Raw genomic sequence first — 57,671 nt, forward strand, 5'->3', positions numbered from 1 at the left:
AGAGGTCTTAGAAAAAAGATGCTGGATATGTTTGACATTAGCATAGCCTCAATGGATGGTTTTGAAGCCAACATCGATATTTTAACAACTAAAGATAATGAAGTCAAAGCAGCTACTATGATGCAAGGCGCTTTTAGTGGATTATTAGAACTTGATAAAGAAATTAAAGAAATTCAGGTTGAATATGCAGATTCTAACAATGCTCAATTAAGGTAAAATCTTAATTGGGCATTTGTCCTTTTTTATTTCGACTGTTATGGAGAAGCGAAAAAAAAGTAGCCGGTTTATTTACATCTGATTCATAATTTATAACACAGATTGAAAAGCGTTGACGCGAACATCAACTCGACTCAGTCTTAAAAAACAAAAACTTTCAAATCATTTCTTCTTTGCAATATTGAACCTTTCAAAAACTTACTCGATATTGAATAATCGCAAGATATAAGAGAGTTCATAAACGATAAATAGGACCACCAAAACAGTATGGAAAACTTTGTTATGAATTTTAATCGCTATCAGACAAAGCAAAATATGACCAATAATCCGAACGTAATATTCCGTTTGATTATACAAAAAATAATCACCTCCTTTAATCGCCGTGTCAATCATATCAGCAATAAAACTGAGCGCCAAGATGGCAAAAAACCAGTTTTTTCTCGAATAAAAATAATCTTCATATCCCGTATAATCAACCAAATCATCTGGATATAAAATCGCACAAAGCAAATAATAGATTAAAATATAGCAGATTATAAAAAAATAATCGGCAAAATACCATTCGTGAATTAATTTGAGATTAAACTCCCACCACCAAAAATGAATAAGAAGCAAAAAAACATAAAACACCCAGAGCGAGTGCACAAAATATTTTTTTTTTCGTCCCGGATGCTGAATAAAAATAACCGAACCTTTGATTAAATGTGTTAGACCCAAACCCAAAATAATCCCAATAACCGATTTGATATGTGTAAGTTCTTCCATAAAATTCTCCAGATTTTAGAACAAACTAAAATTAAATCAATTAATTGAAATACAATAATTTACAAAATACTTTTGATTAAAAAAACCTTTGAACCTTTGTAGCTCTGCACCTTTGCCCTTAAAACATTAAGCTCTCTTAATCTCATGCCCAACAAATTCCTCCAAAACCGAGAAAATTTCATCAACCGGAAGTACTTCAAAATCGGGATGATTTTTTAGGAAATTCGCATTCATTTCTGTTAGATTTTCATCCAATTCAAAAAAAACATTATTATTCAATAAATCCCTGGTCGGATTTACGCCTTCAAATTTTCCCTTTAAAAATTTAGCGATTTTAACCGTACTCAATAATTTCACTCTTTTGGCTTGCGCCTGAAACAATTCTAAATGCTTTTCGGCACCAATTAAAGCCAGACCTTCTTCAACAAGTTCATTCAATTCCTTATTCCAACCCGAATTATAAACAAACTGCGAAAAATTTCCCGCTGCATATTGTTGCGCATAAAAATCCAGATAATAACTCATTAAAGCATCTTCGTGAATCAAATCATCATCTACTTTTTCCTCGCGCATTAAATTGATTACCGAAATATTTGAATTGATAATATCCTGCGCATTACCACTATTCATTGCCGTTTCTGAAACTATTATTCTACCGAATTCTTCCATTGTATATTATTTTGTAACGTTTAAACCAAAATCGAAAATCTGCAATCTAATTTACTTGCTCTCCGATTCGCCGTTTTTCTTCTGTTCATTTATTTTTGCAACTAACGCCTTCAACCGAAGTTTCTGCGCTTCTTTCTCCTCGCGAAGTTTTGCTTTTTTCCTATTCAGCAATTTAGTATGCAAAGCCTTATTTTTCATATTTTTTTCAGGTCCTTTTGCCATGATTTCTCTTCTTTAGTTATGAAATCCTTTTATTCAGGAATTGTTTTGCAAATTTCGGATAAATAGTAATAGCTTCGAAAATATTTTTTGGGGCGTTTCCCGCCGCGGCGGGCCGGGCTATCCGTTACAAGTCCTCGCACTTCCTTCGTCAGGCTGTGGGCTTTCCACTTCTATCCCTAACGCAATCTCGGTTTCATAAGAAAAAATCTTTTTTCAGAATAACATTTAAACATGACGCAACCATTTTAAAAAATACTCATCTATTTAACAAACAGATATTTAATAAAAAAACAACTAAATTCAACCAAAAACCATGAAACAGATAATTATCCTTTTAAGTATTATATTCATCGCTTCGAGTTGTAGTAGTGAAGATGCCACAAGTTCGCAAGTCTCATATTCAGAAATCACCAAAGAGTCTTATAGCAGTGACAAAAAAATTCCGAAATCCAATCTAGTAATCAAAGATCTTCCGGCTTGGAATTCTTTACTAAGTAAAATAAGTCCTGCCGAAGTCTCTAATTTTAAGGAAACAAATATCGATTTTAGCAAATATCAGATCATCGCTGTTTTTGATGAAGTGCGTAAGAGTGGCGGTTATTCAATCGACATCACCAAGATATCACAATCAAACAGCCAGATTATAGTTAAAGTGGAACAATTAAACAAAGGCAATCTAACCTCAGTAATTACACAGCCATTTCATATCATTAAAATAGCAAAATCAAACAAAAAGGTGGTTTTTAAATAATTGCGTTTTTTCTGTTATTTATAATACATTTACAGATAATACTATCTGAAAAACAATGGAGTTATTTCACAATAATTGCAAAATTAAAATCACTGAAGATAAAATTGAATGCAACTATTTATACCTTGGATATAAAGAAATAACGTGGGAAGTATTTTTAGCAGAAAATTTAATCTATCAATTCAACTCAAAAGAAACAATTCTTATTCCAGAAGAAATCAAAGAATTTCAATTTGAAATAGAAGAAAGATCACGTGCTGTCATTCAAGAAGCAGTAATTTATTATTTAAAAAAGCATGAATCTGAACCCGTAGAATTTTTCAGATTTTGTGCGTTTGAGAAAGAATCAAAATTGAGCAGTCAGACAAAATCATATGAATTTGCAAATGAAATATTAAAAGTTATTTCTACTAAATATAATATTCCATTCTTATTCAAACAGTATGTGGAAACAAAAAACAAAAGAAGGGCGCTATCAAATTTTCTTTCAATACTATTTATAACCATTATAATCGTTACATTATATAATTACTTCAACTAAATCGTAAAAATGACACCAACCTTCTTCTCCACTCAAGAAAAATTCAGAGCTTGGTTAGAAAAGCATCATAAAACAGAAACTGAACTTTTAGTAGGTTTCTATAAAGTGAAAAGCAAAAAACCGTGTATGACCTGGTCAGAATCTGTTGATCAGGCGCTTTGTTTTGGCTGGATTGACGGTATTCGAAAAACTATTGACGACGAAAGTTACACCATCCGTTTTACGCCAAGAAAAAAATCAAGTATCTGGAGTGCAATCAACATCAAGAAAGTCGAACAACTAACAAAAGCCGGACTCATGAAAGAAGCCGGAATTAAAGCTTTCGAATTAAAATCTGACGAAAGATCCAAAATTTACTCCCATGAAAATGAAGCGTACGTTCTAGATCCTGAACTCGAAAAACAATTTAAAGCAAATAAAATAGCTTGGGAATATTTCAACAATCAGGCACCATCCTACAGAAAAGTAATAATTCACGTGATTATGAGCGCCAAACAAGAAAAAACCAGAATTTCGAGATTGGAAAAAGCAATAAAGTTTAGTGCCGAAGGAAAACGAATGTTGTAATGCCTATTGCTTTAGTATAGTATAAACAGTAACTTTATTCCGTCTAAAAAAAAAGAAAAAGGAATGGAAGGAAGAAAAGCATTAGAATATTACGTTTTAGATGTATTTTCAAACGAAAGCTATAAAGGAAATCCGCTTTCTGTAGTTTTTACAGAGGGTAATTTAAAATTAGAAACTTATAAAGATATTTCTAAAGAATTTCGCTATTCCGAAACCTCTTTTGTCTATTATTCTACAAGAGATAAAGCACTGATAGTTCGTTCATTTACCCCAACTGGAATCGAAATCGATGGCGCGGGACATAATTTACTTGGCGCAGTCTGTGGAGCTCTGCTAAAAGGAATACCTATTTTTGATGAACAAAACGAAAGTGAGCCTTTTGTAATTATGAAACATTCTGCAATTCCGTTGACTGTAAGTTTTGACACCAATACATTTTATCCTGTTGTTCAAATGCATCAAAAATCGGCAGTCATCAAGCAGGAAATTCCAACCTATAGAATTGCCGTAGCACTCGGCTTAAAAATTGAAGATTTAGATGTAAATGCTTTTGTTCCGACGATAGTTAAAACAGAAGTCGCACACCTAATGGTTCCTATAAAAAACAGTTATTTGCTCAACAGCTTTGTTCCGGACAATCAGCTTTTGATTGAAATATCAAAAGAATATAATTTTGAAGGTTTTTATTGTTTTACCATTGCTGATGAAGGCCAAGAACATATAGTAGAAACAAGATTTTTCAATCCAATAATCGGAATTAATGAAGATCCAGCAACGGGAACGGCGGCAGGTCCTTTAATTGGTTTTTTAACTCAAAAGAAATTCACCAAATCTGAAAAAGAATATAAAATTCTTCAAGGTGTAAAATTAAAACAAGCCTCAATGATTGAAGTTATGAATCGTGAAGAAGATATTTTAGTGGGCGGTTCTTCGATTATAACCATGAAAGGGGAGCTTTATATATAAAAAAGCTGCATTTTCTAGATGCAGCTTTTTTTATATCCAATATTTTAATTTTTAATCTCTTGTTTAATTGGTTTTAATGGTTCTTGTTGAGGCGGAATTCTCTTTTTTAAGAATAAAATTTGTCCCAAATGGCTTGACTGATGTTCCATAACATGAAACCAACAATATTGATTGCTTATATCATATTTCATTTGAACTTCGGCAAACCATGCATCATCTCTTTTCTTTAATTCCGAAATGGTTTTTGCTCTTACTTCGTTATAAATATCAAGATAATATTGAATATCATGCCCTTTAAATTCATCTCGCGCACCTTGATCGAGATTCAAAGCGGTCTCCCATTTTTTCTTTTCTTCTTCGTTAAATTCTCTATTTTCAAAAGTAAAAACCTGATAGTATTTTTCGGCTGCAGCCAAATGCATTACAAGTGCTCCAATTCGGTTGGCTTTTTCATCATGCAAATAATCAATTTCGTACTGATCCATATTTTTAACCGTTTGTTCAACACGATCTTTAAGGTCGTCGAGCATTGAAATCATATCAGCAATTTTTGGTGAAGCGCCTGGAACATTTCCTATTTTTCCTCTTTCTTTTATTATGATACCTTTTCCTTCAAGTAGTAACGAACGTTTACCATCTACGCTTGATTTATCTGAAGAAATGGTGTATTCCTTAACCTTAGCATTTTTTTGTTTGGGTGTACCTAAACTCCATTTTGGAATATCTGTATTGGTTGCGGGCGTTTCAAAACTTGAATTTAAAATGGTTACCGGTTCAAAAACACCTTTTGCATTTTCGATAAATAATTGAAATTTATCAAAATAAAACTTTCCTTTAAGCGATGCAATCCCTCCAAAAACTAATGTCTGACTGTTCTCATCAATTGTTCCTTCAACGGTATACGATTGCCATTCTTTGGATTTTATTGGTCTATCGTTCATGTTATCAAAAAAACCATCTTCATCATTTTTATTGTAAACTCTTACATAAAGTCCTGACCAGGCTTTTGGTTCGTCTGATTCTACTTTTGCCGAAGCGGTAACCCTAAATTTTTTCTTTACCGGAGTTTGAATATCTATAGTTTGGCGAAAAACCATCCAATCGTTAGAAATTATTCTTTGTGTTTGCGCTTTTGCCGAAATTAAACTTAAAAACAGGAACAGTATTATAAATCTTTTCATTGTTTATGTTTTAACATTTTTTTGTAAATATATACTGTTTTTTAAGATTAGAAAACATTTATTTATTCGAAAATTCTTTCAAATAAAAGGAATAAAAAAAGCTGCAATAAATGCAGCTTTTACTATCACAGAAATAGAATTTCTTAATTTGTTTTCATCGGAGGTAAATCAAACGCAACAGAATCGTGTTCAAAATTATTTCTGTGCCCACCATCGCAAAATGGTTTATTGTTTGATAATCCGCAACGGCAAAGTCCAAGTGCAGATCTTCCTTGTAAACCGTAAAGCGCTCCTTCCGGATCCATGATTTCAAAATCACCTTCAATTTTAATTGATCCGTTTTTATTGATGATTAGTTTTGTCTTGCTCATAAACTTGTTTTTTTGTTTTTTTTCGAATGCAAAGATTGCGAAATAAATCTTGAAGATTTTGCTTGTAAGGCTAGTTTAAACTGGTTCTATTTTATGGGTTTACCGACAGAGATTCATGAAGTTTTTATTCTTTTGTCAGACTGAGCGAAGTCGAAGTCCCGCAAAGATTGATAAATTTATATGAATCGTTCCTACGGAACTCTTATTTTGACAATCGTTCATTTTCAACGGATTAAAATCCGTTGCTACAAAACAAATTGTTCCTACGGAACTTTTATGTAAAGAGCCATTGGCTCGAATTATATTGTAGCAACGGATTTTAATCCGTTGAAAAAATGCGGATAGAAACAAAAGTTCCGTAGGAACGATCCATATTAAAAGTCCTTTTCGTCCTGAATCTCCATGAAACTTAAAAATCTCAATTCTATTGCTTATTTTTGCACTCAATAAAATTGAGTTATGAAACAGAATCCAAAAAGATATACAATCACAGCAGCATTACCTTACACAAATGGACCAATCCACATTGGGCATTTAGCAGGGGTTTACGTGCCTGCAGATATCTATTCGAGATACTTGCGTTTGCAAGGAAAAGACGTTGCATTTATTTGCGGAAGCGATGAACACGGCGTTGCAATTTCGATGAAAGCCAAAAAAGAAGGAATTACACCACAGGAAGTTATTGATAAATATGACGGAATTATCCGCAAATCGTTTTCTGATTTCGGAATTTCTTTCAACAATTATTCTAGAACTTCGGCAAAAATTCATCATGATACGGCTTCAGAATTCTTTAGAACTTTGTATGATAAAGGCGATTTTATTGAAGAAGTTACAGAACAATTGTACGATGCAAAAGCAAATCAGTTTTTAGCTGACCGTTTTGTAGTTGGAACTTGTCCAAAATGTGATAATCCGGAAGCTTACGGCGATCAGTGTGAAAAATGCGGATCGACTTTGAACGCGACTGATTTGATTAATCCAAAATCAACAATTACTGGTGAAACGCCAGTTTTAAAAGAAACAAAACACTGGTTTTTACCTTTAGACCGTTATTCTGATTTCTTAACAAAATGGATTTTAGAAGGTCACAAAAACGACTGGAAACCTAATGTTTACGGACAAGTAAAATCCTGGATCGACGGCGGATTAGAGCCTCGTGCGGTAACACGTGACCTTGATTGGGGAATTGATGTTCCTGTTGAAGGTGCCGAAGGAAAAAAATTATACGTATGGTTTGATGCGCCTATCGGATATATTTCTTCTACGAAAGAATGGGCAGCGCGCGAAGGAAAAGACTGGGAACCATATTGGAAAGATGAAGAAACGAAATTGGTTCACTTTATCGGGAAAGATAATATTGTTTTTCACTGTATCATTTTCCCAGCTATGCTAAAAGCGGAAGGAAGTTATATTTTGCCAGACAACGTTCCTGCAAATGAGTTCCTGAATTTAGAAGGAAATAAACTTTCAACTTCTAAAAACTGGGCGGTTTGGTTACATGAATATTTAGAAGAATTTCCAGATAAGCAGGATGTTTTGCGTTATGCATTAACATCAAACGCGCCAGAAACAAAAGATAACGATTTTACGTGGAAAGATTTCCAAGCCAGAAACAACAATGAATTAGTTGCGATCTTCGGAAACTTCATTAACCGTGTTGTGGTTTTAACCAACAAATATTACGATGGTATTATCCCGACGCCAAATGAATTTACTGAAGTTGATGAAAATACTTTAGCTGAATTAAAAGCGTATCCAGCCGTAATTTCAAGTTCGGTTGAGCGTTACAGATTCCGTGAAGCTTTAGGCGAATTGATGAATGTTGCCCGTTTAGGAAACAAATATCTTGCCGACGAGGAGCCTTGGAAAGTAATGAAAGACAATCCGGAACGTGTTAAAACACAAATGTATGTAGCGTTGCAAATTGCTGCTGCGTTAAGCGTTTTAGCAGAACCATTTTTGCCTTTTACAGCTGCTAAACTTTCTAAAATCTTAAATTTAAATGATCTTAAAGAACATTTTGCTGGATTCAGTAAATTCTTGAAAGAGAAAGATCGCGATGCAAAAGACATTGTTATTGACAAAACATTAGGTTGGAATGACATTTCTGAAAATTCAGATTTAATTCCGGCCGGACATAAAATTGGCGAAGCAGAATTGCTTTTCGCAAAAATCGAAGACGAAGAAATACAAAAACAAATAGACAAATTGGAAGCAACAAAAACCGCAAATCTTGCTGAAAGCAAACAACCAGAACCACAAAAAGATTTAATTCAGTTTGAGGATTTTGCAAAAATGGATATTCGTATCGGAACTATTCTTGAGGCAGAAAAAATGCCAAAAGCAAACAAACTTTTAGTTCTTAAAGTAGATACTGGAATTGATGTTCGCACAATTGTTTCTGGAATTGCAGAGAGTTTTTCTCCGGAAGAAATCATTGGAAAACGTGTTTCTGTATTAGCAAACCTTGCTCCAAGAGCTTTACGCGGTGTTGAAAGTCAGGGAATGATCCTGATGACAACAAATGCCGAAGGAAAATTAGTATTTGTAAATCCAGATGCTGATGCGCCGAATGGATCTACTGTAAACTAAAGATTTTAATATTTTATGAATGGCGTGAATTAGTTGATTAACTAATTCACGCTTTTTACTTTATAAACATTTCATAAGTCTTCAAAAAATCAGATATTCGTCAAAAATAAATTAATCCAATTACGTCAAATGACAAAAAAGCTACTATTTGTTCTATTATTTTTAAGCAACTATATTTCTTTTTCTCAAGAAATTGTAAAAGAGTTTGATTTGGCACTGGAAAAGAAAAGAGATTTTTTTCAAGTAGTTAATGAAAACAAAAAAGAAGTTATTCTGTTTTTGAATGATAAAGAGAAAGTTACTGCTATACGATTCGACGAAAAATTCGGAATAAAAGATTCTTTGTCTTCTACAAGACCTGAAAAAATGTATGACGAAATTATTGGATATAGCCAGAATGAAAACGATTATTTTGTTTTTTGGGGATCAGAAGACAGAAAAAAAATCAATTCTCAATATTTTAATTTTATAACTAAAGAAATCAAAACGACTCCTATAAGTTTAGAATTAAAAAAAGAAAAGGTAATTAAAGGACTTACAATAAATAATGTTTTTTATCTTGTTACAATTGTTAAAAACACAAGCATTTTAAAATTTTATATTTCCGATAATAATGGCAACTTAAGTGAAAAGACAGTAGACTTGTCTCATTTAGAATTCAAAAATATTTATGGTAATCCTGCAAATTTATATACAGTTTTAACGGATGAATCTGCAGAACCCTCTTTTCAGAATATAGCAAATGATAGTCCACCATCACTGACATTGAGCACTAAAAGGTATAAAATTTATACTTATAGTCCCAATGAGATTATTTTTACAATGGATAATACCGCAAACGCAACCCTAGTTTTACGAATTAATTCTCAAGATTTCACATCAGAACTTAAGTCTATTGCGCAACCAAAAACTCAGAGGGGAGAATATGGCTCATTAATATTTAAATCGAATTCATTTTTGATCGACAATAAAATTCTTCAGATAAAAACCAATGCTTTTGTTTTGTTTATTACGATAAGTGATTTGAATGGTAACAAGATTAAAGAATACAAGGTTTTACATGATCAGGAAATAGACTTTAAAAACTCTGATTTTTTTCAGGAAAGTGATGGTATTCTTAATCAAAAAAATATTGAAAACACAGAGAAGTTTCTTCGCAAAATTCATAACTTTCCAAGTATATCCTGTTATAACTTAAATGGAATCTATTATACCGCAATAGGAAGTTCTGTAGATAAATCTCATGCTAGTGGTGGTGGCGGAATGGGAATTACGGGTATTGGAGTTGGCGCTGGCGGTATGGTACCAATTTATTATGGAAGTTATACAGTTGAAAATTTGGTTTCTTATACAGATAAAATTGTACTTTACACCAACTGTCTATTTGATTCTAATTTTAATCATGTTAAGGGTGAAGTAAAAAATTCAGCTTTTGATAAAGCTAGAATTTTCCTTGAAAAAGACAAAGATATTCATGAAAGTGTTTCATTCTTTACAAAAAGCTTATATAAAGATTTAATACTTTTTAAGTTCAACAAGAGTTTATACTTGGGAAATTATAATAAAACAAATAAAAAATATCAGATTTTTAGTTTTACTGAATAATATCATTATTCAATTAAAGTTTTAAATTAAAAATCTAAGCTTTTCTTTCAGTAATTTACTTTAGAAAGCTAAAAAACAAAACTAAAATGAAACTCACCAAACCAAGATTAGCCTTAATCTGCGGTATACTCTGCATTTCGATTTTCCCTATATTAGTAAAACTACGTTTAGCACCAGGCTTAATTTCGGCTTTTTACCGAATGTTCTTTGCCTTAATTTTGCTTTTGCCGTATACCTTTTTGAGTAAAAATTTCAAACTTCCGAGTCTAAAATTTACACTTTTGGCAATGCTTTGCGGTGTATTATTTTCTTCGGATGTCGCAGTTTGGAATATTGCAATTCAGGAATCAAGCGCAACACAAGCTTCGCTATTGACCAATTTATCTCCAGTTTGGGTTGGTGTCGGTTCTTTCTTTTTTCTGAAAGCAAAACCGGCAACAAATTTCTGGATCGGAACATTGGTCGCTTTATTCGGAATGGTGACTTTGGTTGGCTTTGAGTTTTTTATAGATTTAAACTTCGATAAAGCATTCCTGTTTGCCGTTTTATCCGGAATCCTATATTCAATTTATCTTTTGGTCAGTAAAAATGTGCTTTCAGAAGTTGATGTTTTGTCGTTTATGACCATCAGTTTATTATCATCAAGCCTTTATTTAGGAATTCTTTGTTATTCGTTAAACGAACCTTTTACTGGATTTTCAAATACAGGCTGGTTTGTATTGGTTTTGCAAGCAGTAATTTGTCAGTTATGTGCATGGCTTTCGATAAGTTATGCAACGCAGCACATGCGAGCAACAAGAGTTTCGTTGAGCTTAATAAGTCAGGCAGTAATTACATCGATTTTGGCTTGGTTGTTTTTGGAAGAAAAAATAACTTTACAAATGGTTTTCGGTGGAATCATTTTGCTTTTCGGAATCCGAATTACTTTTTACGATAAAACAATTTCTTTGAAAGGGCTTTTTTCAAAAAATTGATATAAAAAGATTTCACGCTCCCGATAGCTGTCGGGATCACAGATTTGAGTAGATTTAAAAAATCATTTTAATCTTAATAATCTGTCGCAAAAAAACCTGAAACAAAGAAAACCTGAAACTTGAAACAAAAACATTATGTTACATAAAACTAAAATTCCAAACTTAAAAGTAATCGCATTTGATGCTGATGATACTTTATTTGTAAACGAGCCTTATTTTCAGGAAACCGAACATAAATTTTGTGCTTTGATGGAAGATTATCTTTCGCATCAGGGCATTTCTCAAGAATTATTCAAAATTGAAATTGCCAATCTGCCTTTATACGGTTACGGAATCAAAGGTTATATTCTTTCGATGATTGAAGCAGCGATGAACATTTCAAATAACACAATTCCGATTGAAGTAATTGAAAAAATTATTCAATACGGAAAAGAATTGCTCGAAAAGCCAATCGAACTTCTCGACGGAATCGAAGAAACTCTTGAAGCTTTAAAAGGCAAATACAAATTGGTCGTTGCTACAAAAGGTGATTTAAAAGACCAGCACAGCAAATTACACCGCTCAGGTTTAGGACATTATTTTCACCATATTGAAGTAATGTCAGACAAACAAGAAATCGATTATCAAAAACTACTTGGCCGTTTGGATATTCAGGCACATGAATTTTTGATGATCGGTAATTCATTAAAATCGGATGTTCTTCCTGTTTTAGGAATTGGCGGTTACGCCGTTCATATTCCGTTTCACACCACTTGGGAACACGAAAAAATTAATCACACTATAGAACACGAGCATTTTAGTTCATTTGAAACTATTGCAGAGGTGGTTCCGAATTTATTATAATGAAAACACTTTTAGATTTAGAAAACTGGAACAGAAAAGAGCATTTTGCCCATTTCAGCAGAATGGAAGAACCTTTTTTTGGTGCAACTGTTGAAATTGATTGTACAAAAGCGTATCAAAGTGCAAAAGAACTGAATGTTTCCTTTTTTATTTATTACCTACATAAAACATTGGTCGCTGTAAATTCGATTGAAAATTTCAAATATAGAATTTCAGGCGATAAAATATACATCAACGATCGTATTGATGCTTCAGCAACAATTGGTCGTGAAGACGGAACATTCGGATTTTCTTTAATTGAATACAATCCCGATTTTAAAATCTTCGAAAAAAGTGCTTTAGCTGAAATTGAAAGAATTCAAAACACAAGTGGACTTTTTACAAGAGAATTTAATGACGATAATCTTATCCATTTTTCGGCGATTCCGTGGTTAAACTTTACATCGCTTACACACGCGCGAAGTTTTACTTTTCCTGACAGTTGTCCTAAAGTTTCTTTCGGAAAAATGATGGTTTCAGAAACGGGCAAAAGAACAGTTTCAATGGCCGTATATGTTCATCATGGATTAATGGATGGATTGCATTTGGGTCAATTTGTAGATTTCTTTCAGGAATTGATGAATAAATAATACTGTTTTTTCGATTAACCTTATAATATTATAATTTTGGCTTTTTCTGGACGATAATTCCTACAATACATTGTTTTTTTGGGCAAATTTAAAATCTCAAATAACAATGAAAAAAATTGTAATTACTCTGGCATTTGCCTTAAGCATTATGCGTGTAAGTGCACAAACAGAAACGAAAGCGACAGATAATTTTAATAAATGGTCTGTAGAACTTGATGGTGGTTTTAACAAAGCACAGCGTCCATTTACTTCAAGTAATTATTACAGCTCACGAATCAGTCCTTTTACTGCTGATTTAGGAGTAAGATATATGCTTAACAATAAGTTTGGTTTAAAAGCTGATTTTGGATACAATAGCTTAACAGAGCAAAAAAACAGCTCACTTCCTTTTGATTCAAAATATTACAGAGTTGACTTGCAGGCAGTAGCAAACTTAGGTCGTATTATGAATTTTGAAACATGGACTAATACGTTTGGTTTATTAGCACACGCCGGTTTTGGAGTTGCTCAGTTAGAAAACAAGGACTACCATGTTAGAGACAGAATTGGAAACGCAATTGCCGGCTTGACAGGACAAGTAAGATTAACTGATAGAGTTGCTTTAACAGCAGATATGAGTACAATCTTAAATGCTTATCAAGATCACACTTTTGATGGAGTTGCTGCAACAGGAAACAGAGGCTTCTCAGGTTTGCTTTTTAACGGAACTATTGGTTTACAAGTTTACTTAGGCAAAAACACAAAACATGCCGACTGGGTTGTAATGTCTGATAACGCTGATATTGCCGCTTTGGAAAATAAAGTAGCTGGTCTTGAAGAGCAAATTAAAAAAACTCCAGAAAAACAAATTATTGTTGAAAAACCCGTAAACAATACAGTTGTTTCAGACAAAGATGTGGTTAAAGAAATAATCAACGATAAATACTATAGTGTTTATTTTGACTTTAACAAAGCAACTCCAATTGAAGCTTCAACATCTGCAATTGATGTTATTTTATCTTATTTAAGAAAAAATCCATCTGCATCGATTGATATTGTTGGTCATGCAGATCAGGTAGGAAGTTCTGAATACAACAACAAGTTAGCAAATATGAGAGCGACAAATGTTAAAACCATTTTAGAAAAAGCGGGTATTTCATCTTCAAGATTAAATGTTATCTCTGAAGGAGCTGACACTTCAATCCAAAAAGATTCTGAAGAAGCTAGAAGATTAGCTAGAAGAGTTACTTTTAGAGTAAAATAATCTCCTTTTATTTTTAAGAATTAAGCCTCAAAGAAATTTCTTTGAGGCTTTTTTTATCATTAAAAAACAAAGAATTATCTATAAGTGCTTTGAATATTCCTTTGCAAAAAATCATTTTATTTCATTAATTTTGAAAATATATCCACCAAATCCTAATGAAAAAATTACTGCTCCTAGGTCTTTTGCTTTCGCAATCAATATTGTTGAGCCAAACTATATTAAATTCTGCTGTTTTAAATTTGAATAAGCCTTATGAAAATGGCCAGCTTATAAATGCAGAAAACACCAAGACACACGAAGTATATGTTTTTGCTTCTGACAATAAGACTATCAATATTTTAAAATATAGTAAATCACTATTTCTTTCCAGTCAATTCAGGGATACTTTGCGTAGTGAACAAAAACGAATCCTGATGGGTTACAGTTTTGGAGAAGATAAAAATCCAACGCTATATTGGGGTTCTGAAAATCATAAAAATATCCGAATTGTAAAATACAATCTGGAAACCAAAAAATCTAGTACTTTAAGTTTTGATTTTCCGGCAAATACGGGAAACATCATAACTTCTTTTCAAAAAAACGATGCCTTTTATGTTCTTTCTAAAGAAAAAGATCAGGAACATTTGCTTTTATTTGAATTCCGAAATGAAAAATGCGAAATAAAAATGTTCAATTTTACTCCTTTTTCTTTTAAAAATGAAAAAGGACAAGGTGTTTCATTCAGTGCGCTTGTTCAATACCATTATCCTATTGAAAAAATCGAATCTGATGATTTTTCTTCTTTGGACAAAAGCGAAGAAAAAAGCAAAATGTACGTGCAGGATGATCGCATTATCCTGACTTTTGATTACAATTCAAAACATACACAGGTTTTTAACCTTGATTTGCAAACAAATGAGGTAACAGAAAAAATCTTTGACACGCCAGAAACTCAGTTATCATCTAAAAGCACAAACTCTTTTTATCTGGAGAATAAATTATATCAAATTAGTGCAAATGCAGAACAGCTTTTATTCAGTATAAAAGATTTTGATTCGGGCAAAAGCATCAAAAATATTTCGGTTTCAAAAAATGATTCGATCACTTTTAAAAACTCACCAATGTTTTTGCAGATTAACGGAGAAAAACCTCAGAAATTAAAAACAACAGCCAAATTTCTAAAACAGTTATCGACTGTAAATGCAGCACTTTCAGCTTTTAAAAACAAGCAAAATATTTTTGTCACTTTTGGCGGATTTGCTTCCTATCAATCTCTGAGCGTAAATTATGGACCAAATGGTTTTCTTGACGGTTTTAATAACGTACAAAATGCAAGCAAAATGGTCTTTTTTGATGCTGCATTAAATCCTGATTTTGAATTTGTAAGCAATACTAATTTAGATCCTTTAGCGATTGACAATCTGAACTATTTCATGAATACTAGCAAAAACATTTCTTTGGTTAGTATTCTAAAATTAACCGATTTCTATATTTTGGGTTATTATGATACTGTCGAAAAAAGCTACATTATGCGCAAGTTTACAGATGGTTTTATAGATCTAAATCCGGGAAATCCTATTATGAACAAAGCCATGTTTTCAAAATCTATTCCTTTAAACAGAAATTAATATTGAGAATCAATCCAAATGCTCATTGTTTTAGCCGTTTCTAAAAAGTGGAATGAATTATTTTCGTTAATTTTACAAAAAAGACATCATTATGCTATCAAAAAATATTGAAACAGCTTTAAACAAGCAAATTCGCATAGAAGCAGAATCTTCGCAAACTTACCTTTCTATGGCTTGTTGGGCTGAAGTACACGGATTAGAGGGAATCGCTCAATTTATGTATACACAGTCAGATGAAGAGCGTGCACACATGCTTAAATTAGTAAAGTATGTAAACGAACGCGGAGGACACGCACACATAACCGATTTAAAAGCACCAAAAACAAGCTATTCTACTTTTAAAGAAATGTTTGAGGAGCTTTATAGTCATGAACTTTTTGTTTCGAAATCTATTAATGAATTAGTGCACATTACTTTTGAAGAAAAAGATTATGCAACACATAATTTCTTACAATGGTATGTATCTGAACAAATTGAAGAAGAAGCTACAGCTAAATCTATCTTGGATAAAATCAACTTGATTGGTGATGATAAAGGCGGACTTTATTTGTTTGACCGTGATATTCAGCAATTAACAGTTACAAGCTCGATTGCTATCAATCCAAAATAAAAAAGTTAAAGTTTATTTAGAATGCTTAAAAATAACTTTTTTGCTATATATTTGCCACTGTTTTTATAATACAGAGGAAAATTGGGCAAGAAAGAAAAAGACAAGGACAAGAAAAAGGATAAAAAGAAAAAGAAGAATAAAGTTATCCTTGAGAACATTAAGAAGTTGGAAAACTGTAAATCTTCTTGTTGTGAGAAATATAAAAAAAGCGAAAAGAAGCGTTGTTCGCGCTGTCCGATGTTTGATTTATTCAAAAAAACTGCTTAACGATATAAAACAAACCCATCAGATTTCTCTGGTGGGTTTTTTAGTTTTAAATTGCAGTCCGCTTCTGATTTTTAAATTTAATTATGGAAAACAATATTACTATCCCAAAATCTAGTCTTGATTTTTTGGTTCAGCTCAAAGAAAACAATAACAAACCTTGGTTTGAAGCCAATAAACCACAATATTTAATCGAATTAAATCATATTGAAAATTTTGCTGGCGCTTTACTAAAAGAACTTTCCAAAACGGATGTTTTAGAAAATACTTCAGGCAAAAAAAGTGTTTACAGAATTTATCGTGATATACGTTTTTCTAAAGATAAAACTCCTTTTAAACATTTTTGGGGAGGAAGTTATACGCGTGCAACTGCTGCCAGACGCGGCGGATATTATTTCCATTTGGAAAAAGGAAATAGTTTTTTTGCCGGAGGTTTTTGGGGACCAAATGCCGCAGATTTAAAACGAATCAGAACAGAATTTGCATTAGATCCTGAAACTTTTCAGAAAATATTGAACGCAAAATCTTTCGTCAGCAACTTCGGAACTTTACAGGGCGAACAACTCAAAACAAAACCAAAAGGCTTTGATGTCGATCATGCGGCAATTGATTTACTGCGTTTCAAACAATTTCTGGTTATAAAACGTTTTACTGACGAAGAAGTATTGAGTCCGCAATTTTTGGAAATGGCTTTAGACGCTTTCAAAAATATGAGACCGTTTTTTGATTATATGAGTGAAGTACTTACAACTGATATAAACGGCGCTTCTGTTTTATAAATATTCTGCATAAAATTAAACCCGACAAGTTTTTGAAACTTGTCGGGTTTGGCTATTTTTAATTAATGATTATTTGCTTAGCAATAAAATATCATTTACAACAACTTCTGTAACATATCTTTTCTCCCCGTTTTTATCATCATAAGTTCTGTGCGTTAATTTACCTTCAACAGCGATTTCTTTTCCTTTTACTACATATTTTTCAATAATTTCAGCAACTTTTCCCCAAGCGGTTACGCGATGCCATTCTGTTTGCTGCACTTTTTCACCTTTGTCATTTTTGTAATAATCATTTGTCGCGATGGTCAAATGTGCAACCTTTTTGCCGGTTTCTAAAGTTCTGATTTCCGGTTCACCACCTACGTTCCCAATCAATTGTACTCTGTTTTTCATTTCATTCATGGCTTATACTTTTTAATGTTTTTATAAATGTGAATCTGTTTTTCAAATTCAACGATGCAAAGATGTATTCGCTATCAAAAATTAGTCGGTAGGAAACTATTTACTTTCGATTGTAACTATTTGTAAACGTTTGTAAATGGAAATATTTTTGTATATTTGAGATAAATCCTACGATATGCAGACAAAAATCAATAAAGTTGAGCTCCGTAATTTAGAAATCGAAGATTATAAGCAATTAAAGAATTCGATGATTCAATCCTATCCTGAAATGGCGAATTCGTATTGGCAAATTGAAGACATTGAAAGATTGCTGAGTATTTTTCCAGAAGGCCAACTGGTAATCTTAGTGGACGGCGCCGTAGTAGGATCAGCATTGTCACTTATTGTTGATGAAAAACTCGTCGACAAAAAACACAATTACAGTCAGATTCTTGGTGACTATACTTTTTCAACACATAATTCCGACGGTGAAATTTTGTATGGAATAGATGTTTTCATTCATCCAAATTACCGTGGACTCCGCTTAGGCCGACGACTATATGATACACGAAAAGAACTCTGTGAACAATTAAATCTAAAAGCAATTGTTTTTGCAGGAAGAATTCCAAATTATGCGCAACATTCTAAAAAATTAAGTCCAAAAAATTATATCGAAAAAGTAAAACATAAAGAATTGTATGATCCTGTACTTTCTTTTCAGCTAAGTAATGATTTTCATGTTTTGAGAATTATAAAAAATTATCTGGAAGGCGACGAAGAATCAAAAGAATTTGCGGTTTTACTGGAATGGAATAATATTTATTATGACGAAAGTCCGAAACTAATCAATCTTGAAAAAAGCGTCATCAGATTGGGTTTGATTCAATGGCAGATGCGTCAATTGAATAATCTGGAAGAATTTTTTGAACAGGCAGAGTTTTTTATTGATGTAGTGTCTGGTTATGGAAGCGATTTTGCCTTATTTCCAGAACTTTTCATTGCGCCATTGATGGCCGATTATAATCATTTATCTGAAGCCGAAGCAATTCGGGAACTCGCCCGGTATTCGGACCCAATCAGAAAACGTTTCCAGGAATTTTCCATTTCATACAATATCAACATTATAACCGGAAGTATGCCTTATATGGAAAATGGGAATTTATACAATGTTGGTTTTTTATGTAAAAGAGATGGAACTTCGGAAATGTATACCAAAATCCATATCACGCCAAACGAAGTGGTGCATTGGGGAATGAAAGGCGGTTCAGCATTTAAAACCTTTGATACGGATTGTGGTAAAATTGGAATTTTAATCTGCTACGATGTCGAATTTCCAGAGCTTTCAAGATTATTGGCCGATGAAGGAATGAATATCCTTTTTGTTCCCTTTCTAACCGATACTCAAAATGGTTATACGCGCGTAAAACATTGTTCGCAGGCACGGGCAATCGAAAATGAATGTTATGTTGCCATTGCCGGCTGCGTTGGAAATCTTCCAAAAGTAAATAATATGGATATTCAATATGCGCAGGCATCTGTTTTTACACCTTCGGATTTTGCTTTTCCGAGTAATGGAATTAAGGCAGAAGCGACTCCAAATACAGAAATGACATTAATTGTCGACGTCGATTTAAATTTATTAAAAGAGCTTCACGAACACGGAAGTGTCCACACTTTAAAAGACAGAAGAACAGATTTATATGAAATTAAAAAACTAAATTCATGAAGACTTGCCTCGAATGTTCCGAAAAAATTGTTGGCAGAGAAGACAAAAAATTTTGCTCAGACAGCTGCCGAAATGCTTACAACAACAAAATAAATAAAGACAGCACTAATTTTATGCGGAATGTGAACAATAAATTACGCAAAAATTACCGTATTTTGGCCGAATTAAATACCGAAGGAAAATCGAAAGCAACGAGGGAAAAAATGATAAATAAAGGTTTTGATTTTGATTTCTTTACCAATATCTTGCAGACCAAAACAGGAAATACCTACTATTTCTTGTATGACCAAGGATATCGATCTTTGGATAACGATTATTTTATGCTAGTTAAAAAAGAAATATAGACAATTCATCATGAAAAAAAACCCCACCTCAATTCTTGGATTTCTTTGTGTATTAGGCATTTTGGGCATTATTTATGCCACAATGATGCCACAATATATTTCTCGGGAAGAAGAAGCGCTCGCTGAATTCTCGACGGAAAGAGCCTTGAATCAGGTAGAAATAATTGCGCAAAAACCGCATTATGTAGGGTCGACCAATCATGAATTAGTTGCTAATTATTTAATACTTGAACTCAATAGAATTGGATTAGAAACTTCCATTCAGGAAGGATTTACACTTAATGACAAAGGTCTTTTGGTAAAATCTAAAAATATTCTGGCGCGCATCAAAGGAACTAATAATTCAAAAGCGCTTTTACTTCTTTCACATTACGACAGTGCTCCGCATTCTTTTTCAAAAGGTGCAAGCGACGATGCTTCAGGAGTTGCAACCATTCTTGAAGGAATTCGTGCCTTTTTATATGCTAAACAACCTCATAAAAATGATATTATAATTCTTTTTTCTGATGCCGAAGAATTAGGTTTAAATGGTGCGGCACTTTTTGTAAACAAACATCCATGGGCAAAGGACGTTGGTTTAGTCCTAAACTTCGAAGCAAGAGGTTCATCTGGTCCGAGTTACATGTTGATGGAAACCAACAAAGGAAATAAAGCTCTTGTAAAGGAATTTGCAAATGCAAAAGCAGCTTATCCTGTTTCTAATTCATTGATGTACAGCATTTACAAAATGCTTCCAAATGATACCGACTTAACCGTTTTTAGAGAACAAGGCAAAATTCAGGGTTTCAATTTTGCTTTTATCGACGGACATTACAATTATCACACACAGCAAGACGATGTACAACATTTGAACAAAACTACTTTAGCACATCAGGGATCTTACTTGATGCCTTTATTGAAATATTTATCAAATGCCGATTTAAATGCTACTGATTCTACTGAAGATGATGTTTATTTCAGTGTTCCTTTTTCTTTCATCAGTTATCCGTTTTCATGGGTAACACCAATGACGCTAATCGCTTTAGGATTATTGATTCTTTTTATTTTTATCGGAAAAGCCAAACATATTATAAGCTTTAGAGAAATTTTCAAAGGCTTTGTACCACTTTTAGGTGCTGTAGTCATTGCTGGATTAGTGACTTTTTTAGGATGGAAAATTGTTTTAGAAATTTATCCGCAATATTCTGATTTACTCAACGGATTCACTTATAACGGCCACGCTTATATTGGCGCATTCGTTACACTGAGTATAGCCATTTGCTTTGCCTTCTATCATCATTTTTCTGAACCAAAATCATCAATGAATCATTTTGCCACTGCATTGCTGCTTTGGATTATTATAAATGGTTTTATTGCCAATAGTTTGGTTGGAGCAGGTTTCTTGATTGTTCCGGTTTACTTTGGTATCCTTTTATTCGGAATTTATGTTCTTACCGGACACAATAGTTTAGCATTAAATCTATTGTTTTCTATTCCGGCTTTAATCATCATTGCTCCATTTATTGTGATGTTTCCAATTGGCCTTGGATTAAAAATTCTTTTTGGAAGTGCAATACTAACCGTTCTTGCATTTGGTTTACTTCTTCCGGTATTTGGCTCTTTTATTAAAAAAGGAGCTTGGACGATGTTCTTCTTTGCCATTTCAATTGGCTTTTTCATCTATGCGGGCTATCATTCTGGATACGAACACGGAAAAGCAAAATCAAATAGTTTGTTATATGTTTATAATGCAAACAACAATTCGGCTGTATGGACCACTTATGATGTTAATTTAGACGATTGGACAAAATCATATTTGGGCGAAAAAAATCAAAAGGCAGTTGGATTAAATAGTCTTCCACTTGCCAGCAAATACAATTCTGGTTTTACTTATAGCGCGATTGCTCCTGTTGTTGATGTTCCGAAACCAACAATTTCTTTCCTTAGAGACAGCGTAATAAGCAACAAAAGATTTCTAAAAATCAGAATAACGCCAAACCGAAAAGTAAACCGTTATGACATTTTTGCCAACCCAAAAATGACATTTTATAACTTTAAGGCAAACGGTGTTGCTACTTCAGGCGAAAAAACCAATAAACTTGAGCGTGAAGGCGCAAAAATATTATGCTATTATGTTGTAGGCAACGAACCTCTTGAAATGGAATTCTATATTAACAAATCATCGATTTTTGATATGGATTTAATTGAAAGCTCTTTCGATTTAATGACTAATCCGTTGCTTAAAGTCAAACCAAGAAGCGATTGGATGATGCCAACTCCATTTGTATTGAATGACGCTGTTTTAGTTCAGCAAAAAATAAAAAGATACACAGCGCCAGTACCACAATTACCTGTTGCTCCTGTAACAGATAGTTTAGCCGTTGTGAAAGACAGTTTGAAGCCATCAGTTATTAAACCAGAATAAAAACAAATTCAGCCTAATTTTAATTATTAAAGATGAAAAAAAACTTCTTGCTTTTTTTAACTTTTACAAGTCTTTCAGGACTTCAAGCACAAACGGTTGAAGAAAAAATCGCAGCAAAAGCCTGTGAGTGTTTAGAAAAAAGTTCAAAAATTACTGAAGATGTTTACAGAGATTGTCTCACAAATCCAATGGGTGAACTGATTTTAACAGATAAAGATCCAAAGGTCAGAGAATCGATAAATACTGTCGATGGAATTAAAACCATGATTCTTAAAATTCAAGGTGTCGTTTCCAAAAAATGTCCCAACTTAGTTCCGAGTTCAACGGAAAACAAAGACGATGTTTTTTACGGCGAATCAAAAAATAAAAAAGCGCAGAATTTTTATGTAATCGCGAAAGATTATATGCAAAAGAACAATTACAAACTGGCAATTGAAAGTTTTCTGCTGGCTTTAAATGAAGATCCCAATTTTGTTCTTGCGCTTGATGATATTGCAGTTTCCTACCGACAATTGAATGATTACGATAACGCGATAAAATATTATAAAAAATCATTAGAAGTTTATCCCGAAGGAAACTTTGCTTTGATGAATATTGGCGTCGTTTATACTTTTAAATCCGATTATAAAACTGCTATCAGCTATTATGAAAAACTGATTCAATATCACCCAAATAATGCTGAAGGCTATTTTGGTGCCGGAAAAAACTATTTTCTGATGAAAGATGATGAAAAGGCATTAGACAATATTTTTATCGCACATGTTATTTACACGAATGAAAATTCAGATTATCAGAAAGATTCAGAGCAGATGCTGGGTGCTATTTATCAGAAGATGAAATCGGAAAACAAAGAAGATTTATTCAAAAAAATTGGAGAGAAAAACAATGTTAAAATAGAATAAAATGGCAACAAATATTTCTACAATCGTTCTGAATGCCCCAATCGAAAAAGTATGGAATGCCTTGACAAAACCTGAATTGGTCAAACAATGGCAATATGGAAGCGACCTCATCACAAACTGGGAGAAAGGCAGTGAAATACGATTTAGAAATGAATGGGAAGGCCAGGTTTTTGAACAATGGGGAACAATTTTAGAAGTTGTTCCAAATCAGAAAATCAGTTACTCCTTATTTTTCCCAAGACCGGGATTAGAAGACAAAACGGAGAATTATTTCATCATGAATTATATTTTATCTGAAGAAAATCAAAAAATAAAACTTCAAATTATCCAGGAAGACAATCGCCCAGGAGCCGTCCAGGAAGAGCCACAAGGCGAAGAAAATCCAATTTTACAAGGTTTAAAAGCTTTAATTGAAGCTTAAAATTAGGTTCTGAGATGCTAAGATTCTAAGGTACTAAGGTTTCTCAGTATATCAAAACAACAAAAAGCACTATTTTCATAGTGCTTTTTGTTGTTTTATGTGTTTGCTAAAAAAAACTTAGCACCTTAGAATCTTAGCATCTTAGAACCTTTAAAGGCTTAACATGCACATTCAATTTTCAATCCTTCCTTCACTCCTTTTGCGCCTTCTGTTGCATAACCGTCAAACTTCCACCACTCAATTCCGCCAATTAACTCTTTCACTTTAAATCCTAATTTTGTCATATTCAAAGCGCCTTTGGTTGAAGCATTGCAGCCAATTCCGTCGCAATACGTAACATACAAAACGTCTCGGTCTAAATGTTGTGTTGTTTCTAAATTCATTTCGCGATGCGGAATATTAATCGCATTCGGAATATGTTCTGCTTCAAATCCAAAAGCTTTTCTGGCATCAAGTGCAATTACTTTTTCACCATTATTTAAAGCTTCAAATAAATCAGAAGGATCCATTTCAAAGGCCAGTTTATTTTCGTAATGTTTGATTTGCGCTTCCATAGTTTGTTGTTTTAAAGGTTTTGTTTTTCCAAAAGTAAAACGGTTTCAGTTTTCATAAAAACGAAAAGAATTCATGCAGAACATTACTTTTTTTCATACAAAAGCCACTCTAAAATTTTGTTACTTTGTGTATTAATAGTCTAAAAATGGAAATACGTCATTTAAAATTGATAAAAGCAATTGTTGAAGAAGGAAGCATCACAAAAGCAATCGACAAACTTCATTTGACACAATCCGCATTGAGTCATCAGCTCAAAGAGGCAGAATATCAATTGGGTACGGCCATTTTTTTGCGAACCAACAAAAAATTGGTTTTAACAAAAGCGGGCGAAAAAATCTACGACCTAGCTAACGAAATCCTGAACAAACTCTCAGAAACCCAAACGCAAATCAAACAAATGGTTTTTGGCGAATATGGTGAAATCCGAATCAGTACCGAATGTTTTTCTAGTTATCACTGGCTTCCATCGGTTATGAAACAATTTCATTTGCTGTATCCTAATGTCGAATTGAAAATTATTGCCGAAGCGACTCATATTCCGCTTCAAAAACTTTTGGATAATACGATAGATATTGCTGTTGTAAGCGATACAATTAAAGACAATAACATTAAATACACTGAGCTTTTTCAAGACGAAGTGGTAATGGCGGTTTCTGAAAATCATCCGTGGGCTGATAAAAAATATGTCGTTGCAGAGGATTTTGTAAATGAACATTTGATTATTCATTCGCTTCCGATGGAAACCGTAACTATTCACCAATTTCTTTTGGCTCCAGCCAAAGTTTCACCAAAAAAAATTACACCCATGCCGCTGACAGAAGCTTCTCTAGAAATGGTAAAAGCCGATATGGGCGTAATGTCAATGGCAAAATGGGCGCTTCAGCCGCATTTAAAAACCAGTCCGATACGAGCAATCAAAGTCGGGAAAAATGGTTTGAAACGAAAACATTTCATCGCAACTCGCGCGAATGAAAATTATCCGGATTATTTCCATCATTTCATCAATTTTCTTCAAACCGAAATTAATTTACAATGGAATATTTAATCCGAAATTGTGAAATCTCTGATTTACCTAAACTCTTAGTTTTACTTCAAAAACATGCAGAATTCGAAAAAGCTGAATTTTCATCTGAAGGAAAAGAAGAAAATCTAAAAAATGCTTTATTCAACGAAAAACCCAAATTATTCTGTTTGGTTGTTGCCACAAAAGAAACAATTATTGGTTATGCTTCGTATACTTTTGATTTCTCAACCTGGGATGCTTCGACATTTTTATACATGGATTGTTTGTTTTTAGAAGAAAACGCACGAAGTTTTGGAATTGGAGAAGTTTTAATCGAAAAGCTCAAGGAAATCGGAACTCAAAACAATTGCGTAAATATTCAATGGCAGACTCCAGAATTCAATGAACGAGCAATCAAGTTTTACAAGAGAATTGGTGCAAAAGGAAAGGATAAAGTCCGATTTACGCTAACTTTGTGAGATAACTAAAACTAAAGCTATTTAATCTCGCAAAGTCGCAGAGTCGCAAAGAAAATTAAACTTGGCGTCTTAGCGACTTTGCGAGATTATTACTCAAAGCAAACAAAAATGACAAAAATAAGTATACTTGGTTGTGGCTGGCTCGGTCTTCCTTTATCGAAAAAATTAATCGAAAAAGGAAATTCGATAAAAGGCTCAACAACTTCAGAAAATAAACTCGCAATTTTAAAAGATTCGGGAATAGATCCGTTTTTGGTTACACTTGAAAGCGAAGGTATTTCAGAAAGCGTAAATGCTTTTTTATCTGAAAGTGAAATCTTAATTATAGATATTCCGCCAAAATTGAGAGCGGTCGATCCAAACGCTGAAAAGAAAGTTTTTGTCGAAAAAATCAAGAATCTAATTCCGTTTATAGAAAAATCATCTGTTGAGAAAGTACTTTTTGTGAGTTCAACTTCCGTTTACGGCGATGAAAATGATTTCATAAACGAAGAAACCGCTCCTAATCCTGAAACAGAAAGCGGAAAACAATTGCTTTTGGCAGAAAATATTCTTCTTGAAAACAAAAACTTCCAAACCACAATTTTACGTTTCGGCGGATTAATCGGCGAAGACCGACATCCTGTAAAAAATTTATCCGGAAAAGAAAACCTTGAAAATCCAGATGCTCCAGTAAATTTGATTCATCAAAATGACTGCATTCGCATTATTGAAGAAATCATAAACCAATCAAAATGGAATGAAGTTTTCAACGCTGTTGCGCCTTTTCATCCAACAAGAGAGGAATATTATACTCAAAAAGCAGAAGAACAAAATCTTGTTTTACCGAAATTCAGTTCTGACAAATCGAATATTAAAAAGACGATTTCTAGCGAAAAAATTCAAACCAGTTTAAAATATAACTTCAATATGGAAAAATATTAAACCATACAAGTTATATAAGTTCATTTAAAATAAGATTTGGAAACTTTCAGAGTTTTCCGAAAACAAAAACTTAAATTACTTATATAATTTACATGGTTTAAAAAACTTTGCGAACTTTGCAAATGTCTTTGTGCCTTTGCGGTAAAATTATTCGATAAATTATGGAAACAGTTTATATCAATTCGCCTTTAGGAATCACCAAAATTGTTGGAGATGAAAATGGTATTTCGGTAATTTCTGTTTCTGATGTTGGCAAAAATGAAGTTTCTAAAAAAATCCCAAAAGTTTTAAAAGATGCTGTTTCTCAATTAAATGAATATTTTGAAGGCAAAAGAACCGATTTTGAATTAAAACTGAATCCACAAGGAACCGAATTTCAACAAAAAGTATGGAAAGCATTATTGGAAATTCCGTACGGGAAAACAGTAAGTTATATGGATCAGACTAAAAAACTGGGCGATGTAAAAGCAATTCGCGCAGTGGCATCGGCAAATGGAAAAAATCCGCTTTGGATTGTGGTTCCTTGCCATCGCGTTATTGGGACAAACGGATCTTTAACCGGTTACGCCGGCGGATTGTCACGCAAAAAATGGCTTTTGGAACATGAAAATCCAAGTAAACAGCAAAGTTTGTTTTAAAAAATAAGTTAATTCTTATATAAAGATTGATTTTTCGTACTTTTATAAATCGAGAAGTCTAAAAATCTAACATCTAAGATGTCTAAATAATGATCGAAAAAATAAACCTCAATAACATTTTGTTTCTTGATATTGAAACCGTTCCAGAAGAAGAAAATTTCAATTCGCTTGACGCAGAAATGCAATCGCTTTGGGATTTAAAAACACAATATCAGCGAAAAGACGATTTCACACCCGAAGAATTTTATAATCGTGCCGGAATTTGGGCGGAGTTTGGTAAGATTATTTGTATTTCGGTTGGCTTTTTCACCATCAAAGGGGATATTCGAAACTTTAGAGTGACTTCTTTTTTCGGAGAAGAGAAAAAGATTTTGAAAGACTTTAATAATTTGCTGAACAATCACTTCAATCAACCACAGCATCTCTTGTGCGGACATAATGCAAAAGAATTTGATATTCCGTTTATCGCACGCCGAATGATCATCAATCAAATTGCAATTCCGGATAAACTGAATTTATTTGGGAAAAAACCTTGGGAAATTCCGCATTTGGATACTTTGGAATTATGGAAGTTTGGTGATTACAAGCATTTTACATCTTTAAAATTATTGACAAAAATTCTTGGAGTTCCTTCTCCAAAAGGTGATATCGACGGAAGTCAGGTGGCGCATGTTTTCTACGTTGAAAAAGATATTGACCGAATTGTGACGTATTGCGAAAAAGACACGATTGCCGTTGCTCAAATTTTTCTTCGTTTGCGCCGAGAAGATTTATTGATTGATGACGAGATTATTCATGTCTGATTCTTTTTAAGGTGCTAAGGTTCTAAGTTGCTAAGATACTGAGGTTTCTTAGCATGAACTTATATCACTGATATGGTTAAATAAAAAGTTTTAAAAATGATTCATTCTGAAATTTCACATCATCGTTTGGTTGCTCAAAAGCTTTATAAATCAAGTCCTTGTTCTCCGCAAGAAATTGTCAAGCATTTCGGAGCAATGCAGGCACAGGATTATGCAATGGCAAAATGGGCGATTGGTTCTCGTTGCGATGCAAGCGAAAAAGAGATTGAAGAAGCGATAAATTCGGCCAAAATTATTCGGACACATATTTTGCGTCCAACATGGCATTTTGTTTCTGCTGAAGATATTTACTGGATGTTGGATCTTTCTGCGCCACAAGTGAAACGTTTTACCGCTTCGGCGGCTAAAAAATTTGATTATGACGACAAAAAGCTAAATCATGCAAATGCTGCAATTGAAAAGCTTTTATCTGGAAATAATCATTTAACGCGTGAGGAAATCATGCGGGAGCTCAATATCAAAAAAACTTCAAGCGTTGATTTTCTAAGCGCGGCCATTATGATGAATGCCGAATTGGATGGTTTGGTTTGTAATGGAAAAATGAAAGGCAAACAAATCACTTATGCTTTACTTGAAGAAAGAGTTCCGAAGCCAAAAAACAAACTAACAAAAGAAGAAGCTTTAGCAAAACTTGCTCTAAGATATTTTGAAAGTCATGGTCCGGCAACTTTGCTGGATTTTTCGTGGTGGTCCGGTTTTCCTCCTACTATTTGCAAAAAAACCATTGATGCAATTATGTTGCAATTAAATAGCATTGAAATCGAAAATCAAAATTATTATTTTGTTAATCAATCAATTGAAAACAATAACTTCGAGGAAAGCATTCACTTTCTTCCTGCTTTTGATGAAATTTTAATTTCATACAAAACTCGCGAAGCTTCCTTTTTGACACAAAATCAATCGAAGGTTTTTACCAATAATGGTATTTTCAAACCAATAATTTTAGAAAACGGAAAAGTAATCGGAATCTGGAAAAGAACGATTAAAAAAGATCAAGTCAGAATAGAAGCTGAATTTTTCGACGAAACTGAATCAAGCAAAAAACAGTTTATTTTTGAAGAAATTAAATCTTTTGAAAAGTATCTGGAAACGAAAGTTATTATCGAATAAATAGGATTTTAAGTGACGAATTGTTCTTTTTAGCGATTACTTCTCGTTTCGATACTTAAATCTTTATGCTTATTATTGCTAAATAATTACATTTACAAAAAATTACAATTATGGTATTAAGCAGATTTTGGTTAGCGATTTTTATTTCTTCTATTCTCTTTATTGTAGTCAGTTTATTCACTGCCAATACTTACACTATTGATTCTGTATTGAATGGAAAAAAAGACGATCCAATTTTAGTTTCTGAAAAATACATTGAAGAACTTCCTGCTTTCATCAAAGACAGCATTTCAAAAGCGAAAGATCAAACCATGATTATCAATCGTGACACACTAAATGCTGACACAACTTACGTTTACAAAAACAAAACGGTAAAAATTTACAGTGGCCTGCAAAAATCTGATGGTTTATTACCGACTTGCAAAAGTACTTTGGTTGATTTAATTCTTCCTCTTATTGCCTATTTAGCCTTTTTCTGCGGATTAATGGAACTTTTAATTATTTCTGGAGCATCAGGAAAATTAGCTAAAACTTTAAGCCCCGTTTTTGTAAAAGTGTTTCCAACTATTCCTAAAAACCACCCGTCGATTTCCTATATGACCTTAAACTTTGCTGCCAATTTCCTCGGATTAGATTCGGCTGCAACACCATTTGGATTAAAAGCAATGGAAAGTTTACAGGAAATAAACCCCGAAAAAGATAAAGCTAGCGATGCACAAATCATGTTTATGTGTCTGCATGCATCTGGTTTGACTTTGATTGCGACTTCAATTATTGGATATCGCGCTGCTGCAAACGCAACAAATCCAGCCGATGTAATACTTCCTTGTGTTATTACTTCGTTTATTGGTACAATTGCAGCTTTCTTAATTGTTGGGATCAAACAAAAAATTAATTTTAAAAGTGCTTCACTTGTAATTGGCTTAATCACCATGATTGCTGCGATTGTAGGTTTACTGATGTATGTGAATCATTTGGACTTAATTGGAAAAAATTACTTTACTTCTAATCTTTCAGGTTTAATTTTACTTACAATTGTTCTTTTTACTTTGATTTTCTCTTTCACGCACGAGAAAAAATTCAAAGAAGCTGATACTACTGTTTTCGACACTTTTGTAGTTGGGGCAAACAACGGAGTTAAAACCGGAGTTACGATTTTCCCTTATGTTTTGGGAATGTTGGTTGCAATTTCATTATTCAGAAACAGCGGATTATTCGAAATCATCAGTGACGGAATCGGATTTGTATTTTCTAATTTGGGCGTAAGCCAGGAAATTACAAATGCACTTCCTGTTGCAATGCTTCGTCCGTTTAGTTCTGCAGGATCAAGAGGTTTTTTAATTGATTCAATGAATACTTTTGGTGCCGATTCTTTAACAGCGAGATTAAGTAGTATTTTTCAATGTAGTGCAGAAAGCACTTTTTATGTAATTGCGGTCTATTTTGGATCTGTGAATATTAAAAATACACGCTATGCTTTGGGCACCATGCTTTTGGTTGACTTGATTTGTGTGATTACTGCGATTTTTGTGGCGACTTGGTTTTTTTAAAACATTAACATATACATTAAACTGGACTGAAGTCCAGCCCTACAAAATAAATCGTTCCTCCGGAACTTTATAAAGAGCCAGCTGCTCTAGCTATATTGTTGAGTTGGGCTTCAGTCCAGTTTAACCATATAAATGATTTGATTACATTTATTTGTAAGATTATTTTGTAATTTTGAGATTAAAATTCAATCTTTTAAGTTTATTACAAAATGTCAAACACCTTTCATCAAGTTTATATCCAGGCCGTTTTTGCAGTCAAATACCGAGAAGCTTTAATTACTCCTGAATGCAAATCTAAAATCTTAAGTGTAATTGGAAATTTGATCAATGAAACAGGTTGTAAAACAATTATTGTAAACGGCACGGAAGATCATGTTCACTGTCTTCTAGCATTAAAACCAACCGTTTCTATTTCAGATTTGATGAAGGTTGTAAAAGGAAAATCATCAAAATTTATCAATGATTATCAATTGACAAAAAGCAAATTTGAATGGCAAGAAGGCTATGGGGTTTTTTCATATAGTAAATCTCATATAAATGCTGTTTATAAATATATTGCTAATCAAGAAGCATATCATAAAAAGCAAAATTTCAAAGACGAATACTCCTCTTTCTTAAATAAATATAATGTCAAATTTGACGAAAGATGTGTTTTTGAAAATCTAATATAACATCACGCCATATTAAATTTATTACATTCAAACTGGACTGAAGTCCAGCTCTACAATATAGTTCGAGCCGTTGGCTCTTTCGAAAGTTCCAGAGGAACGATTTATTTTGTAGAGCTGGACTTCAGTCCAGTTTACATATGGTGAATGTTTTTTTTAAATTTTTCTTTTATAAATTAATCCACACAAACGGCCCTAATTCAAATTCTTTCTTAGGTAAATAATTTCTAACTTTGTAAAAAAACAAAACAATGATTGATTTTATATACCAAGATCCTTATCCAATTTTAAAGGATGAGACACAATACCGCAAAATCACCTCTGATTTTGTAAAAGTTGAAAAATTTGGAGAACGTGAAGTTTTAACAGTAGATCCAAAAGGTTTAGAATTATTAGCCGAAGAAGCTTTAACAGATGTTTCGTTCATGCTTAGAACGACACATTTACAAAAATTAAGAAACATTCTTGACGATCCTGAAGCTACAGACAATGATCGTTTTGTTGCTTATAATTTACTTCAAAATGCTTCTGTTGCTGCTGAAGGCCAATTACCGAGCTGTCAGGATACTGGAACGGCAATCGTTATGGCGAAAAAGGGTGAAAGTATTTTCACCGGTGTGGATGATGCAGAATGGTTAAGCAAAGGAATTTTCAATACCTACCAAAAACGTAACTTACGTTATTCTCAAATCGTTCCGATTTCGATGTTTGAAGAAAAAAATTCAGGTTCAAATCTTCCGGCTCAAATTGATATTTATTCTAAAAAAGGAGCTTCATACGAGTTTTTGTTTATGGCAAAAGGTGGAGGATCTGCAAATAAGACTTATTTATACCAACAAACAAAATCATTATTGAATGATAAATCTTTGGATGCATTTATTCGTGCAAAAATCAAAGATTTAGGAACTTCGGCTTGTCCTCCTTATCACTTGGCTTTAGTAATAGGTGGAACTTCTGCGGAAGCGAACCTAAGTGCCGTTAAAAAAGCATCTGCAGGATATTATGATCACTTGCCAACTTCAGGAAACATGGCCGGTCAGGCATTTCGTGATTTAGAGTGGGAAGAACGCGTTCAGAAAATCTGCCAGGAAAGTGAAATTGGCGCTCAGTTTGGTGGAAAATATTTCACGCATGATGTTCGTGTAATACGTTTGCCTCGTCACGCGGCTTCTTGTCCGGTTGGATTAGGTGTTTCTTGTTCTGCGGATAGAAACATCAAAGGAAAAATCACAAAAGACGGAATCTTCGTTGAGCAATTGGAAGTAAATCCGAAACAATTTTTACCGGAAACGGCTCCACATTTAGAAGCTCCGGTTGAAATTGATTTAGATCAGCCAATGGCAGATATTTTGGCGAAATTATCTCAATATCCTATCAAAACCCGCTTAAAATTAAACGGAACTGTTATTGTTGCCCGAGATATAGCACACGCAAAAATCAAAGAATTACTAGACGCTGGAAAACCAATGCCGGAATACTTTAAAAATCACCCGGTTTATTACGCTGGTCCGGCAAAAACTCCGGAAGGAATGGCTTCAGGAAGTTTTGGGCCAACAACGGCTGGACGTATGGATGTTTATGTGGATGAATTCCAAAAACATGGCGGAAGTATGATTATGCTTGCTAAAGGAAATCGTACGAAACAAGTTACGGATGCCTGCAACAAATATGGAGGATTCTATTTGGGTTCTATTGGAGGTCCTGCTGCGATTTTGGCGCAAGACAACATCTTAAAAGTTGAAGTTGTTGATTTTGAAGAATTAGGTATGGAAGCGGTTCGTAAAATTACCGTAAAAGATTTCCCTGCATTCATCATTACTGATGATAAAGGAAATGATTTCTTCGAGAATTTATAGTCTAAGACACTAAGGTTCTAAGATATTGAGATTCTAAGTTTTCTTTATAAATATTAAAAACCGCCCAAAAGGCGGTTTTTATATTTATAAATGTTTTGCTCTAAATATTAAGCACTAAGCGCATTTTTCTCAAATGCTATAAAATGCGAAACTTCTCCTTTCGAATTATAAACAGGAAAACCGTTGATGTGACAACTGTATACCTTTCCGTTTTTTTTGTAGTTATCAATTGTCTTTTCAAATGAAATTTTTGAATGAATTGCTTCCCTGATTTCTTGCAAAACATGCGGGCACGTTTCCGGACCTTGAAACATTTTAGGTGTGTTTCCTATAATTTCCGCTTCAGTATAACCTGTCATTCTTTTAATTTTGCTGGATGCAAAAACGATTTTTAAATTCAAATCAGTTATTACAATTACTTCATTTTTAATTCGTTCTTCTATTTTAAGTTCTCTTTCATTCCATGCATATTGAGCTGATATAGTATGGAGCCTTTTCAAATCGGCAGTCATGGCTTTTAATTCATTTACATATTCATAGTGAAAATCCCAAGCCAAGATTGGAACCGAATAACGATAAGAAGCTTCTTCAGGGTTAGCGTTTTTCATATTGGAGCGATTTAAATTAGATGACTATTCTCTCAAAGATAAGACTAAAACTTGAACTTTCTTTACGGAAAACCGTATTTTAAAGATTATAACAAATCAAAAAGAAAATTTCAACTGCACAACAACTGCTTTCTTTTCCTCTGTATTTAAGTTACTTAGCGAAATTCCAAGCAATCTTACAGAATCTTTCATTCGTTCTTGATAGAGCAGTTCTTCCACTATTTCTAAAATCAGACTTTTATCCGAAATAAAATAAGGAAGCGTTTTACTTCGGGTTTGTTGTGTAAAATCACTGTATTTTATTTTAAGGGTAACTGTTTTACCTGAAATTTTGTGCTTTTTCAACCGTTTTTCTAATGAAGCTGCAATTCTATCGAGCTGTTCGAGCATAAAAATTTCAGAAGATAAATTGACATCAAAAGTATGTTCGGCTGCAACAGATTTTGTTATGCGATGCGCTTTTACTTCGCTGTTATGAATCCCGCGAACCACTTTATAATAAAAAGCACCAGATTTCCCAAAATGTTTTTCCAGAAATTCTATTGTTTTGCTTTTTAAATCGGCCCCGGTAAAAATTCCAAGTTGATACATTTTTTCGGTTGTTACTTTCCCAACGCCATAAAATTTCCGAATTGGTAATTCTTCTAAAAAAGCTAATACTTCATCCGGATTTACCGTCTTTTGTCCGTTAGGTTTATTGACATCACTGGCAATTTTAGCAACAAATTTGTTTACTGAAATTCCGGCAGATGCTGTAAGTCCAACTTCATTCAAAATTCGCAATCTAATTTCCTGCGCAAGCAAACTCGCACTTGGATTTCCTTTTTTATTTTGCGTTACGTCAAGATAAGCTTCATCCAGCGAAAGCGGCTCGACCAAATCAGTGTATTCATGAAAAATTTTATGGATTTTGGAAGAAATCTCTTTGTAGCGGTCAAATCTCGGACGAACAAAAATAATTTCCGGACAATATTTTTTGGCCAAAACCCCACTGATAGCACTCCGAACACCAAATTTCCTGGCTTCGTAACTTGCAGCCGAAACCACTCCCCGATTTTCAGAACCACCAACTGCAACTGGTTTTCCTCGCAAAGCAGGATTATCCATCTGCTCGACAGAAGCATAAAAAGCATCCATATCAATATGGATAATTTTTCGATATGCAGGCGTTTCAGACATGCTACAAATTTAAACAGTAAAGCCTGAAAAATGATACTAAAAAATCATAAAAAAAGCTACAGTTTTTCAACCATAGCTTTATACTTTCTTTTCAATATAATTTCTAAAATTCTATTCTTAAACCAATTTGGTTTGTACTGGTAATTAAAGTAGTTTTAGGTTCCAATTTATAATTGTCAGCCAAACCTGCATTGTATTTTTCAAGAGCTGCTTTTATTTTTTTTGGATATCCAATTTTAATTGGAATTGATGCGACAATCAAAGCGCCTCCAATAATTGCTGCGGTCATATTTGATTTTTCAGACGGATTCGGATTATAACCTCCTGATGAAGAATTAGGATCAGTATTAGCTGCGATAAGCAAATTAGTTGCCACAAGACCTACGCCTCCATAAAAAAGAACATTTCCCCAAGTTTTTTTATTTCTTCCGGAATTATAAAGTTTCAACGCTTCTGGATTCTCATCCATCAGAGCTCTAACTAAGTTTGTATTTACTTTTTGGTTTTCAGAATTATAAACGGTACCGCCACTTCCGTAAGTAAGCTTACCTTGCGAATATCCTGCAAAAGCAAGCATTAAAAATAAAATAGTTAGGTTTTTTTTCATAAATTGATTTTTGGTTTTTGGTTATGTTTGTAATTTGTTTTGGCTGAAAAAATTAAAGCATAAAATTATCAGGTCTGCAAAGATTAACAACTAAATGATTCCAAACAAATGATTTTCTCTATTTTTGTAATCCTTATTCGAAATATTAAAAAATGCGAACATTTGTTATAGGCGATATACACGGAGGATTACGCGCACTTGAGCAAGTGTTGGACAGAGCCAAAGTTACTGCAGAAGATACTCTTATATTTTTAGGCGATTACGTAGACGGGTGGAGCCAATCTGCCGAAGTAATCGATTTTTTAATTGATCTTAAAACCAAGCAAAAATGCATTTGCATTAGAGGAAATCATGATCAGCTGGCACTAGACTGGCTCGAAAACAGACATGAAGAGTTTGATGAAGAAATGTGGTACAAACATGGCGGAAAAGCTACCGTTGAAGGATATTCTAAACTTTCTGAAGAAAAAAAGAAAACCCATATTGCTTTTTTAGAATCCTTGAAAGACTATTATCTGGATGATGAAAACCGTCTATTTGTTCACGCCGGATTTACCAATTTAAATGGTGTGGTCTGGGAATATTTTCCGAAATTATTTTATTGGGACAGAACACTTTGGGAATCGGCACTGGCTTTGAACCCAGCTTTAAAACCCGATGATTTATATTATCCAAAACGTTTTACGGTTTATAAAGAAATTTACATTGGACACACTCCTGTTACGCGAATTGGAGAAACGGTTCCTGTAAACAAAGCTTGTGTTTGGAATGTTGATACAGGCGCTGCTTTTAAAGGGCCTCTGACGATTATGAATGTGGATACAAAGGAGTTCTGGCAAAGTGAACCATTAAATGAATTATATCCTGACGAAAAAGGTAGGAATTAAAATATTAAATATACATTTGCACCGCAAAATAATTAATATTTAATTTTATGAAAAAAGTTATTACACTCTTGTTTTTAGTAACATTCGGATTTGTTAATGCTCAAAAAGCTTTTACAGGCAAGGGAGATATCAGAGTAAATGTTGGTGCTAATCTACAAGATGGTGGTTCTGGAATTCAGGGTTCTGTTGATTTTGGTTTAGGAGAAAATTTCTCTTTTGGTTTTGTTTCAAATTATTTACTTGGTGTAAACAATTTTAACGGAATTTATGGAGATCACCCAACTCCATACAATGATTACAAACCAGAATTCAAAGATCGTTTTGATGCAAAAGCAAGAATTAATGCTAACTTAAGCAGTGTTATTGGAGTTGAACAATTAGATGTTTACCCAGGTTTAAGTTTAGGTTTGAAAAATTTTGGAGGTCACATCGGAGGTCGTTATTTCTTTACTGACGGATTTGGTGTTTTCACAGAAATTGGTTTTCCAATTGCAAAATACAGCAGTGATAATGATGTATTTGATCACTTAAATAATCAAGCTACTTTCAGTTTAGGAGCTTCATTTAATTTAAATTAAACTTTTAAGTTCCAAAGGGTCATAATTACAAAGGAACAAAGTTTTTAAATAGAAAAACCGCCTTATGGGCGGTTTTTTATTTTTACTATAAATTACTTTGTCACTTTGAACCTTTGTCACTTTGAACCCTATTTAAAAAATCATTTCCGGAATTTCACCTTCAATAATCAAATCAGCTTCCGTTGAAGCGACGATGTGCTCAACAGAAACCCCTGGCGCTCTTTCTAAGAGCTTAAAACCATTTTTAGCCACTTCGAGAACCGCAAGCTCAGTTACAACCTTTTTAACGCATCCTACGCCTGTTAACGGCAAAGTACATTTTTTTAAGATTTTAGATTCGCCTGCTTTGTTCACGTGCATCATGGCAACGATAATATTTTCGGCAGAAGCTACTAAATCCATTGCTCCTCCCATTCCTTTTACCATTTTTCCGGGGATTTTCCAATTGGCAATATCGCCATTTTCAGAAACTTCCATTGCGCCTAGAATCGTTAAATCCACTTTTTGACTACGAATCATTCCGAAACTAAAAGCAGAATCAAAGAAACTTGCTCCCGGAAGCGTTGTAATAGTTTGTTTTCCTGCGTTAATAATATCGGCATCTTCTTCGCCCGCAAACGGAAAAGGTCCCATTCCAAGAACACCATTTTCACTTTGAAATTCTACTGCAATATCTTCTCTTACATAATTCGCAACCAATGTCGGAATACCGATTCCAAGATTTACAAAATATCTGTCTTTAACTTCTTTTGCAATTCGTTTTGCTATATCTTCTTTACTAAGTGCCATATTTATAATGTGTCAATTAGAGAATTTGATAATTAGATAATTGGAAAAATAATTATCTAATTGTCTCCTTATCTCAATTATCTAATTCTTCGTTCTAACAGTTCTTTGCTCGATTCTCTTTTCAAATTTTTCTCCCTGAAAAATACGTTGTACCATAATTCCCGGAATATGAATTTGATTTGGATCCAAAGTCCCGACAGGAACTAATTCTTCAACCTCGGCAATTGTTATTTTTCCGGCGCCGGCCATACATGCATTAAAGTTTCTGGCCGTTCCTTTAAAAATAAGATTTCCAGCTTCATCACCTTTCCATGCTTTTACAATTGCAAAATCGGCCTTGAAGGCTTCTTCCATGATGTGCATTTTGCCATTGAATTCACGTGCTTCTTTTCCCTCAGCAACTTCTGTTCCGTAACCTGCCGGAGTAAAAAAAGCAGGAATTCCGGCTTGAGCGGCACGACAACGTTCTGCTAAAGTTCCTTGAGGTGTAAGTTCGACTTCTAGTTCACCCGAAAGCATCTGACGTTCAAACTCAGCATTTTCGCCAACATAAGAGGAAATCATTTTCTTGATTTGTTTCTTTTGCAAAAGCAATCCCAAACCAAAATCATCAACTCCTGCATTATTTGAAATACAGGTTAAATCTGAAATTGCGGTGTTAACTAATGCGGCAATAGTATTTTCAGGAATACCGCATAAACCAAAACCACCAAACATGATTGTCATGCTGCTTTCAATTCCCTGAATAGCCTCATGAACATTATTTACTTTTTTTGTTATCATAACAAAGTGTCTTTATTACTATATATTTTTGATAAAAATAAGATTTTTAGATTGAATTATAACGATTTCGTAATGATTTTGACGAATTTAATTTTAGCTGCATAAAATAGATCTCACAACGATTAAATATCGGTAGAAAATTTTTTTGCCAGTACAGTTTTTGTTCCATAGGGACTATATATGAAATTCATTAAGAATCGTAAAACATTTAGTCCCTACGGGACACCTTCGAAATCTTATCGTTATTATCTACCAATATTTAACTCCTGACGGAGTTTATATGTAAACGCTAAGGATCAAAAAAAATCCTTTTGTATTCTTCACATTAGAAGATCACAAAAGGATTTATTATTTAAAAAACGAAACGAAACTACAGCTCAAATTCGTCTGTATTTTGATCTGTCTGAGTTGTATCTTTTACCACTGCAGGTCTTTGATAACAATCCACTTTTATCGAAAGGTTAGCCGGACGCTCAAATTCCGATTTTGAAACCTGAAGCGATTCATCGGCGTAGCATTTTTTCATAAAATAAGCCCAAACCGGCAATGCTGCTGTAGCACCTTGCCCGTAAGTCAAACTTTTGAAACGTGCTGAACGGTCTTCACAACCAACCCAAACCCCAGTTACTAAATTTGGAACCATTCCCATAAACCAACCGTCTGACTGATTTTGCGTTGTTCCAGTCTTACCAGCGATAGGATTTTTGAACATATAAGGGTATCCTGTCCAACGATTATCACCGCTTCCACCACCTTGCGTACGCAGACGTGCTCCAGAACCAGTTTCAGTAACACCTTCTAATAATTTAATTACTGCAAAAGCGATATCTTTATTTAAAACATCATGAGATTCCGGAATTGGTTCATAAATAACTTCACCACTTTTATTCTCAATTCTGCTTAAAAACTGCGGTTTTACATAAACTCCCTGATTCGCAAATGTACTGTATGCAGCAACCATATCTTCAACAGTAATATCAACCGCTCCAAGAGCAATTGAAGGCTGAACTGGAATTTCAGTTTTAACACCTAACTTTTTTGTCAATTCAACAACAGCTTCAGGGCCGGTTCTGTCAATTAATTTAGCTGAAACGGTATTAATAGAATTCGCCAAACCTTGTTTCAACGTTACCATTCCGCGGTATCTGTTATCAGAGTTTCTTGGTTCCCAATCTTCTGTTACATGATGACGCCCTTTATGAATCATAAAAGGTCCATCTAAAATTGAATCACAAGGAGACATATTCAACTGCTCAATAGCCGTTGCATAAACAAATGGTTTAAAAGTAGAACCAACCTGTCTTGCACCCTGTCCTACGTGATCATATTGGAAATATTTGTAATTGATACCACCAACCCATGCTTTGATATTTCCAGTTTGAGGTTCCATTGCCATCAAACCAGACTGTAAAAAGTGTTTATAGTAACGAATAGAATCTAATGGTGTCATGATTGTGTCACGCTCTCCCTTCCATGTAAAGATTCGCATTTGTGTTTTTACTTTGAATGATGCAATAATATCATCTTCGCTTTTATCCATATCTTTCATAATAGCCCAGCGCGAAGAATTTTTCATTGCCTGCATCATGATTCTGTCTGTTTCAGCCTGAGTGATATTTACGAAAGGGGCATTTTTATTGGTTTTCATTTCAATAAAAAATTGCTGTTGAAGGTTTTTCATGTGTTCAGAAACTGCTTCTTCTGCATAAAGCTGCATTCTTGAATCTATAGTGGTATAAATTTTCAAACCATCTTTGTAAATATCATAATCAGAACCATCGGGTTTTTTATTTTCTGCTACCCATTTTTTCATGTAATCACGAAGATACTCTCTGAAATAAGTAGCCGTTCCTTCACGGTGACTTTCAAGTTTGAACTTCAATGTAATTGGCAAAGCCTGTAATCTCAATTTTTCTGCAGTGGTAATCATCTTTGCTTTTTCCATCTGCGAAAGCACCACATTACGACGATTTTTTACGCCTTGCGGATTACGAACTGGATTGTATAATCCGGAGTTTTTGAACATTCCGACTAAAATAGCCGATTCATCCATTGTTAAATCTTTTGGATCTTTAGAGAAATAAGTCTGTGCTGCCGAACTTACTCCAACAGAATAATTTCCGAAATCATAGACATTGCAATACATTGCCAGAATTTCGTTTTTGGTATATTGTCTTTCCAAACGAATGGCGATAATCCATTCTTTTATTTTCTGAACAATTCTGAAAGGCAAAAATTTAGAACCTTCACCGTGAAACAATTGTTTTGCAAGCTGTTGTGTTAAAGTACTCGCACCACCATTTGTTCCTAAAGTAAAAACGGCTCTTAAAGTTCCACGTCCATCAATTCCAGAGTGCTCATAAAAACGTGCATCTTCAGTTGCAACCAAGGCTTCGACCAAACTTTTTGGCAAATCTGAATATTTCAGCTGCGATCTATTGGTTTTAAAGTATTTACCAATTACAACTCCATCAGAAGAAATAATTTCTGTCGCTAAATTTGAATCTGGATTTTCCAAATCTTCAAATGATGGCATTGAACCGAATAATCCCCAAGAGGCAAATAAAAAGAAAGCCAGAATACCTAGCAAAGTATAAGCAAAAACCCGCCAGAACTTCTTTTTATAGTAATTAATATCTTTAACGCTATTTGATTGATTGTTTTTTTTAGCTGCCATAACTGTTTTCTAATCTTTTTGTTCTATTCTAAAACCTACGTCTGTAATACCTTCTAAAGCTTCAACACCAGGGATTTTGCCTGATTCTCTAACAGCTTGTTTAATATGAACTTTATATTTTCCTTTAAACTTCACATCTTCTTTGTAAAACAACTTGCTTTCTTTTATATCTGTAAAGCCATTTCCTAATAAAGTTCCGTCTGGATTTGCCATTTGATACTCTAGCGTATCCACTTTTGTAAATCCGCTTGGTGTCTCAATAGCAACAATCAAAAACAAATTATTAAACGGGTAATTGTTGTTGTCTCTCAAATTTACAAATAAATTGTATTTTTTTGTAGAATCTAAAACCGGCAAATCAAAAGTAACAACGCTGTCTTTGTGCCAGGCACTCCCAACGGATTTGTACTCATCAAACACTCTTTTCTTATCACAAGAGAAAAGGAGTATTGCAACCAAAAGAAGAATCCAGCTATTTTTTATTCTCATTTTTAGTAATAATTATTGGTTTTCTAGGTTCAGCAGGCTTATTTTCATTCTGTTTATTTTCGTTTTGCTTGTTTTTATTAGAATGATTTTGCTTGTTGTGAGGCTTATTCGATTTATTCGGATTTCCTCCGCCTTGTTTATTATTGTTATTGTTATTTCCTTGTTGTGGTTTATTTGGCGTAGGTGCAACTACTGCATTTTCAGCATTTGATTTGCGTTTACGGTTTGTTTTTTTCTTTCTTTTTGGTTGGTCAAAACGAGTTAAACTCTCCTGACCCATGGCATTATTAAAGTCTTTTTCAGGTTCTGAAGTTACTTCAATTGCAAAATCCTCTAAGGAAGAAACTTTGTTTTTTTGCTTATTCTCAGCAATAATTTCTTTAACCTGATCAATTTTTAAAACATGCCAGTTTGCAAAATTGTTGGTATAAGCGAACCACATTAATCCTTTGAAAATATCTTGTTTTTGGCAAACAGCATCTCCTTTTTCGGTTACTAATTTAGTATCGTAATCCGGAAAATCCTTTAAGGCATCCATGTAAGTATCTAACTCGTAATTAAGACAACATTTAAGTTTACCACATTGTCCTGCCAATTTTTGCGGATTCAATGACAACTGCTGATAACGTGCTGCGGAGGTATTTACACTTCTAAAATCAGTTAGCCAGGTTGAACAGCAAAGTTCACGTCCGCAAGAACCAACTCCTCCTAAACGAGCGGCTTCCTGACGGAAACCAACTTGTTTCATTTCGACTCTGGTACTGAATTCTTTCGCAAAATCCTTAATCAGCATTCTAAAATCGACACGATCGTTTGCTGTGTAATAAAAAGTTGCTTTTGATCCGTCGCCTTGAAATTCAATATCAGAAATTTTCATCTCGAGTTTGTGCTGAATTGCCAATTCTCGTGCACGAACTTTCATTGGTTCCTCACGATCACGCGCTACAGACCAAATATCAATATCTTTTTGAGATGCTTTTCTGTAAATTTTTGGAATTTCATTACTTTCATGATTTACTCCTTTTTTCTTCATTTGAATTTTTACCAATTCACCTGTAAGAGTTACAATTCCAATATCATGTCCTGGTGAAGCAACAGTTGCTACAATGTCACCAATACTTAAAGTTAGTTTCTCAGAATTCCTAAAAAATTCCTTACGTCCGTTTTTGAAACGAACCTCAACACAATCAAAAATTGCCTCTCCATTAGACGGACTCATGTTTGAAAGCCAGTCAAAAACAGTCAATTTATTGCAGCTATCGGTGCCGCAAGTCCCATTATTTTTACAACCTTTTGGTGCGCCACCATCTGAGGTTGAACAACTTGTACATGCCATAATTATATATGTAGTGTTGCATAAAAGCAACTTAAGTTCATAAACGTTTGATCGGTAAAGATAGTATTTTTTTTATTTGGCTATTTATAGATTAGTTCTAAAGGGTTGTTAAATAAAAAATTAATCGATTTTAAAAAATAACCGTTTTAAAATTGTTTGCTGAAAATAATTTATTCTTCTGTAAATAAAAGACTTATTGTGTTTGTTTTATGGCTTAGTGAGGTCGTTTTTAATTTTTTCTAAAACTACTTTTGCGGTTAATTTTTTAAAAACAAAAACATGTTTAACATTTTGGATGTATTAAGTCAACATAAGGTATTTTTAGAAAATAATCTAAAAGAGCTTAAAATCGAGCAACGAAAAAAAATTGCCGTCGGTTTTGCTCAATTCTATTTCTTGCTAGATAATGTATCTGAATGTGTAGAAAAGCATTTAAAAATAAAAATCACTGAAGAAGAGTTAATTAATAATTTAAAAAACAATAATATTCAGTATTTCAAAGACGCATTAGAAAAATATGATTCGGAAACAGATGAATATGCAGATGAATTTGTTGAATTGGATGCAATGGAAATAAACATTCTAAGCGGACTTGAAAATTGTGTTTTTTCTATAGAAAATTCACAAAACGTTCTTTTAAATTTTTTACTGCTTATAGACATACTGGATTATTATGAAAATTTCTCAGACAATCCCGAATATTGGAATAAACTGCTTAAAGAGGAAATCTTTTTTCAAAAAGAAATAGTTCAACAAATTAAAAATGAAAAAAGTTTAAATGACAATTTCTATTTCGATCGGTATAAGGATGTTTTATTTGATCAAATTTAATTAAACAAACCCGATAGCGCGGATTTGCAATCCGTGCCCGAAACAGTAATACACAAAACAAATCATTAAAATAAAAGTTACACAAATTAATGTGCTTTTGATATTTACAAAGAGAATAAACCAATCTTTGCGCGCACGGATTGCAAATCCGCGCTATCGTTGTTATTAATTAATAAAACGCTGAATAAAAATTCAAATCTTTTTCAAAAAAGCTATTTTTATTCAAATTTAATATTTTATAAATACCTTATAGTAATAGTTTTATTACGTTTTATGGTAATTTTAAAATCGCTTAAAATGCTATTTTGTACAGAAAATCAATTTGCGTTTTATGGGCTCTTATTCTAAAAAAATAATCGAAAAGCTTTTTGTTGCACTTGCATTGATTATAGGTCTATATCCCACAACATATTTTTTAATAGATCGAAAATTTGGACTTTTGCAAACCAAAACAAGTGAAGTGTTATCAAGTATTGGATGGAATATAGCTTTTTACACTCACATCACGCTTGGTGGAATTGCTTTGTTAATTGGCTGGACACAATTCAGTTCAAGAATCAGATTTAGGAATATCAGACTCCATAGAAACATTGGCAAAATTTATGTGCTCTCTGTAATCATGAGTTCACTAGCTGGTATTTATATTGGTGTTTTTGCTACAGGTAGACTATGGGCTTCAATAGGCTTTATTTCTCTTGCTTTAATATGGTTTACTACAACATTAAGAGCCTATGTAACAATAAAGAACGGCAAAATAGAGGCACATCACAAAATGATGATTTATAGTTATGCAGCTTGTTCCGCAGCAATAACATTACGAATTTGGCTTCCTTTATTAGTATTTATCACTAAAGATTTTATAACTGCCTATATAATAACTTCTTGGATTTGCTGGATTCCTAACATTCTTTTTGCATATCTTTTTATTAAAAAAATGAAATTTAAAGTAGTAGAGTAAAACCATATTATTTCAAAATGGATCTATAGGAAAAAGATTCGATGGTTACATAATAGATATGATTTTTTTGATGGCATTAAACCTTCCATTAGCTGGTCATCTCGGACCAAAGTCAGTGACATTTATGCAAGCTAGCACTGGCATCTTGCTAGTGAACGAAAAGATTTAATACAATATCTACGAAAACCGATTAGAAAACTGGAAATAAAGCTTAGCCAAAATCAGAACATGTCGTATTCTGCTGTTTTTTTGTCTTTTTATAAATATTAAATAATTAAAGATATTAGAATTTTGCAAGAATTTTCACTCGCACAAAGTTGTGAATGAATATTAAAACTCGCATTAATTTCTAAAATAAAATGTCTTTGAAAAAAATTACTTTTAAATTCAAGTTTTACAAACTCTACATTTTTATTTCTGCTTTCTTACTATCGATAACAAATAGTAATGCACAATTAAAAATAACTTCCATTCCTCAGTCAGGCACATCATCTTCATTATCAACTTCACCCATATTACCGTCTGGAATAATAACGTCATGGTCAGACAATATCCTGACCATTATAGTTCCAAAAGAAATGGGAGAATTTGATTATAAAATTTTATTAGAGGGAAACTGTGATGCAACAGTCGGTAAAATTCTCGTTAAGCCAAAACTTGGCGATATTATTACCAACAAAACGATCTGTGAAGGTGAATCCTACACTTGGCCAGTAAACAACACTAATTATACCACAGCGCAGACTGGACTTAGGATCTCTAATGATGAGTGTATAGCAGACGAAGTACTAAACCTGACCGTTACTCCTAAACCTGCCGATGTGGTGACAACCGAAACAATCTGTTCGGGAAGTGTCTACAACTGGAGCGTTGACGGAAAAACTTACACCGTTTCCGGAACATACAGAAAAATCAATGACGGATGTACCGCTGATCAGGTATTAAATTTGACTGTAGGTTCTAAACCCGCGGATCTAGTTACAACAAAATCAATATGTTCTGGACAAACTTACATTTGGCCTATAAATGGAATTACTTATTCTCAATCAACTTCATTAAGAATACAAAACGACGGATGTACGGCCGATCAGGTTCTGGATTTGACTGTTACTCCTAAACCTGCCGATTTAGTCACAACCGAAACAATCTGTTCTGGACAAACTTACATTTGGCCCGCAAACGGAATTACTTATTCCCGATCAGTTTCATTAAGAATACAAAACGACGGATGCACGGCCGATCAGGTTCTGGATTTGACTGTTACTCCTAAACCTGCCGATGTAGTCACAACCGAAACAATATGTTCGGGAACTGTATACAATTGGAGCGTTGACGGAAAAACTTACACCGTTTCCGGAACATACAGAAAAATCAATGACGGATGTACCGCTGATCAGGTATTAAATTTGACTGTAGGTTCTAAACCCGTGGATCTAGTTACAACAAAATCAATATGTTCTGGACAAACTTACATTTGGCCTATAAATGGAATTACTTATTCTCAATCAACTTTATTAAGAATACAAAACGACGGATGTACGGCCGATCAGGTTCTGGATTTGACTGTTACTCCTAAACCTGCCGATGTGGTGACAACCGAAACAATATGTTCGGGAAGTGTCTACAACTGGAGCGTTGACGGAAAAACTTACACCGTTTCCGGAACATACAGAAAAATCAATGACGGATGTACCGCTGATCAGGTATTAAATTTGACTGTAGGTTCTAAACCCGCGGATCTAGTTACAACAAAATCAATATGTTCTGGACAAACTTACATTTGGCCCGCAAACGGAATTACTTATTCTCAATCAACTTTATTAAGAATACAAAACGACGGATGTACGGCCGATCAGGTTCTGGATTTGACTGTTACTCTTAAACCTGCCGATGTAGTCACAACCGAAACAATCTGTTCGGGAACTGTATACAACTGGAGCGTTGACGGAAAAACTTACACCGTTTCCGGAACATACAGAAAAATCAATGACGGATGTACCGCTGATCAGATATTGAATCTGATTGTCACAGCCAAACCTGCAGATGTGGTGACAACAAAAACGATTTGTGCAGGGGAAACTTATACCTGGCCGGCAAACAATATCAATTATACGACATCACAGATCGCACTTAGAATTTCTAATGACGGATGTACTGCAGACCAAGTATTAAACTTAATTGTAAAACCGAAACCAGATGATATAATTACAAATGCAACTATATGTTCAGGTAAAACTTATACATGGGCTGCAAACGGTAACACATATAGTACAAAACAAACTGGGCTTAGAATTTCTAATAACGATTGTACTGCAGATCAGGTATTAAATCTAACTATTGTGACTGCTAAACCAGCAGATATAATAACCGATGTTACTATATGCGCTATAGAAAGCTATACATGGCCAGCAAATGGTCAGACTTATAAAACAACGCAAAAAGGACTTAAAATTATAAATGATTCGTGTACCGCTGATCAAGTATTAAATTTAACAGTTATGCCAATGCATTATTGGTCAGCAGGAATTTGCGGAAGTAACACATTTACTTGGGAAGTAAATAATGTAACTTATAGTGAAACAGGGATTTATATAGCAATAAAAAATGGTGAATGTCATTCTTTAACCCTTTCTCATTTTGACCAACCCTCTGCCATTATTACAAATGAAACTATTTGCGAAGGTCAAAGTTATAAATGGCCTGTTAACAATATCACTTACACTACAACCCAAACCGTAAGCTTTAATCCTAATCAATGTGAGCCAGAAAGAATTCTTAATCTTACAGTCACGCCCAAACCTGCTGATATTATTACAAACGCAACTATATGTGCCGGTTATGGTTATTTATGGGAAGCAAATGGCCAGTACTATACAACTAAGCAATCTGGATTAAGAATTCGAAAGAATGGATGTACTGCAGATCAGGTACTAAATTTGACAGTTACACCAAAACCTGCTGACATAATTACCAATGCAACAATATGTTCCGGAGAATCTTATATCTGGCCAGCCAATAATCTTACTTATACAACAGCAAAATATGGACTAAGAATAAAGAATAATAATTGTACTGCAGATGAGATACTAAATTTAACAATTACACCAAAACCTGCTGACATAATCACAAATGTAACTATAAGTAAAGGAGAATCTTACACATGGCCGGCTAATAATGTCACGTACACAACAGCACAAAATCGTCTTAAAATTGTGAACAATGGATGTACTGCAGATCAGGTATTAAACCTGACAGTTACTGCGAAACCTGCAGATGTAGTAACAAATGCTGTTATATGTGCTGGAGGAAATTACACATGGGCTGCCAATAACACAAGCTATACAACTGCTCAAAGTGGACTTAAAATTGCTGGTAACGACAATACAGCCGATCAGATTCTAAATCTTGTGGTTTCTAAGTCACTTAGTGCAACAATTTTATCCGAATCTTTATCTGAAATTTGTGAAGGTGATAAAAATGCAGAGTTTACGATTTCAATTAGTGGTGGTTCATTACCATACAGCGTGGCGATAGATGATACAAATTTTATCTTAATTTCTGGAAATGAGCATACTTTTCAAAACCTTTCTGGAGGAGTTCATAACGTCTATATCAAAGATAATTTAAACTGTACGACTACTCTTGAGGTTCATCTTCCAAATTCGGTTTCGATTAATCCTGTTGCTACCATTCAATATAATTGTGTCGATAATTTACCTTCTAACTCTGCTACTGTCAATATTAATCCTGCCATAACAAATGCTTCTGAAATAGATTATACCCTCGACGGAAATTCTGGCAGATATCAGAGCAGTCCTATTTTTACAAATATTAGTCCTGGCAAACATTTTATCAGAGCAAGACATACAAATACCTGCGAGCAGGATACAGAGGAATTTACAATTGAAGCATTTGATCCATTGGTATTAACTTTAAGCAATACAGAGCTGAATGAAATTTCAGCGACTGCCTCTGGTGGAAATGGAGATTATAGATATTCATTTGAAAGTGAACCCTTCAGTACTACTAATAAATTTACCATTAGTAAAACGGGCAATTACACCGTTTCTGTAACCGACAAAAACGGCTGCAACTCTGTGAAAACAATATTCGCTAAATACATTGATATCTGTATTCCAAACTATTTTACTCCAAATGGTGATGGCATTAATGATTTCTGGAGTGTCGGATGCACTACTTCTTTTAAAAATTTAAACTGTTCCATTTTTGACAGATATGGCCGAGAAATTGGCACTTATAGATTAAACGAGAAATGGGACGGGAAAATCGACGGAAAAGAACTTCCGTCTGGAGATTACTGGTATACTTTAAAATTGAATGATCCAGAAGATAACAGGGAATTTGTTGGACATTTTACACTTTACAGATAAACAGCAAAGAGAATTCCGTTACCTAAAAACTAAATAAAATGAAAAAAATCATTCAAATATATCTGATCTTATTTGTAATATCAAGTTACAGCCAAGAATTAAATCTGCCTGTTTTTACGCAGTATTTAGCAGATAATCCATTTGCTGTTTCGCCAACTTATGCCGGTATTGGAGATAATCTCAGAATACGAGCTAACGGATTAACACAGTGGGTTGGCATTAAAGATGCTCCAGACAATCAATCCCTCTATGCCGATATGAGAATTCTGGATCGTTCCGGAATTGGAATTTCATTATATAATGATAAAAATGGAAACACCAGTCAAACTGGTGCAAAAATTTCGTTTGCACACCATTTAACGTTAGATTATTATTCTAAACAATATTTATCCTTTGGTATTTCATACAATATCAACACTTTTAAAATTAACACTGCTAATTTTAATTCTGGAACTGGAATTTCGGATTCGTTTGATCCGGCAGTGACAGATAATCGCCATCTTTCAAATAAAAATTTTGATATTGGAACACTGTATCGCATTAAAGATTTTTACATAAGTTTAAATATTGGAAATATTTTAAACAAGAACATCGATAAATTTTACCGTGAAGAACCTTCTTTATTGCGAAATTACCAAGTTTACACCGGTTACATTTTTAGAGTAAATACCAAAAACAGGATAGAATTTGAACCCTCAGTTTATTATCAATTATTTGAAAGTGATAAGCGTTCTAGTACTGACCTAAATATTAAGTACAGACAATTTAACAGATATGACGATTATTTCTGGGTTGGAGCTTCTTATCGTTTTCTAAATGACCAGTTTTTAGAGCCATTAATGGTTGGACCAATGGCTGGTTTTAAGAAATCAAACTTTTATTTTGGGTATTCCTATCAAGCCTCTCTTAACAAAATTGCCGCATATAATTCGGGAACACATGTAATCACTATTGGTTTAGACTTCTTTCAAAAAATCAGCAATTGTCCTTGTACGCAAAGTCCGGTTTATTACTAAATACTATTCCTCTGTTTTGTATACTTAAATTCAAATCTTATCCCAAAATCTTATATATACCCCGATAGCGCGAATTTGCAATCCGTGCCCGCAACAGTAAGACACAAAACAAATCATTAAAATAAAAGGTAAGCAAATTAATGTTCTTTTGATATTTACAAAGAGAATAAACCAATCTTTCCGCGCACGGATTGCAAATCCGCGCAATCGTTGCTGAGATAAATCTGAATGATCGGGTTGTCATCGATGTTATAATCATCCAAATATTCTTCTTTTATAATACCATTAAACCGATAGCGCGGATTTGCAATCCGTGCCCGCAACAGTTAAGACACAAAACAAATCATTAAAATAAAAGTTAAGCAAATTAATGTGCTTTTGATATTTACAAAGAGAATAAACCAATCTTTGTGCGCACGAATTGCAAATCTGCACGATCGTTGCTGAGATAAATCTAAGCGATCGGGTTTCTGTCTTGAAATAATTCTGAAAGAGAAACAAAATTTGTTAAGTTTACTAGTACAAAAAAAAAGATTCAAACCAACCCAAAAACAAACCTTAGCCACTAAATGAATACTGAAATTTTACTAGACAAACCAGAAGAAAAAACAAACTACTTTTATAATTTTAATTTTTTAAAGTTTAAAAAGATATTCTATCCCCTTGCTATTGCTACCTTGCTTTTTATCATCAAGCAATTTATTACTAACAATTTTTACATTTCACAGTCATCGAGAGGTCCAGGAATGCTTGATTTAATTGATACTATTAATTCTGCTAAGGAATTACCTATTTGGGCAGAAATCATAAACAAATTTGTCGATATACTAATTATGGTAGTTCTGCTTTGTTGGGAAGCCGTTTATGAAAAAAAGTATGATAAAATTAAATTTGTTCTCTTACTCTGCTTGCCATCAATAGTTTTGAATACGCTACATTTTTATACAAATTTTGATAACTCAGAAACTTCAGAGTTCATTTTGTCTATTTTTTTCATTATAAATTTTTTCCCTACTTATGCATTATATGGTGCATTGAGAGGAAAAATACTTTATGGAAAAAATTTAAGTTTGACAGGCTATTTTATTGGACTAATTAGTATAGTAAGTATCAGTACAATATATGAAAAAATCGGATCACTGATACTTATTAACGATTTCCTTATTTCTATTTATTCTTATGGGAATGCACTTATAAAAGTTTTTTCCCCACTGTCTTTTTTCTATTTTCTATTTCTGTCAGATGCTGGATTCTCTTTTAAGAATTTTATAAAAATGCCCGCTGTTTCTTTATTAACAAGCAAAAAAATTACGATACATTTTACAATTTTATTTACTTCATTGCTTGCTCTTCATTTGAATTTTACAGAAAACTTCTCTCAACATTGGTTTGGAGACTTGAATTCGAGGTTTTCAATTATTTTATATAGCATATTTGAGTTTTTTCGTATTATTTTACAAATTGCATTTGTATATTTATTATTCTCTCAACTATTGTTATTACAGTTGGGCGCTTTGCGAAGAAGACCTTTATGGATCTATTTATTTAGTTTCATCCCCATAATTAATGTAATTCCTTTATTTTTCTTTTTCCAAAAAAGTACTCCCTTAACTAATACGGAATATTTTGAAATGGAAGATAACGAACAAAGAAACAAATCTTTGCTTCAGTTCTTTATTTTATTTTTAGCAAGTGTATACGGAATATATAAATTTATTGGATTAGGGTTGAGCCGCGAAAACTTAATTTATCTGATTTTAACCGTTATATCTCTGTATATTTTAATATTATATTTTAGAATTGGTGTTTGGATCGTTCTTACACTATTAAGCATCGCAACGATATTCTTTTTATTTCAAGATATGCCTACTAGTTTGTATTATACTTGCGTATTACTTTACGGCGGTATCGGTTTATACAATCTACACATTGCTTTATTTTGGACGGCAAAAGAATGGGATGAAATCGATGAAAATATTGCATCCCAAAAATACTGAAGAAGTCTAAAAAATGAAAGAGCCGCAAATTGCGACTCTTTCATTTTATATTATTTCTAAGTTTCCTTAACTGTAATAATCTTAACTGGACAAGCTTTTGCCGCAAGTTCACAGCTTTCTGCGATTGCATGATTTGGAGATTTCAGTGTAAAAAATCCCTTCGCATTCTGAGAATGAAGCAAAACCGATTTTCCATCTTTTTTGGACATCTGAAAATGAATCGGATCCATCTCAACACAGTAATTACAACCAATGCATTTGTCTCTTTGTAAAGTGATGATAACCATTATGCCTCAATGATTTTATATAATTTGTCCGACATTCTTATTCTGAATGGTAATTTAAAACTACAGTCATCGCCTTTTGTGGCTTTTTTGCCTGCAGCATCATTTACAAACATTTCATCGATAATCATTTCCTGAGCGCCTGTACTTGGTCCAGTAACCAAAATTTTATCACCGATTTTTATATCATAGGCTTCTATTTTGAACTGTCCAATTTCTGCTTTTGGGAAATAATGCGTTCCTTTTCCAACATAAACCTTTTTCTGCGTTGCTGCAGATCCTGGAATATCGCTCCACTCACCTAATTCCTGACCAAGATAATATCCAGACCAGAATCCGCGATTATAAACTGTATTTAAAGCTTCCATCCAAACTTTCGTTTTCTCTTTCGAAAAAGTTCCGTCGTAATATGCATCAATAGCTTCGCGGTAGGTTTTGATAACTGTTGCAACATATTCTGGCGCACGGCCACGTCCTTCGATTTTTAAAACCTGAATTCCCGAATCAATTACCTGATCTAAGAAATCGATTGTACACAAATCTTTAGGCGACATCATGTATTCGTTGTCCAATTCGATTTCGAAACCAGTTTCCTGATCGATAACCGTATATTTTTTTCGGCAGTTTTGTTTGCAGGCGCCACGATTTGCAGATGAATTATGCGAATGCAGACTCAAATAACATTTTCCTGAAACCGCCATACACAAAGCTCCGTGTCCGAAAATTTCGATTTCTACTAAATTTCCGTTTGGGCCTTTTATTTGTTCTTTTTCAATTTGAGCTGTAATGTTCTTTATCTGACGCAAGCTTAATTCTCGACTTAAAACCATTGTATCGGCAAATAAACTGTAGAATTTTATGGTTTCTATATTTGTAACATTTAACTGAGTTGAAATGTGAACTTCCATTCCTATTGATCTTGCCATAGCAATTACAGCCTGATCAGATGCAATTATGGCTGTAATATTGGATTCTTTGGCTTTTTTCAATACTGTTTTTACGACTGATAAATCGTGATCGTAAATAATCGTGTTTAAAGTCAAATAGCTTCGAACGTTTTTGGCTTCACATCGATTCGCAATTTCTTTTAAATCGTCAATGGTAAAATTCACCGTTGAACGCGCACGCATGTTAAGTTGTTCTACTCCAAAATAAATAGAATCTGCACCATTATCTAGCGCTGCCTGAAGTGACTCAAAGCTGCCTGCGGGAGCCATGAGTTCAATTTTGTTGGTAAGTGTCATTTTTGCTTTTATTATTCCAATTATACGTTTTCCGAATCTACTCATCTAACAATTGGCAAAAATAATGTGGGTATGGATTAGATTTCTATGATTTATATCATAGTCTACATTTTAAAAAGTATTTGTAGAGTTGAGGATATTCGTTGCGTTCCTGCGGTTGAAACCGCAGGCTATGCTTGCTGTGAGTATGTTTTTCAAATATAGCCCGTGGTTTCAACCACAGGAAACGTATTGTAAAACATTTTTTCTAAACTTTTTTATACGTATAATCGTTGTAGATTTTCTTTGCGTTCCTGCGTTGAAACCGCAGGCTATGTTTTCTTTGAGTATGTTTTGTCAAATATAGCCCGTGGTTTCAACCACGGGGACGCAACGCTGAGTTTAATAATCATTTATCACCCAATCCATGCAGTTTTACAAACTCATCAAATTCATCTTGTCCGTTTTTCTTAAGATGATGTTGCTTTTGATTTCTAATATAATTATAAACAGCATCCAGCTGAGATTCACTTACAGAGAAAGCTGCAAAACCAGTTTGCCATGCAAACTTTTCAAGGATAAATTCTCCTCGATTAATAAAATGAGAAGAACTTCCTTTTATTTGTTTTACAATGTCTGTGATTGTTTTTTGTGGATTTTGTAAAAATAAAATATGTAGGTGGTCAGGCATTCCGTTTATGATTCCGACAGGGCATCCGAGATCAGTTAACTCTTGCCAAATAAAATCGTAAAGTTTTTTCTGAATTGAAAAATCAATTAATTCCTGACGGTTTTTGGTGGACCAAATTGCATGAACCCATAATTTAGTAAAGGATTGTGACATAAGTAAATCAGCATAAAAATTTCTGCTAATTTACGTTTTTACATGATTAATCTTACAGTTTTGTTTTTGGTAGATTTTCTATTACAATCAGTTTTTCACTAAAAATAGTGGTATTATTATATGTTTTAGCAACCACAATAGTAACTTAGAACAGTCTGTCCTTTAGATTCCTTGATTTCAAGATAACAGCCAGCATCGCCTTCTTCTTTTGGCTGATATTTAGTTTTTGATTTATTCCAAACATTATCCTCTGTTTTGAAAAACCACTCAACAAATTTAATGACTTCGCTTTTTGAATAATTAGGGAAGACAATTTCGCCATCTAATCCAGCTTCAGAACATAAATTACTTTTTAGTTTAATTCCTGTTTTAAACTCATATTTTTTAGCACAAACACCTTTTGAATCGTTAAAACGCTCTAAAATATGTTCCGATTTTTTTCCAAGATATTGGGCGAAATATTTTTCTTCGAAATTATCTTCATACTTAATTTTTTCAACAAAAGATTTTGAAGGAACAGGCAATTTATTTACCTGTCCCATAATTTTGAAGCAACTCAAGAATAAAACCAGCAATAATTTATTCATGCGTTTTATAACTAAATTATTCTAAAATCTTGTAAATTTTATCAGACAATCTAATTCTGAATGGAACTTCAAAAGTAACTTTATCACCAATTTTAGCAGTTTGAGTTTCTGCACCATCAACGATGAATTTATCTAAAACAATTTCTTGGTCGCCTGTTGTTGGGCCAGAAATAAGGATTTTATCACCGCTATTTAATTCGTGATTTTCTATTGTGAATTGTCCAACTTGTGCTTTTACATAATAATGTTCCGCTTTTCCAAGAAGCACTTTTTTTACTTTTATTTTCTGACGGATATCAGCCTCCTTTTGTGCTGTTGCCAAAGCAGTTTCTGGCAATTCGCCAGAGTGTTTGAATTTTAGATTCTCCGATTTTCCTTTTCTGAAAACTTTATTTCCAACTTGTTTTCCAGTTCTCAAACGAACCTGGTCAACCAAAGGCATGTGGATAATCTCTAAACATTCTGTAGAACAGCAGTTTTCCATTGCTGCTTTACATTCATCACATTGAATAAATAGCAAGTGGCAACCGTCATTTTCACAATTCGTGTGATTATCGCAAGGTTTTCCGCATTGATGGCATTGCGAAATAATATCATCTGTGATTCTTTCGCCTAAACGATTATCAAATACGAAGTTTTTACCAATGAATTTACTTTCTAAACCTTCTTCTTTTAATTGTTTCGCATAGTTGATGATTCCACCTTCTAATTGATAAACATTTTTGAAGCCTTGGTGTTTAAAGTAAGCACTTGCTTTCTCGCAACGAATTCCTCCAGTACAATACATTACCAGATTTTTATCTTCTTTATGGTTTTGAAGTTGTTCGTTAATGATTGGCAAACTCTCTCTAAAAGTTTCAACATCTGGAGTAATAGCATTTTTAAAATGTCCAACTTCACTTTCGTAGTGATTTCTAAAATCAACTACAATGGTGTTTGGATCATCTAAAATCTCATTGAATTCTTTGGCTTTCAAATGAACGCCAATATTAGTTACATCAAAAGTTTCGTCATTCAAACCGTCGGCAACGATTTTGTGACGCACTTTAATAGTCAATTTTAAAAAGGAATGATCATCATGCTCTACAGCTTCATTCAAACGAATGCCTTTCATAAAATCATAAACTTCAAGAGTTGCTCTAAAAGCCTCTAAATTTTCTTCAGGAATACTCATTTGAGCATTTATTCCTTCGTTGGCAACGTAAATTCGGCCTAATGCATCGAGAGCATTCCAGGCTACAAATAAATCATCGCGAAATTTTTTAGGATCTTCAATTTTGGCATACGCATAGAAAGACAACGTAAGTCGTTGTTGTCCTGCATCATCGATCATGATGGCTCTTTCTTCTGCGCTCAAAGTGTTATACAGTTGCATGCTATAAACAGTTTTAAGTTAAGAATATTTTTTTTGAGCGGCAAAAGTACGGAAAAAGGTTCTAAGTTGCAATCCCGAAGTTTCGAGACTGAGGCACTAAGGTTTTTAAAAGCAAAAAAACAATGTTACTCTTTTTCATTTAGTAATGCTTGTTTGACGGCATTTAGCTCCGCGATTTTTTCTTCGCTTACTTTTGGATATTCTAAATCCATTTCATCCAAAGCATGAATAATGGCTGAAGCAATGGCAATTCGGGCATAATATTTATTATCGGCTGGAATTACATACCAAGGCGATTTTTTGGTTGATGTATTCTTGATCAACTCTTCATAAGCAAACATATAATCATTCCAATAACCTCTTTCTTTGGCATCGGCGGCGCTGAATTTCCAGTTTTTATCTGGATTATCAACTCTTTCTATGAATCTTCTTTTTTGTTCTTCTTTCGAAACATTAAGAAAAAACTTGATTACAATTGTTCCGTTTCTGTTTAAGTATTTTTCAAAGTTTCGGATATCTTGAAAACGCTCTTCCCAAATATCTTCGGTAATCAATTTTTCAGGGATCTTTTGTCCTCTTAAAATTTGTTCATGAACTCGAACCACTAAAACTTCTTCATAATAAGAGCGATTAAAAATTCCGATGCGACCTCTTTCCGGCAAATGTTTTTGGCAACGCCAAAGATAATCATGGTCTAATTCTTCAGAACTCGGGCCTTTAAAAGAAGAAACCTGACAGCCCTGCGGATTTATACCAGACATAACATGCTTGATGGCGCCATCTTTTCCTGCGGCGTCCATTGCCTGAAAAATAAGCAAAACCGACCATTTATCTTGAGCATAAAGTGTATCCTGCATGGCAGCCAATGCTTTCACTCCCAATTGTAAAGCTTCTTTAATTGCTGACTTTGATTCATCCCCAAAATAAGAAGTGGGTTTGTCCTTTAGTGTAAAATTTTTATCGTCACCTACACAAAATTGCTCTGAAAACTTCTTGGCTCTATGCAGTAA

56 protein-coding genes (2 of these 56 running past the window's edge) are annotated in these 57,671 nt (G+C 33.7%); 35 read left to right on the forward strand and 21 right to left on the reverse strand.

The features are described from left to right. Positions 1 to 216: the final stretch of a hypothetical protein gene (locus tag ACWA1B_RS01735; RefSeq protein ID WP_456904160.1), read on the forward strand. The gene continues 267 nt to the left of window position 1, outside the view; 216 of the gene's 483 nt are visible here — the last part of the coding sequence; its start codon lies off the left edge, out of view; its stop codon occupies positions 214 to 216. 198 nt (positions 217 to 414) lie between these two features. Here the strand turns inward: ACWA1B_RS01735 and ACWA1B_RS01740 are convergent, their stop codons facing one another. The 3 genes from ACWA1B_RS01740 to ACWA1B_RS01750 form a co-directional block, all read right to left on the reverse strand. Continuing rightward, positions 415 to 981 carry a hypothetical protein gene (locus tag ACWA1B_RS01740; protein WP_456904161.1) on the reverse strand — a complete coding sequence of 189 codons (567 nt, stop codon included), beginning with the start codon at positions 979 to 981 and terminating at the stop codon, positions 415 to 417. Between the two features lie 126 nt (positions 982 to 1,107). Then, positions 1,108 to 1,650 carry a DMP19 family protein gene (locus tag ACWA1B_RS01745; RefSeq protein ID WP_456904163.1) on the reverse strand — a complete coding sequence of 181 codons (543 nt, stop codon included), beginning with the start codon at positions 1,648 to 1,650 and terminating at the stop codon, positions 1,108 to 1,110. A gap of 51 nt (positions 1,651 to 1,701) precedes the next feature. Then, a complete protein-coding gene (locus tag ACWA1B_RS01750) occupies positions 1,702 to 1,872 on the reverse strand; it encodes a hypothetical protein (protein ID WP_456904165.1) in 171 nt (56 codons plus the stop codon). Positions 1,873 to 2,185: 313 nt separating this feature from the next. On the opposite strand from ACWA1B_RS01750, the gene ACWA1B_RS01755 reads away from it, so the two are divergent. From ACWA1B_RS01755 to ACWA1B_RS01770, 4 genes are all read left to right on the forward strand, one after another. Then, positions 2,186 to 2,623 (forward strand): protease complex subunit PrcB family protein, encoded by a 438-nt coding sequence (locus ACWA1B_RS01755; protein ID WP_456904166.1) that lies wholly within the window; start codon positions 2,186 to 2,188, stop codon positions 2,621 to 2,623. 55 nt (positions 2,624 to 2,678) lie between these two features. After that, positions 2,679 to 3,164: a hypothetical protein gene (locus ACWA1B_RS01760; protein WP_456904168.1), complete on the forward strand. Its 486-nt coding sequence runs from the start codon at positions 2,679 to 2,681 to the stop codon at positions 3,162 to 3,164. A 9-nt stretch (positions 3,165 to 3,173) separates the two neighbouring features. After that, positions 3,174 to 3,731 (forward strand): YdeI/OmpD-associated family protein, encoded by a 558-nt coding sequence (locus ACWA1B_RS01765; protein ID WP_456904170.1) that lies wholly within the window; start codon positions 3,174 to 3,176, stop codon positions 3,729 to 3,731. Between the two features lie 63 nt (positions 3,732 to 3,794). Further along, a complete protein-coding gene (locus tag ACWA1B_RS01770; RefSeq protein WP_456904171.1) occupies positions 3,795 to 4,697 on the forward strand; it encodes a PhzF family phenazine biosynthesis protein in 903 nt (300 codons plus the stop codon). A 44-nt stretch (positions 4,698 to 4,741) separates the two neighbouring features. On the opposite strand, the gene ACWA1B_RS01775 is transcribed toward ACWA1B_RS01770, so the two are convergent. Then, positions 4,742 to 5,878, reverse strand: a complete 1,137-nt coding sequence (locus tag ACWA1B_RS01775) for a DinB family protein (protein ID WP_456904173.1) — start codon at positions 5,876 to 5,878, stop codon at positions 4,742 to 4,744. A 143-nt stretch (positions 5,879 to 6,021) separates the two neighbouring features. Continuing rightward, entirely contained in the window at positions 6,022 to 6,249 is a 228-nt protein-coding gene (locus ACWA1B_RS01780; protein WP_109191044.1) for a CDGSH iron-sulfur domain-containing protein, read from the reverse strand. Positions 6,250 to 6,708: 459 nt separating this feature from the next. On the opposite strand from ACWA1B_RS01780, the gene metG reads away from it, so the two are divergent. The 9 genes from metG (at position 6,709) to ACWA1B_RS01825 (ending at position 17,398) form a co-directional block, all read left to right on the forward strand. Continuing rightward, a complete protein-coding gene (gene metG, locus ACWA1B_RS01785; RefSeq protein ID WP_456904175.1) occupies positions 6,709 to 8,844 on the forward strand; it encodes a methionine--tRNA ligase in 2,136 nt (711 codons plus the stop codon). Positions 8,845 to 8,973: 129 nt separating this feature from the next. After that, positions 8,974 to 10,449: a hypothetical protein gene (locus ACWA1B_RS01790; protein ID WP_456904177.1), complete on the forward strand. Its 1,476-nt coding sequence runs from the start codon at positions 8,974 to 8,976 to the stop codon at positions 10,447 to 10,449. An 86-nt stretch (positions 10,450 to 10,535) separates the two neighbouring features. Then, on the forward strand, positions 10,536 to 11,423 hold the full coding sequence (locus tag ACWA1B_RS01795) for a DMT family transporter (RefSeq protein ID WP_456904179.1): 888 nt from the start codon (positions 10,536 to 10,538) through the stop codon (positions 11,421 to 11,423). Positions 11,424 to 11,558: 135 nt separating this feature from the next. Beyond that, complete coding sequence (locus ACWA1B_RS01800; protein WP_035653506.1) at positions 11,559 to 12,266, forward strand: HAD family hydrolase; 708 nt, start codon at positions 11,559 to 11,561, stop codon at positions 12,264 to 12,266. After that, complete coding sequence (locus ACWA1B_RS01805; protein ID WP_456904181.1) at positions 12,266 to 12,895, forward strand: CatA-like O-acetyltransferase; 630 nt, start codon at positions 12,266 to 12,268, stop codon at positions 12,893 to 12,895. The genes ACWA1B_RS01800 and ACWA1B_RS01805 overlap by 1 nt, the downstream gene beginning before the upstream one ends. Positions 12,896 to 13,001: 106 nt before the next feature. Beyond that, positions 13,002 to 14,138 (forward strand): OmpA family protein, encoded by a 1,137-nt coding sequence (locus tag ACWA1B_RS01810; RefSeq protein ID WP_456904183.1) that lies wholly within the window; start codon positions 13,002 to 13,004, stop codon positions 14,136 to 14,138. A gap of 155 nt (positions 14,139 to 14,293) precedes the next feature. Beyond that, positions 14,294 to 15,745: a hypothetical protein gene (locus ACWA1B_RS01815; RefSeq protein WP_456904184.1), complete on the forward strand. Its 1,452-nt coding sequence runs from the start codon at positions 14,294 to 14,296 to the stop codon at positions 15,743 to 15,745. Positions 15,746 to 15,836: 91 nt separating this feature from the next. Continuing rightward, positions 15,837 to 16,355 (forward strand): ferritin, encoded by a 519-nt coding sequence (locus ACWA1B_RS01820; RefSeq protein ID WP_035652756.1) that lies wholly within the window; start codon positions 15,837 to 15,839, stop codon positions 16,353 to 16,355. 350 nt (positions 16,356 to 16,705) lie between these two features. Continuing rightward, the gene (locus ACWA1B_RS01825) at positions 16,706 to 17,398 is read left to right on the forward strand and encodes a DUF2461 domain-containing protein (RefSeq protein ID WP_456904186.1); all 693 of its coding nucleotides are present in this window, start codon (positions 16,706 to 16,708) and stop codon (positions 17,396 to 17,398) included. 69 nt (positions 17,399 to 17,467) lie between these two features. Here the strand turns inward: ACWA1B_RS01825 and ACWA1B_RS01830 are convergent, their stop codons facing one another. Further along, positions 17,468 to 17,791 (reverse strand): single-stranded DNA-binding protein, encoded by a 324-nt coding sequence (locus ACWA1B_RS01830; protein ID WP_456904850.1) that lies wholly within the window; start codon positions 17,789 to 17,791, stop codon positions 17,468 to 17,470. Positions 17,792 to 17,975: 184 nt separating this feature from the next. Between ACWA1B_RS01830 and ACWA1B_RS01835 the strand changes: the two genes are divergently transcribed. Genes ACWA1B_RS01835 through ACWA1B_RS01855 form a run of 5 tightly spaced genes read left to right on the forward strand, consistent with a single transcriptional unit; the run spans position 17,976 to position 23,576 of the window. Beyond that, on the forward strand, positions 17,976 to 19,505 hold the full coding sequence (locus tag ACWA1B_RS01835; RefSeq protein ID WP_456904188.1) for a GNAT family N-acetyltransferase: 1,530 nt from the start codon (positions 17,976 to 17,978) through the stop codon (positions 19,503 to 19,505). Next, positions 19,502 to 19,849, forward strand: coding sequence for a hypothetical protein (locus tag ACWA1B_RS01840; RefSeq protein ID WP_035652746.1), 348 nt, complete (start codon positions 19,502 to 19,504; stop codon positions 19,847 to 19,849). Before ACWA1B_RS01835 ends, ACWA1B_RS01840 begins: the two co-directional genes overlap by 4 nt. A 10-nt stretch (positions 19,850 to 19,859) precedes the next feature. Beyond that, a complete protein-coding gene (locus tag ACWA1B_RS01845; protein WP_456904190.1) occupies positions 19,860 to 22,253 on the forward strand; it encodes a M28 family peptidase in 2,394 nt (797 codons plus the stop codon). A gap of 32 nt (positions 22,254 to 22,285) precedes the next feature. Further along, positions 22,286 to 23,155, forward strand: coding sequence for a tetratricopeptide repeat protein (locus ACWA1B_RS01850; protein ID WP_456904192.1), 870 nt, complete (start codon positions 22,286 to 22,288; stop codon positions 23,153 to 23,155). 1 nt (position 23,156) lies between these two features. Beyond that, positions 23,157 to 23,576, forward strand: a complete 420-nt coding sequence (locus tag ACWA1B_RS01855) for an SRPBCC family protein (RefSeq protein ID WP_456904193.1) — start codon at positions 23,157 to 23,159, stop codon at positions 23,574 to 23,576. 158 nt (positions 23,577 to 23,734) lie between these two features. On the opposite strand, the gene ACWA1B_RS01860 is transcribed toward ACWA1B_RS01855, so the two are convergent. Then, a complete protein-coding gene (locus ACWA1B_RS01860; RefSeq protein WP_456904195.1) occupies positions 23,735 to 24,130 on the reverse strand; it encodes a rhodanese-like domain-containing protein in 396 nt (131 codons plus the stop codon). 146 nt (positions 24,131 to 24,276) lie between these two features. Between ACWA1B_RS01860 and ACWA1B_RS01865 the strand changes: the two genes are divergently transcribed. The 9 genes from ACWA1B_RS01865 to ACWA1B_RS01905 all read left to right on the forward strand — a co-directional run bounded on the left by ACWA1B_RS01865 (position 24,277) and on the right by ACWA1B_RS01905 (position 33,222). Next, positions 24,277 to 25,176, forward strand: coding sequence for a LysR family transcriptional regulator (locus ACWA1B_RS01865; protein WP_456904197.1), 900 nt, complete (start codon positions 24,277 to 24,279; stop codon positions 25,174 to 25,176). Further along, positions 25,164 to 25,613: a GNAT family N-acetyltransferase gene (locus ACWA1B_RS01870; protein ID WP_456904199.1), complete on the forward strand. Its 450-nt coding sequence runs from the start codon at positions 25,164 to 25,166 to the stop codon at positions 25,611 to 25,613. The genes ACWA1B_RS01865 and ACWA1B_RS01870 overlap by 13 nt, the downstream gene beginning before the upstream one ends. A gap of 108 nt (positions 25,614 to 25,721) precedes the next feature. Then, a complete protein-coding gene (locus ACWA1B_RS01875) occupies positions 25,722 to 26,537 on the forward strand; it encodes an SDR family oxidoreductase (RefSeq protein WP_456904200.1) in 816 nt (271 codons plus the stop codon). Positions 26,538 to 26,698: 161 nt separating this feature from the next. Beyond that, complete coding sequence (locus tag ACWA1B_RS01880; protein ID WP_456904202.1) at positions 26,699 to 27,175, forward strand: methylated-DNA--[protein]-cysteine S-methyltransferase; 477 nt, start codon at positions 26,699 to 26,701, stop codon at positions 27,173 to 27,175. 89 nt (positions 27,176 to 27,264) lie between these two features. Further along, on the forward strand, positions 27,265 to 27,978 hold the full coding sequence (locus tag ACWA1B_RS01885) for a 3'-5' exonuclease (RefSeq protein WP_456904204.1): 714 nt from the start codon (positions 27,265 to 27,267) through the stop codon (positions 27,976 to 27,978). A 96-nt stretch (positions 27,979 to 28,074) separates the two neighbouring features. Further along, positions 28,075 to 29,148: a winged helix DNA-binding domain-containing protein gene (locus ACWA1B_RS01890; protein ID WP_456904206.1), complete on the forward strand. Its 1,074-nt coding sequence runs from the start codon at positions 28,075 to 28,077 to the stop codon at positions 29,146 to 29,148. 110 nt (positions 29,149 to 29,258) lie between these two features. Next, positions 29,259 to 30,698, forward strand: a complete 1,440-nt coding sequence (locus ACWA1B_RS01895) for a nucleoside recognition domain-containing protein (protein WP_035652720.1) — start codon at positions 29,259 to 29,261, stop codon at positions 30,696 to 30,698. A gap of 209 nt (positions 30,699 to 30,907) precedes the next feature. Then, entirely contained in the window at positions 30,908 to 31,369 is a 462-nt protein-coding gene (gene tnpA / locus ACWA1B_RS01900) for an IS200/IS605 family transposase (protein ID WP_456904207.1), read from the forward strand. Between the two features lie 248 nt (positions 31,370 to 31,617). Further along, on the forward strand, positions 31,618 to 33,222 hold the full coding sequence (locus ACWA1B_RS01905) for a fumarate hydratase (RefSeq protein WP_456904209.1): 1,605 nt from the start codon (positions 31,618 to 31,620) through the stop codon (positions 33,220 to 33,222). Between the two features lie 107 nt (positions 33,223 to 33,329). Here the strand turns inward: ACWA1B_RS01905 and ACWA1B_RS01910 are convergent, their stop codons facing one another. The 3 genes from ACWA1B_RS01910 to ACWA1B_RS01920 form a co-directional block, all read right to left on the reverse strand. Continuing rightward, entirely contained in the window at positions 33,330 to 33,830 is a 501-nt protein-coding gene (locus ACWA1B_RS01910; protein ID WP_456904211.1) for a PAS domain-containing protein, read from the reverse strand. 96 nt (positions 33,831 to 33,926) lie between these two features. After that, a complete protein-coding gene (gene dinB, locus ACWA1B_RS01915) occupies positions 33,927 to 35,009 on the reverse strand; it encodes a DNA polymerase IV (protein ID WP_456904212.1) in 1,083 nt (360 codons plus the stop codon). 103 nt (positions 35,010 to 35,112) lie between these two features. Continuing rightward, complete coding sequence (locus ACWA1B_RS01920) at positions 35,113 to 35,616, reverse strand: hypothetical protein (protein WP_456904214.1); 504 nt, start codon at positions 35,614 to 35,616, stop codon at positions 35,113 to 35,115. 152 nt (positions 35,617 to 35,768) lie between these two features. Here ACWA1B_RS01920 and ACWA1B_RS01925 point away from each other — a divergent pair, with 152 nt between their 5' ends. Then, positions 35,769 to 36,503, forward strand: coding sequence for a metallophosphoesterase family protein (locus tag ACWA1B_RS01925; protein WP_456904215.1), 735 nt, complete (start codon positions 35,769 to 35,771; stop codon positions 36,501 to 36,503). Positions 36,504 to 36,550: 47 nt separating this feature from the next. Then, entirely contained in the window at positions 36,551 to 37,081 is a 531-nt protein-coding gene (locus ACWA1B_RS01930; protein WP_456904217.1) for a DUF6646 family protein, read from the forward strand. Positions 37,082 to 37,213: 132 nt separating this feature from the next. On the opposite strand, the gene ACWA1B_RS01935 is transcribed toward ACWA1B_RS01930, so the two are convergent. The 5 genes from ACWA1B_RS01935 to ACWA1B_RS01955 form a co-directional block, all read right to left on the reverse strand. Continuing rightward, entirely contained in the window at positions 37,214 to 37,870 is a 657-nt protein-coding gene (locus ACWA1B_RS01935; RefSeq protein WP_456904219.1) for a 3-oxoacid CoA-transferase subunit B, read from the reverse strand. 81 nt (positions 37,871 to 37,951) lie between these two features. Further along, a complete protein-coding gene (locus tag ACWA1B_RS01940; protein WP_456904221.1) occupies positions 37,952 to 38,653 on the reverse strand; it encodes a CoA transferase subunit A in 702 nt (233 codons plus the stop codon). A gap of 370 nt (positions 38,654 to 39,023) precedes the next feature. After that, positions 39,024 to 41,330, reverse strand: a complete 2,307-nt coding sequence (locus tag ACWA1B_RS01945) for a penicillin-binding protein 1A (RefSeq protein ID WP_456904223.1) — start codon at positions 41,328 to 41,330, stop codon at positions 39,024 to 39,026. Between the two features lie 9 nt (positions 41,331 to 41,339). Then, on the reverse strand, positions 41,340 to 41,819 hold the full coding sequence (locus ACWA1B_RS01950) for a gliding motility lipoprotein GldH (RefSeq protein WP_456904224.1): 480 nt from the start codon (positions 41,817 to 41,819) through the stop codon (positions 41,340 to 41,342). Further along, positions 41,803 to 43,155, reverse strand: a complete 1,353-nt coding sequence (locus ACWA1B_RS01955; protein WP_456904225.1) for a PSP1 domain-containing protein — start codon at positions 43,153 to 43,155, stop codon at positions 41,803 to 41,805. The genes ACWA1B_RS01950 and ACWA1B_RS01955 overlap by 17 nt, the downstream gene beginning before the upstream one ends. A gap of 279 nt (positions 43,156 to 43,434) precedes the next feature. Between ACWA1B_RS01955 and ACWA1B_RS01960 the strand changes: the two genes are divergently transcribed. The 5 genes from ACWA1B_RS01960 to ACWA1B_RS01980 all read left to right on the forward strand — a co-directional run bounded on the left by ACWA1B_RS01960 (position 43,435) and on the right by ACWA1B_RS01980 (position 52,348). Next, complete coding sequence (locus tag ACWA1B_RS01960) at positions 43,435 to 43,986, forward strand: hypothetical protein (RefSeq protein WP_456904227.1); 552 nt, start codon at positions 43,435 to 43,437, stop codon at positions 43,984 to 43,986. A gap of 331 nt (positions 43,987 to 44,317) precedes the next feature. Next, complete coding sequence (locus tag ACWA1B_RS01965) at positions 44,318 to 44,944, forward strand: DUF2306 domain-containing protein (RefSeq protein ID WP_456904229.1); 627 nt, start codon at positions 44,318 to 44,320, stop codon at positions 44,942 to 44,944. A 365-nt stretch (positions 44,945 to 45,309) separates the two neighbouring features. After that, on the forward strand, positions 45,310 to 49,335 hold the full coding sequence (locus tag ACWA1B_RS01970) for a T9SS type B sorting domain-containing protein (RefSeq protein WP_456904230.1): 4,026 nt from the start codon (positions 45,310 to 45,312) through the stop codon (positions 49,333 to 49,335). A gap of 38 nt (positions 49,336 to 49,373) precedes the next feature. Beyond that, positions 49,374 to 50,351: a PorP/SprF family type IX secretion system membrane protein gene (locus tag ACWA1B_RS01975; protein ID WP_456904231.1), complete on the forward strand. Its 978-nt coding sequence runs from the start codon at positions 49,374 to 49,376 to the stop codon at positions 50,349 to 50,351. 569 nt (positions 50,352 to 50,920) lie between these two features. Continuing rightward, positions 50,921 to 52,348, forward strand: coding sequence for a hypothetical protein (locus ACWA1B_RS01980; RefSeq protein WP_456904232.1), 1,428 nt, complete (start codon positions 50,921 to 50,923; stop codon positions 52,346 to 52,348). A gap of 56 nt (positions 52,349 to 52,404) precedes the next feature. On the opposite strand, the gene ACWA1B_RS01985 is transcribed toward ACWA1B_RS01980, so the two are convergent. The 6 genes from ACWA1B_RS01985 to ACWA1B_RS02010 all read right to left on the reverse strand — a co-directional run. Next, a complete protein-coding gene (locus ACWA1B_RS01985; RefSeq protein ID WP_456904233.1) occupies positions 52,405 to 52,635 on the reverse strand; it encodes a ferredoxin in 231 nt (76 codons plus the stop codon). Next, positions 52,635 to 53,876 (reverse strand): peptidase U32 family protein, encoded by a 1,242-nt coding sequence (locus tag ACWA1B_RS01990; RefSeq protein ID WP_456904234.1) that lies wholly within the window; start codon positions 53,874 to 53,876, stop codon positions 52,635 to 52,637. Before ACWA1B_RS01990 ends, ACWA1B_RS01985 begins: the two co-directional genes overlap by 1 nt. A 388-nt stretch (positions 53,877 to 54,264) precedes the next feature. Then, positions 54,265 to 54,699: an IS200/IS605 family transposase gene (gene tnpA, locus ACWA1B_RS01995; RefSeq protein WP_456904235.1), complete on the reverse strand. Its 435-nt coding sequence runs from the start codon at positions 54,697 to 54,699 to the stop codon at positions 54,265 to 54,267. Between the two features lie 125 nt (positions 54,700 to 54,824). Then, positions 54,825 to 55,286 carry a hypothetical protein gene (locus tag ACWA1B_RS02000; RefSeq protein ID WP_456904236.1) on the reverse strand — a complete coding sequence of 154 codons (462 nt, stop codon included), beginning with the start codon at positions 55,284 to 55,286 and terminating at the stop codon, positions 54,825 to 54,827. 16 nt (positions 55,287 to 55,302) lie between these two features. Beyond that, positions 55,303 to 56,661 (reverse strand): oxygen-dependent tRNA uridine(34) hydroxylase TrhO, encoded by a 1,359-nt coding sequence (trhO, locus tag ACWA1B_RS02005; RefSeq protein WP_456904237.1) that lies wholly within the window; start codon positions 56,659 to 56,661, stop codon positions 55,303 to 55,305. Positions 56,662 to 56,786: 125 nt separating this feature from the next. Then, positions 56,787 to 57,671 carry the 3' portion of a polyphosphate kinase 2 family protein gene (locus ACWA1B_RS02010; RefSeq protein ID WP_456904238.1) on the reverse strand. 78 nt of this gene lie beyond the right edge of the window, so only the last 885 of its 963 coding nucleotides appear in the window; its start codon lies off the right edge, out of view — the gene reads right to left on this strand; its stop codon occupies positions 56,787 to 56,789.

The sequence above is a fragment of the Flavobacterium xizangense genome (genome assembly GCF_054075145.1).

Coding starts and splice junctions, on each gene's coding strand:
- ACWA1B_RS01840 (WP_035652746.1), top strand. CDS start 19,502: ATGAAGACTTGCCTCGAATGTTCCGAAAAAATTGTTGGCAGAGAAGAC.
- ACWA1B_RS01975 (WP_456904231.1), top strand. CDS start 49,374: ATGAAAAAAATCATTCAAATATATCTGATCTTATTTGTAATATCAAGT.
- ACWA1B_RS01765 (WP_456904170.1), top strand. CDS start 3,174: ATGACACCAACCTTCTTCTCCACTCAAGAAAAATTCAGAGCTTGGTTA.
- ACWA1B_RS01790 (WP_456904177.1), top strand. CDS start 8,974: ATGACAAAAAAGCTACTATTTGTTCTATTATTTTTAAGCAACTATATT.
- ACWA1B_RS01770 (WP_456904171.1), top strand. CDS start 3,795: ATGGAAGGAAGAAAAGCATTAGAATATTACGTTTTAGATGTATTTTCA.
- tnpA (WP_456904207.1), top strand. CDS start 30,908: ATGTCAAACACCTTTCATCAAGTTTATATCCAGGCCGTTTTTGCAGTC.
- ACWA1B_RS01935 (WP_456904219.1), bottom strand. CDS start 37,870: ATGGCACTTAGTAAAGAAGATATAGCAAAACGAATTGCAAAAGAAGTT.
- ACWA1B_RS01955 (WP_456904225.1), bottom strand. CDS start 43,155: ATGGCATGTACAAGTTGTTCAACCTCAGATGGTGGCGCACCAAAAGGT.
- ACWA1B_RS01945 (WP_456904223.1), bottom strand. CDS start 41,330: ATGGCAGCTAAAAAAAACAATCAATCAAATAGCGTTAAAGATATTAAT.
- ACWA1B_RS01740 (WP_456904161.1), bottom strand. CDS start 981: ATGGAAGAACTTACACATATCAAATCGGTTATTGGGATTATTTTGGGT.
- ACWA1B_RS01965 (WP_456904229.1), top strand. CDS start 44,318: ATGGGCTCTTATTCTAAAAAAATAATCGAAAAGCTTTTTGTTGCACTT.
- ACWA1B_RS01885 (WP_456904204.1), top strand. CDS start 27,265: ATGATCGAAAAAATAAACCTCAATAACATTTTGTTTCTTGATATTGAA.
- ACWA1B_RS01930 (WP_456904217.1), top strand. CDS start 36,551: ATGAAAAAAGTTATTACACTCTTGTTTTTAGTAACATTCGGATTTGTT.
- ACWA1B_RS01760 (WP_456904168.1), top strand. CDS start 2,679: ATGGAGTTATTTCACAATAATTGCAAAATTAAAATCACTGAAGATAAA.
- ACWA1B_RS01865 (WP_456904197.1), top strand. CDS start 24,277: ATGGAAATACGTCATTTAAAATTGATAAAAGCAATTGTTGAAGAAGGA.
- ACWA1B_RS01855 (WP_456904193.1), top strand. CDS start 23,157: ATGGCAACAAATATTTCTACAATCGTTCTGAATGCCCCAATCGAAAAA.
- ACWA1B_RS01940 (WP_456904221.1), bottom strand. CDS start 38,653: ATGATAACAAAAAAAGTAAATAATGTTCATGAGGCTATTCAGGGAATT.
- ACWA1B_RS01910 (WP_456904211.1), bottom strand. CDS start 33,830: ATGAAAAACGCTAACCCTGAAGAAGCTTCTTATCGTTATTCGGTTCCA.
- tnpA (WP_456904235.1), bottom strand. CDS start 54,699: ATGTCACAATCCTTTACTAAATTATGGGTTCATGCAATTTGGTCCACC.
- ACWA1B_RS01825 (WP_456904186.1), top strand. CDS start 16,706: ATGGAAAACAATATTACTATCCCAAAATCTAGTCTTGATTTTTTGGTT.
- ACWA1B_RS01830 (WP_456904850.1), bottom strand. CDS start 17,791: ATGAAAAACAGAGTACAATTGATTGGGAACGTAGGTGGTGAACCGGAA.
- ACWA1B_RS01845 (WP_456904190.1), top strand. CDS start 19,860: ATGAAAAAAAACCCCACCTCAATTCTTGGATTTCTTTGTGTATTAGGC.
- ACWA1B_RS01870 (WP_456904199.1), top strand. CDS start 25,164: ATGGAATATTTAATCCGAAATTGTGAAATCTCTGATTTACCTAAACTC.
- ACWA1B_RS01880 (WP_456904202.1), top strand. CDS start 26,699: ATGGAAACAGTTTATATCAATTCGCCTTTAGGAATCACCAAAATTGTT.
- ACWA1B_RS01775 (WP_456904173.1), bottom strand. CDS start 5,878: ATGAAAAGATTTATAATACTGTTCCTGTTTTTAAGTTTAATTTCGGCA.
- ACWA1B_RS01990 (WP_456904234.1), bottom strand. CDS start 53,876: ATGACACTTACCAACAAAATTGAACTCATGGCTCCCGCAGGCAGCTTT.
- ACWA1B_RS01860 (WP_456904195.1), bottom strand. CDS start 24,130: ATGGAAGCGCAAATCAAACATTACGAAAATAAACTGGCCTTTGAAATG.
- ACWA1B_RS01835 (WP_456904188.1), top strand. CDS start 17,976: ATGCAGACAAAAATCAATAAAGTTGAGCTCCGTAATTTAGAAATCGAA.
- ACWA1B_RS01960 (WP_456904227.1), top strand. CDS start 43,435: ATGTTTAACATTTTGGATGTATTAAGTCAACATAAGGTATTTTTAGAA.
- trhO (WP_456904237.1), bottom strand. CDS start 56,661: ATGCAACTGTATAACACTTTGAGCGCAGAAGAAAGAGCCATCATGATC.
- ACWA1B_RS01780 (WP_109191044.1), bottom strand. CDS start 6,249: ATGAGCAAGACAAAACTAATCATCAATAAAAACGGATCAATTAAAATT.
- ACWA1B_RS01925 (WP_456904215.1), top strand. CDS start 35,769: ATGCGAACATTTGTTATAGGCGATATACACGGAGGATTACGCGCACTT.
- ACWA1B_RS01810 (WP_456904183.1), top strand. CDS start 13,002: ATGAAAAAAATTGTAATTACTCTGGCATTTGCCTTAAGCATTATGCGT.
- ACWA1B_RS01985 (WP_456904233.1), bottom strand. CDS start 52,635: ATGGTTATCATCACTTTACAAAGAGACAAATGCATTGGTTGTAATTAC.
- ACWA1B_RS01800 (WP_035653506.1), top strand. CDS start 11,559: ATGTTACATAAAACTAAAATTCCAAACTTAAAAGTAATCGCATTTGAT.
- ACWA1B_RS01905 (WP_456904209.1), top strand. CDS start 31,618: ATGATTGATTTTATATACCAAGATCCTTATCCAATTTTAAAGGATGAG.
- ACWA1B_RS01850 (WP_456904192.1), top strand. CDS start 22,286: ATGAAAAAAAACTTCTTGCTTTTTTTAACTTTTACAAGTCTTTCAGGA.
- ACWA1B_RS01750 (WP_456904165.1), bottom strand. CDS start 1,872: ATGGCAAAAGGACCTGAAAAAAATATGAAAAATAAGGCTTTGCATACT.
- ACWA1B_RS01890 (WP_456904206.1), top strand. CDS start 28,075: ATGATTCATTCTGAAATTTCACATCATCGTTTGGTTGCTCAAAAGCTT.
- ACWA1B_RS01950 (WP_456904224.1), bottom strand. CDS start 41,819: ATGAGAATAAAAAATAGCTGGATTCTTCTTTTGGTTGCAATACTCCTT.
- ACWA1B_RS01980 (WP_456904232.1), top strand. CDS start 50,921: ATGAATACTGAAATTTTACTAGACAAACCAGAAGAAAAAACAAACTAC.
- ACWA1B_RS01820 (WP_035652756.1), top strand. CDS start 15,837: ATGCTATCAAAAAATATTGAAACAGCTTTAAACAAGCAAATTCGCATA.
- ACWA1B_RS01745 (WP_456904163.1), bottom strand. CDS start 1,650: ATGGAAGAATTCGGTAGAATAATAGTTTCAGAAACGGCAATGAATAGT.
- ACWA1B_RS01755 (WP_456904166.1), top strand. CDS start 2,186: ATGAAACAGATAATTATCCTTTTAAGTATTATATTCATCGCTTCGAGT.
- ACWA1B_RS01920 (WP_456904214.1), bottom strand. CDS start 35,616: ATGAAAAAAAACCTAACTATTTTATTTTTAATGCTTGCTTTTGCAGGA.
- ACWA1B_RS02000 (WP_456904236.1), bottom strand. CDS start 55,286: ATGAATAAATTATTGCTGGTTTTATTCTTGAGTTGCTTCAAAATTATG.
- ACWA1B_RS01875 (WP_456904200.1), top strand. CDS start 25,722: ATGACAAAAATAAGTATACTTGGTTGTGGCTGGCTCGGTCTTCCTTTA.
- dinB (WP_456904212.1), bottom strand. CDS start 35,009: ATGTCTGAAACGCCTGCATATCGAAAAATTATCCATATTGATATGGAT.
- ACWA1B_RS01795 (WP_456904179.1), top strand. CDS start 10,536: ATGAAACTCACCAAACCAAGATTAGCCTTAATCTGCGGTATACTCTGC.
- metG (WP_456904175.1), top strand. CDS start 6,709: ATGAAACAGAATCCAAAAAGATATACAATCACAGCAGCATTACCTTAC.
- ACWA1B_RS01815 (WP_456904184.1), top strand. CDS start 14,294: ATGAAAAAATTACTGCTCCTAGGTCTTTTGCTTTCGCAATCAATATTG.
- ACWA1B_RS01805 (WP_456904181.1), top strand. CDS start 12,266: ATGAAAACACTTTTAGATTTAGAAAACTGGAACAGAAAAGAGCATTTT.
- ACWA1B_RS01895 (WP_035652720.1), top strand. CDS start 29,259: ATGGTATTAAGCAGATTTTGGTTAGCGATTTTTATTTCTTCTATTCTC.